The sequence below is a fragment of the Xanthomonas sp. GPE 39 genome (assembly GCF_000963005.1).
Taxonomy (GTDB): Bacteria; Pseudomonadota; Gammaproteobacteria; order Xanthomonadales; family Xanthomonadaceae; genus Xanthomonas_A.
The window spans coordinates 1669789-1726572 of sequence record NZ_JZHZ01000007.1 but is presented as its reverse complement, the minus strand read 5'-3'; the positions used below and the strand labels follow the sequence as shown (position 1 = coordinate 1726572).

52 protein-coding genes and 1 tRNA gene (2 of these 53 cut by a window edge) are annotated in these 56784 nt (G+C 62.5%); 25 read left to right on the top strand and 28 right to left on the bottom strand.

Features of this window, described 5'->3' with window-relative positions; translation table 11 throughout:
- The 3 genes from XALGPE39_RS07275 to purB form a co-directional block, all read right to left on the bottom strand.
- Positions 1-132 carry the 5' portion of a cupin domain-containing protein gene (locus XALGPE39_RS07275; protein WP_045729045.1) on the bottom strand. The gene continues 1095 nt to the left of window position 1, outside the view, so the window shows 132 of its 1227 coding nt (coding positions 1-132); it begins with the start codon at positions 130-132; its stop codon lies off the left edge, out of view.
- 310 nt (positions 133-442) lie between these two features.
- Positions 443-1009 carry a DUF3060 domain-containing protein gene (locus tag XALGPE39_RS07270; RefSeq protein WP_052690027.1) on the bottom strand — a complete coding sequence of 189 codons (567 nt, stop codon included), beginning with the start codon at positions 1007-1009 and terminating at the stop codon, positions 443-445.
- Positions 1010-1079: 70 nt separating this feature from the next.
- Complete coding sequence (purB, locus tag XALGPE39_RS07265; RefSeq protein WP_045727603.1) at positions 1080-2447, bottom strand: adenylosuccinate lyase; 1368 nt, start codon at positions 2445-2447, stop codon at positions 1080-1082.
- A gap of 264 nt (positions 2448-2711) precedes the next feature.
- Between purB and XALGPE39_RS07260 the strand changes: the two genes are divergently transcribed.
- A complete protein-coding gene (locus XALGPE39_RS07260; RefSeq protein ID WP_045727602.1) occupies positions 2712-4133 on the top strand; it encodes a class II fumarate hydratase in 1422 nt (473 codons plus the stop codon).
- A gap of 44 nt (positions 4134-4177) precedes the next feature.
- Here XALGPE39_RS07260 and XALGPE39_RS07255 read toward each other — a convergent pair whose 3' ends face one another.
- From XALGPE39_RS07255 to XALGPE39_RS16415, 7 genes are all read right to left on the bottom strand, one after another.
- The gene (locus XALGPE39_RS07255; protein ID WP_045727601.1) at positions 4178-4618 is read right to left on the bottom strand and encodes a hypothetical protein; all 441 of its coding nucleotides are present in this window, start codon (positions 4616-4618) and stop codon (positions 4178-4180) included.
- A gap of 150 nt (positions 4619-4768) precedes the next feature.
- Positions 4769-5329: a DUF2884 family protein gene (locus XALGPE39_RS07250; RefSeq protein WP_045727600.1), complete on the bottom strand. Its 561-nt coding sequence runs from the start codon at positions 5327-5329 to the stop codon at positions 4769-4771.
- A 48-nt stretch (positions 5330-5377) separates the two neighbouring features.
- Positions 5378-6199 (bottom strand): DUF4097 family beta strand repeat-containing protein, encoded by an 822-nt coding sequence (locus XALGPE39_RS07245; protein WP_045727599.1) that lies wholly within the window; start codon positions 6197-6199, stop codon positions 5378-5380.
- A gap of 49 nt (positions 6200-6248) precedes the next feature.
- Complete coding sequence (locus XALGPE39_RS07240) at positions 6249-7229, bottom strand: ABC transporter permease (RefSeq protein WP_045727598.1); 981 nt, start codon at positions 7227-7229, stop codon at positions 6249-6251.
- Positions 7226-8107 (bottom strand): ABC transporter ATP-binding protein, encoded by an 882-nt coding sequence (locus tag XALGPE39_RS07235; protein WP_045727597.1) that lies wholly within the window; start codon positions 8105-8107, stop codon positions 7226-7228. The genes XALGPE39_RS07240 and XALGPE39_RS07235 overlap by 4 nt, the downstream gene beginning before the upstream one ends.
- Complete coding sequence (locus tag XALGPE39_RS07230; protein WP_045727596.1) at positions 8104-8466, bottom strand: GntR family transcriptional regulator; 363 nt, start codon at positions 8464-8466, stop codon at positions 8104-8106. Before XALGPE39_RS07230 ends, XALGPE39_RS07235 begins: the two co-directional genes overlap by 4 nt.
- A 2-nt stretch (positions 8467-8468) precedes the next feature.
- Positions 8469-8711: a hypothetical protein gene (locus XALGPE39_RS16415; protein WP_045727595.1), complete on the bottom strand. Its 243-nt coding sequence runs from the start codon at positions 8709-8711 to the stop codon at positions 8469-8471.
- A 157-nt stretch (positions 8712-8868) separates the two neighbouring features.
- On the opposite strand from XALGPE39_RS16415, the gene XALGPE39_RS07220 reads away from it, so the two are divergent.
- The 5 genes from XALGPE39_RS07220 to XALGPE39_RS07200 all read left to right on the top strand — a co-directional run bounded on the left by XALGPE39_RS07220 (position 8869) and on the right by XALGPE39_RS07200 (position 12734).
- Entirely contained in the window at positions 8869-9408 is a 540-nt protein-coding gene (locus XALGPE39_RS07220; protein ID WP_045729043.1) for a glutathione peroxidase, read from the top strand.
- An 89-nt stretch (positions 9409-9497) separates the two neighbouring features.
- Positions 9498-10445, top strand: coding sequence for an FKBP-type peptidyl-prolyl cis-trans isomerase (locus XALGPE39_RS07215; RefSeq protein WP_045727594.1), 948 nt, complete (start codon positions 9498-9500; stop codon positions 10443-10445).
- Positions 10446-10460: 15 nt separating this feature from the next.
- Positions 10461-11807 (top strand): UDP-glucose/GDP-mannose dehydrogenase family protein, encoded by a 1347-nt coding sequence (locus XALGPE39_RS07210; RefSeq protein WP_045727593.1) that lies wholly within the window; start codon positions 10461-10463, stop codon positions 11805-11807.
- Positions 11797-12033 carry a SlyX family protein gene (locus XALGPE39_RS07205; protein WP_045727592.1) on the top strand — a complete coding sequence of 79 codons (237 nt, stop codon included), beginning with the start codon at positions 11797-11799 and terminating at the stop codon, positions 12031-12033. The genes XALGPE39_RS07210 and XALGPE39_RS07205 overlap by 11 nt, the downstream gene beginning before the upstream one ends.
- A 29-nt stretch (positions 12034-12062) precedes the next feature.
- Positions 12063-12734 carry a DUF2058 family protein gene (locus XALGPE39_RS07200; protein WP_045727591.1) on the top strand — a complete coding sequence of 224 codons (672 nt, stop codon included), beginning with the start codon at positions 12063-12065 and terminating at the stop codon, positions 12732-12734.
- Positions 12735-12924: 190 nt separating this feature from the next.
- Here XALGPE39_RS07200 and XALGPE39_RS07195 read toward each other — a convergent pair whose 3' ends face one another.
- Positions 12925-13632, bottom strand: a complete 708-nt coding sequence (locus tag XALGPE39_RS07195) for a superoxide dismutase (RefSeq protein ID WP_045727590.1) — start codon at positions 13630-13632, stop codon at positions 12925-12927.
- A 363-nt stretch (positions 13633-13995) separates the two neighbouring features.
- On the bottom strand, positions 13996-15348 hold the full coding sequence (locus XALGPE39_RS07190) for an Nramp family divalent metal transporter (protein ID WP_045727589.1): 1353 nt from the start codon (positions 15346-15348) through the stop codon (positions 13996-13998).
- Between the two features lie 148 nt (positions 15349-15496).
- Between XALGPE39_RS07190 and mntR the strand changes: the two genes are divergently transcribed.
- The 3 genes from mntR to orn all read left to right on the top strand — a co-directional run bounded on the left by mntR (position 15497) and on the right by orn (position 17123).
- On the top strand, positions 15497-15961 hold the full coding sequence (gene mntR / locus XALGPE39_RS07185; protein WP_045727588.1) for a manganese-binding transcriptional regulator MntR: 465 nt from the start codon (positions 15497-15499) through the stop codon (positions 15959-15961).
- Complete coding sequence (tadA, locus tag XALGPE39_RS07180) at positions 15958-16449, top strand: tRNA adenosine(34) deaminase TadA (RefSeq protein WP_045727587.1); 492 nt, start codon at positions 15958-15960, stop codon at positions 16447-16449. Before mntR ends, tadA begins: the two co-directional genes overlap by 4 nt.
- A gap of 101 nt (positions 16450-16550) precedes the next feature.
- Entirely contained in the window at positions 16551-17123 is a 573-nt protein-coding gene (gene orn / locus XALGPE39_RS07175) for an oligoribonuclease (protein ID WP_045727586.1), read from the top strand.
- A gap of 95 nt (positions 17124-17218) precedes the next feature.
- Here the strand turns inward: orn and XALGPE39_RS07170 are convergent, their stop codons facing one another.
- Both XALGPE39_RS07170 and ppsA read right to left on the bottom strand, forming a co-directional pair.
- Positions 17219-18157, bottom strand: coding sequence for a mechanosensitive ion channel family protein (locus XALGPE39_RS07170; protein WP_161795329.1), 939 nt, complete (start codon positions 18155-18157; stop codon positions 17219-17221).
- 19 nt (positions 18158-18176) lie between these two features.
- Positions 18177-20552, bottom strand: a complete 2376-nt coding sequence (gene ppsA, locus XALGPE39_RS07165; protein ID WP_045727584.1) for a phosphoenolpyruvate synthase — start codon at positions 20550-20552, stop codon at positions 18177-18179.
- A 146-nt stretch (positions 20553-20698) separates the two neighbouring features.
- On the opposite strand from ppsA, the gene XALGPE39_RS07160 reads away from it, so the two are divergent.
- From XALGPE39_RS07160 to XALGPE39_RS07150, 3 genes are all read left to right on the top strand, one after another.
- Entirely contained in the window at positions 20699-21520 is an 822-nt protein-coding gene (locus XALGPE39_RS07160; protein WP_045729042.1) for a pyruvate, water dikinase regulatory protein, read from the top strand.
- Positions 21521-21667: 147 nt separating this feature from the next.
- On the top strand, positions 21668-22174 hold the full coding sequence (locus tag XALGPE39_RS07155) for a DUF1249 domain-containing protein (RefSeq protein ID WP_045727583.1): 507 nt from the start codon (positions 21668-21670) through the stop codon (positions 22172-22174).
- A gap of 46 nt (positions 22175-22220) precedes the next feature.
- The gene (locus tag XALGPE39_RS07150; RefSeq protein ID WP_045727582.1) at positions 22221-22709 is read left to right on the top strand and encodes an 8-oxo-dGTP diphosphatase; all 489 of its coding nucleotides are present in this window, start codon (positions 22221-22223) and stop codon (positions 22707-22709) included.
- Positions 22710-23008: 299 nt separating this feature from the next.
- Here the strand turns inward: XALGPE39_RS07150 and XALGPE39_RS07145 are convergent, their stop codons facing one another.
- A complete protein-coding gene (locus tag XALGPE39_RS07145) occupies positions 23009-23767 on the bottom strand; it encodes a 3-hydroxybutyrate dehydrogenase (protein WP_045727581.1) in 759 nt (252 codons plus the stop codon).
- Positions 23768-23922: 155 nt separating this feature from the next.
- Here XALGPE39_RS07145 and XALGPE39_RS07140 point away from each other — a divergent pair, with 155 nt between their 5' ends.
- The 5 genes from XALGPE39_RS07140 to XALGPE39_RS07120 all read left to right on the top strand — a co-directional run bounded on the left by XALGPE39_RS07140 (position 23923) and on the right by XALGPE39_RS07120 (position 31424).
- Complete coding sequence (locus tag XALGPE39_RS07140; RefSeq protein ID WP_045727580.1) at positions 23923-24537, top strand: CDP-alcohol phosphatidyltransferase family protein; 615 nt, start codon at positions 23923-23925, stop codon at positions 24535-24537.
- Between the two features lie 46 nt (positions 24538-24583).
- On the top strand, positions 24584-25666 hold the full coding sequence (phaE, locus tag XALGPE39_RS07135) for a class III poly(R)-hydroxyalkanoic acid synthase subunit PhaE (protein ID WP_045727579.1): 1083 nt from the start codon (positions 24584-24586) through the stop codon (positions 25664-25666).
- On the top strand, positions 25663-26739 hold the full coding sequence (locus tag XALGPE39_RS07130) for a class III poly(R)-hydroxyalkanoic acid synthase subunit PhaC (protein WP_045727578.1): 1077 nt from the start codon (positions 25663-25665) through the stop codon (positions 26737-26739). The genes phaE and XALGPE39_RS07130 overlap by 4 nt, the downstream gene beginning before the upstream one ends.
- A 593-nt stretch (positions 26740-27332) precedes the next feature.
- Positions 27333-28967 (top strand): hybrid sensor histidine kinase/response regulator, encoded by a 1635-nt coding sequence (locus XALGPE39_RS07125; RefSeq protein WP_045727577.1) that lies wholly within the window; start codon positions 27333-27335, stop codon positions 28965-28967.
- Positions 28968-29063: 96 nt separating this feature from the next.
- Positions 29064-31424, top strand: coding sequence for a Tex family protein (locus XALGPE39_RS07120; protein WP_045727576.1), 2361 nt, complete (start codon positions 29064-29066; stop codon positions 31422-31424).
- Between the two features lie 40 nt (positions 31425-31464).
- On the opposite strand, the gene XALGPE39_RS07115 is transcribed toward XALGPE39_RS07120, so the two are convergent.
- A complete protein-coding gene (locus XALGPE39_RS07115; RefSeq protein WP_235429769.1) occupies positions 31465-35421 on the bottom strand; it encodes a PAS domain S-box protein in 3957 nt (1318 codons plus the stop codon).
- A gap of 10 nt (positions 35422-35431) precedes the next feature.
- Positions 35432-35812, bottom strand: coding sequence for a response regulator (locus XALGPE39_RS07110; protein WP_045727575.1), 381 nt, complete (start codon positions 35810-35812; stop codon positions 35432-35434).
- Between the two features lie 137 nt (positions 35813-35949).
- On the opposite strand from XALGPE39_RS07110, the gene XALGPE39_RS07105 reads away from it, so the two are divergent.
- A tRNA-Leu gene (locus XALGPE39_RS07105) sits at positions 35950-36036 on the top strand.
- A gap of 1016 nt (positions 36037-37052) precedes the next feature.
- Positions 37053-37700 (top strand): response regulator, encoded by a 648-nt coding sequence (locus XALGPE39_RS07100; protein ID WP_045729040.1) that lies wholly within the window; start codon positions 37053-37055, stop codon positions 37698-37700.
- A 332-nt stretch (positions 37701-38032) separates the two neighbouring features.
- Here XALGPE39_RS07100 and XALGPE39_RS07095 read toward each other — a convergent pair whose 3' ends face one another.
- On the bottom strand, positions 38033-41389 hold the full coding sequence (locus XALGPE39_RS07095) for an Rne/Rng family ribonuclease (RefSeq protein WP_082061845.1): 3357 nt from the start codon (positions 41387-41389) through the stop codon (positions 38033-38035).
- Between the two features lie 395 nt (positions 41390-41784).
- Here XALGPE39_RS07095 and XALGPE39_RS07090 point away from each other — a divergent pair, with 395 nt between their 5' ends.
- Positions 41785-42777: an RluA family pseudouridine synthase gene (locus tag XALGPE39_RS07090; RefSeq protein WP_045727574.1), complete on the top strand. Its 993-nt coding sequence runs from the start codon at positions 41785-41787 to the stop codon at positions 42775-42777.
- Positions 42778-42821: 44 nt separating this feature from the next.
- Here XALGPE39_RS07090 and XALGPE39_RS07085 read toward each other — a convergent pair whose 3' ends face one another.
- From XALGPE39_RS07085 to XALGPE39_RS07075, 3 genes are all read right to left on the bottom strand, one after another.
- A complete protein-coding gene (locus tag XALGPE39_RS07085) occupies positions 42822-44720 on the bottom strand; it encodes a DUF3300 domain-containing protein (RefSeq protein ID WP_045727573.1) in 1899 nt (632 codons plus the stop codon).
- 271 nt (positions 44721-44991) lie between these two features.
- Positions 44992-45423: an energy transducer TonB gene (locus tag XALGPE39_RS07080; protein ID WP_045727572.1), complete on the bottom strand. Its 432-nt coding sequence runs from the start codon at positions 45421-45423 to the stop codon at positions 44992-44994.
- A 5-nt stretch (positions 45424-45428) separates the two neighbouring features.
- Positions 45429-45770 carry a 4a-hydroxytetrahydrobiopterin dehydratase gene (locus tag XALGPE39_RS07075; protein WP_045727571.1) on the bottom strand — a complete coding sequence of 114 codons (342 nt, stop codon included), beginning with the start codon at positions 45768-45770 and terminating at the stop codon, positions 45429-45431.
- A 91-nt stretch (positions 45771-45861) separates the two neighbouring features.
- Here XALGPE39_RS07075 and XALGPE39_RS07070 point away from each other — a divergent pair, with 91 nt between their 5' ends.
- Both XALGPE39_RS07070 and XALGPE39_RS07065 read left to right on the top strand, forming a co-directional pair.
- A complete protein-coding gene (locus XALGPE39_RS07070; protein ID WP_045727570.1) occupies positions 45862-46458 on the top strand; it encodes an NfuA family Fe-S biogenesis protein in 597 nt (198 codons plus the stop codon).
- A 12-nt stretch (positions 46459-46470) separates the two neighbouring features.
- Positions 46471-48147: a hypothetical protein gene (locus XALGPE39_RS07065; protein WP_045727569.1), complete on the top strand. Its 1677-nt coding sequence runs from the start codon at positions 46471-46473 to the stop codon at positions 48145-48147.
- Positions 48148-48192: 45 nt separating this feature from the next.
- Here XALGPE39_RS07065 and XALGPE39_RS07060 read toward each other — a convergent pair whose 3' ends face one another.
- The 7 genes from XALGPE39_RS07060 to ykgO form a co-directional block, all read right to left on the bottom strand.
- Entirely contained in the window at positions 48193-48654 is a 462-nt protein-coding gene (locus XALGPE39_RS07060) for a cytochrome c (protein ID WP_045727568.1), read from the bottom strand.
- An 8-nt stretch (positions 48655-48662) separates the two neighbouring features.
- On the bottom strand, positions 48663-49034 hold the full coding sequence (locus XALGPE39_RS07055; RefSeq protein ID WP_045727567.1) for a cytochrome c: 372 nt from the start codon (positions 49032-49034) through the stop codon (positions 48663-48665).
- Between the two features lie 340 nt (positions 49035-49374).
- Positions 49375-50652: a TraB/GumN family protein gene (locus XALGPE39_RS07045; protein WP_045727565.1), complete on the bottom strand. Its 1278-nt coding sequence runs from the start codon at positions 50650-50652 to the stop codon at positions 49375-49377.
- Between the two features lie 140 nt (positions 50653-50792).
- A complete protein-coding gene (locus XALGPE39_RS07040; protein WP_045729038.1) occupies positions 50793-51677 on the bottom strand; it encodes a carbon-nitrogen hydrolase in 885 nt (294 codons plus the stop codon).
- 236 nt (positions 51678-51913) lie between these two features.
- Positions 51914-52951, bottom strand: a complete 1038-nt coding sequence (locus XALGPE39_RS07035) for an agmatine deiminase family protein (RefSeq protein ID WP_045727564.1) — start codon at positions 52949-52951, stop codon at positions 51914-51916.
- Positions 52952-53137: 186 nt separating this feature from the next.
- Positions 53138-53467, bottom strand: coding sequence for a hypothetical protein (locus XALGPE39_RS07030; RefSeq protein WP_045727563.1), 330 nt, complete (start codon positions 53465-53467; stop codon positions 53138-53140).
- A 128-nt stretch (positions 53468-53595) separates the two neighbouring features.
- A complete protein-coding gene (ykgO, locus tag XALGPE39_RS07025; RefSeq protein WP_003468676.1) occupies positions 53596-53721 on the bottom strand; it encodes a type B 50S ribosomal protein L36 in 126 nt (41 codons plus the stop codon).
- Positions 53722-53894: 173 nt separating this feature from the next.
- On the opposite strand from ykgO, the gene cmk reads away from it, so the two are divergent.
- The 3 genes from cmk to XALGPE39_RS07010 form a co-directional block, all read left to right on the top strand.
- Positions 53895-54569, top strand: a complete 675-nt coding sequence (cmk, locus tag XALGPE39_RS07020; RefSeq protein ID WP_045727562.1) for a (d)CMP kinase — start codon at positions 53895-53897, stop codon at positions 54567-54569.
- A gap of 233 nt (positions 54570-54802) precedes the next feature.
- Positions 54803-56482 carry a 30S ribosomal protein S1 gene (rpsA, locus tag XALGPE39_RS07015; protein ID WP_045727561.1) on the top strand — a complete coding sequence of 560 codons (1680 nt, stop codon included), beginning with the start codon at positions 54803-54805 and terminating at the stop codon, positions 56480-56482.
- Positions 56483-56560: 78 nt separating this feature from the next.
- Positions 56561-56784, top strand: the 5' portion of a protein-coding gene (locus XALGPE39_RS07010) for an integration host factor subunit beta (RefSeq protein WP_045727560.1). The gene runs 82 nt beyond the window's last position; the window shows 224 of its 306 coding nt (coding positions 1-224); the start codon lies at positions 56561-56563; the stop codon falls past the right edge of the window.

Below are 56784 nucleotides of genomic sequence, written 5' to 3'. Positions count from 1 at the left end.
GTCGGGGAAGGCATTGCGGATCAACAGCGGACGTTTTTGCCAGTAGTCGCGCAGGAAAGTCGCGGCGGACATGCCCAGCGGATGTTGCCGGGTGGCATGGCGTTCGATTGGGAGCGAGGCGGTTTTTTTCATGATGACATTCGGCAGGGGAAAGGCGGCGAGGTGGCCGACGATCACGCATTGTCGCCGAATCGACGCACGCCGCGTCGCGCATGTTCAAGCAGGTGCTGCAGCCAATCTGCTGGAGGTTGCGCGATGGGATGCGAAACATGGCCGATGCGGCGCATCGCGGGGCGCAGCGTCGCGATTTCGGCCTAGTCGATGTCGTGGTCGTATGCCGGCAATGCGCGCCCGTGCATGGAGCCGATGGTCTTATCGAGAGAGCGTCATGTCAGTGAGTCGGGGCCATCGCCACACACGATGTCTGGCTTGTCCTCGCGTCTCATTGGCCGGCGATGCGATTGTCGCTGCCGTCATTGTCGATCACCGCGGTGCCGCTGTCTTGGACGATTTGGTTGTGGTTGCCGTGCAATGCGATCTTGTCGATCGTGGTCGCATGCAGTTGATTTTCGTCCCCGAATACTTCCAGTGTGGCGATGTGCTGCATCTGCAGGTTGCCGATGCGTCCGAGCAGCATTACCCGTTTGGCATCGCCATGCATGGTGACCTGGGCGTTGTCGCCGAGTACGCGCAGTGCGTCTGCTTGTTCGATCTGTAAGCTGTCGTTGCGGCCGAACAGGGTCACTTTGTTGCAATGCCCGCGCAGCACCAGATCCGCATCCGGGCCGACGATGTTGAGATCATGGCCGTCGCAGTCGATGTCGCCGTTGAGCGCGCTGACCATGTTGATGGTGGGTTGCTCATCGCGTGCATCGTTGTCCATGTCCTTGGTTGTCTGCGCCGAGGAGGTGTTGTGCAGCGAGGCGGTGTCGCCGGCAGGCGATGGCGCCTGCTGCACGCAGCTAGCAAGCGCAAGGAGCGGGAGATGCCACAATGGAGTGCGTTTCATCACTTGGCGCCTGAGTTTGTTTCGGGATGCCGGTGTCTGATCGCCTATTGTCCAGGTGCTATCGGCTGGTTCAAATCGAGCGCGCCAGCGGTTCGGCCAAACCGATGTAGCTGGCTGGTGTCAGTGCGCGCAGGCGCTGCTTGGCGTCCTCGGGCAGATCCAAGTTCTCTACGAAGGCGCGCATCGAGTCGGCAGTGATGCCCTGGCCCCGGGTCAGCGCCTTCAATTGTTCGTAGGGATTGGGCAGGCCGTGGCGGCGCATGAGCGTTTGCACGGCTTCGGCCAGCACTTCCCAGGCGGCATCCAGATCGTCTTGCAGGCGCTGCGGATTCACCGTCAGTTTGCCCAGCCCCTTGGTCAGCGAGTCTAGTGCGACCTGGGTGTGACCGAAGGCGGTGCCGAGTGCGCGCAACACGGTGGAGTCGGTCAGGTCGCGCTGCCAACGGCTGATCGGCAGCTTGGCCGAAAAATGTTCGAAAAGCGCGTTGGCGATGCCGAAGTTGCCCTCCGCGTTCTCGAAATCGATTGGGTTGACCTTGTGCGGCATGGTCGAGGAGCCGACTTCGCCTTCCTTCAATTTCTGCTTGAAATAGCCCAGCGAAATGTAACCCCAGATGTCGCGGGCCAGGTCGATCAGCACGGTGTTGGCGCGGCGGGTGGCATCGCTCAGTTCGGCAACATTGTCATGCGGCTCGATTTGGGTGGTATAGGGGTTGAACACCAGGCCCAGGCTCTCGACGAAGCGCTGTGCGAAGCCCGGCCAGTGTACGTCCGGGTAGCTGACCGCGTGCGCGTTGTAGTTGCCGACCGCGCCGTTGATCTTGCCAGTCAGTTCCACTGCGGCGATCTGCTTGCGCTGGCGTTCCAGGCGCGCGACGACATTGGCCACTTCCTTGCCCAGGGTGGTGGGCGAGGCGGTCTGACCATGGGTGCGCGAGAGCATCGGCTGCGCGGCCTGGGCATGGGCCAGTGTGCGCAGCGAGGCGATCACGCTGTCGAGCGTCGGCAGCAGCACGTCGCGTCGGGCCTGCTCCAGCATCACCCCGTAGCTGAGGTTGTTGATGTCCTCGCTGGTGCAGGCGAAGTGGACGAATTCCAGCGCCGGGCCGAGTTCGGCATCGTCCTTGAGCTGCTCCTTGATGAAGTATTCCACCGCCTTGACGTCGTGGTTGGTGGTGCGCTCGATCTGCTTGACCCGCGCGGCGTGTTCGACGCTGAAGCGCTCGGCCAGGGCGCGCAGGCGCTGCGTGGCGGCCGGCGAGAACGCGGCCAGTTCGACCACGCCCGGTTCGGCGCCCAACGCCAGCAGCCATTCGATTTCCACCTTCACTCGTGCCTTGATCAGACCATATTCGGAGAAGATCGGTCGCAGGGCATCGACCTTGCCGGCATAGCGGCCATCGAGCGGGGACAAGGCGAGCAGGGCGGAATCGGACATGGCTGGGCGTGGGGTGGTGACGGCTGGGCCGCCATTCTACGTTGCTGCGATGCCATCGGCGTTGCGGGTCGGCATGGCATTGGTGGCGCCTGGCGGCGATGTCGCTGCCCGCCATGTCCTCGGCCAGATGGGTGGGGGTGAAGTGGCCATCAGGCGGGAGGGCGGGGCGCTCTGACCGCTGCCGCGACGTGCCTCAGAGCGTATTGTGTGGGGGTGTCAGCGGCGTATTGCGTTACCCCTCATCACCGAATCCGGAGATTGCGCATGAGCGAAAAGTATCGCGTCGAACACGACAGCATGGGCGAACTACAGGTCCCCATCGATGCCCTGTGGGGCGCGCAGACCCAGCGTGCGGTGCAGAATTTTCCGATTTCCGGGCGGCCGATGCCGCGCGGTTTCATTCGCGCGCTGGGATTGATCAAGGCCGCCGCCGCTGGCGTCAATGCCGAACTGGAGCTGCTGCCCAAGGCGCTCGCCAAGGCGATCCAGGCCGCCGCACTGGAGGTGGCCGAGGGCCGCCACGACGCGCATTTCCCGATCGATATCTACCAGACCGGCTCGGGGACCTCGTCGAACATGAATGCCAACGAGGTCATTGCCACGCTGGCTTCGCGCGCGCGCAAGTCCGCTGCCAAGGCCACATCGGCGGTGCATCCCAATGACCACGTCAACCTTGGTCAGAGTTCTAACGACGTGGTGCCCACCGCGATTCGCGTGTCGGCGTTGCTGGCCGCGCAGGAGCACTTGTTGCCGGCGCTCAAACACCTGCGCAAGGTCATCGACAAGCGCGCCAGGCAGTTGCAGCACGTGGTCAAGACCGGGCGCACGCATCTGATGGATGCGATGCCGCTGACCTTTGCTCAGGAATTCGGCGCTTGGTCGGCGCAATTGGCATCGGCGCAGGAGCGGGTGAGCGATAGCCTCAAGCGGCTGCGCCGGTTGCCGCTGGGCGGCACCGCGATTGGCACTGGCATCAATGCCGATCCGCGCTTCGGCGGTAAGGTTGCCAAAGCGCTGTCGAGGCTGACCGGGTGCAAGTTCGAAAGCGCCGACAACAAGTTCGAAGGATTGGCTGCGCAGGACGATGCGGTGGAGTTGTCCGGCCAACTCAATGCGCTGGCGGTGGCGCTCATCAAGATCGCCAATGACCTGCGCTGGATGAATGCCGGGCCGCTGGCCGGTCTCGGCGAGATTGAGCTGCCGGCGCTACAGCCGGGTAGTTCGATCATGCCGGGCAAGGTCAACCCGGTGATTCCCGAGGCCACGGTGATGGTGTGCGCGCAGGTCATCGGCCACCATACCGCGATCACCGTCGCCGGGCAGACTGGCAACTTCCAGTTGAACGTGACCTTGCCGCTGATCGCGGCCAATCTGTTGGAATCGATCCATCTACTGAGTAATGTGGCGCGGTTACTGGCGGACAGCGCCATCGCTGGCCTGCGCGTGCGCGAGGAGCGGGTGCGCGAGGCGCTGGAGCGCAATCCGATCCTGGTCACTGCACTGAATCCGATCATCGGTTACGAGAAGGCGGCGGCAATCGCCAAGCGCGCCTACAAGGAAAACCGTCCGGTGCTGGACGTGGCTGCACAGGACAGTGGCCTGGGCAAGGATGCACTGCGCCGTTTGCTGGATCCTGCAGCACTGACCGAAGGTGGTATTCATGCCGGTGCGAGCGGCAGTGGTTGAGTCGCGTGTGCGTTGACGAATGCGGTTAGCCGGTGCCGCCGGATTCAGTGCCGCTCGGCCTGCAGGTTGTCGAAGCTCTCGCGATACGCTTGCAGCGGCGGAATGTCGCGCAAGAGTGTCTCCTGCAACGCGTGGATTTCCGGTGTGGACGGGAAGCCCACCGAGCGCATGTTCGGATCCGCCGGTGCGGTTTCCAGGGTGCGCTGGCGTTGCATCTGCAATTGCATGAACAACTGTTGCAACTGAGCGCGTTGTGCCTCGGGTAATGGCAGTTGGATATCGTCCACGCGCAAGCTGCCATCGGGGCCGATGCTGGCGTTGGCGGCCGGTGCACGGCGTAGCATCACGGTCATGCTGTCCACCGCCACGCGCGGCTTGCTGCGCTCGGCGCGCGCGGATGCGGCGTCGCCACCGTGTCCGCCACAGGCGGCCAGCAGCACAGAGAGCGAAAACAGACAAAGCCAGGCGAGCAGTGTGTTCTTCATTGGTCGGCGATGGTGCAGGAAAGTGCCGCCTATCTTAGAGCGTGCTAAGCCAGATGCGTTGTTCTTCAGCGTCGTGTAGAGGGTTTTGCGTTGGCGCCAAGGCAAACCGGTGGGCTGGCATCGTGATGCTGATGGCCAGCCCGGTGCCGATTACTTGTTCGCATCCTTGCAGCGTTGGATGTCGCTTTGCTGCAAATGGGCATACGGACGGAACTGCGGCAGTTTCTCTGCAAGTAGATTTTGCACCGTTTTGAGTGCCCCGATCTGACCGCAGATTTGCATGGCTGCCTGTTTCACCTGCTCGGCCTGGGCATTGATGCTATCGCCGGTGTGGCTGGCATTGCCGCTGAAAACGTTGGATACGGCCTCACCAGCTGCCTTGACTCCCAGTGCCGCGCCTTGCTTGCCGACCTCCATGCCCTGTTTGCCGAGCGCTTGGATTTGCCCTCGATACGCCATCAGCAGCGAGCTCTGCTCGGGGTTAAGCGCGACGTGTTTGCCGTCGATCGACAAGCTGCCGTCGTGGCCGATGATAGCCGGTGGTTGGCCTGGGGCATTGAGCATGATGTCGCCGTCTGAGGTCATCGTGCTTTGCACGTCATTGCGATCTGCGTCTGTGTTGTCGGCCGGGGTCGAGGGGTGGCAGGCGGACAGCGTCAGTAAGCAGGCCAGCGCGATGGCGGACATAGGTAGTGAGGAGGAGTGCTGCATTAGTCGTGTTCTCGTATGGTGTGGAGCGTGGTGTATAGGGTCGCTAGATTAACGTGGTTTAGGCAAGTGGACGCTGCCGCTTACTCCGCGCTGGTGGATGTCGCCGCTGCCGGTCCGTTGCACGCTCAGATTGCCGCCGATGTTGTCGACGCTCACATTTCCAGAGCCGATGCTATGGAGCGCGACATTGCCAGTGACATCATTCAACCTTACGTCGCCTGGGCCGACGCTGTCGATCTGCACATTGCCATGTACCCCGTGTACGCTCAGTTCGCCGGAGCCGACGTTGCCGACCTTGATGTCGCCGACGACCTGATTGACCGTGCTGTTGCCCGAATTGAGCGTCGGCATGGTCAGGCTGCCGATGCCGTGCAACTCCACGTCTCCCGATCCCACAGTGACGGTGACAGGGCCATTGATGGCATGCGCATGTAAGTCGCCGGAGCCGACCCTGGCTTCGAGCGATGCAACGCTGCCGATGTCGGCATTGCCGGAACCCAGGCGCAATTGCACTTGCAGGTTCGCCGGAACGCTGCCGGCCATGTTCAGATAGGCATAGCGATTGCCCAGGTTGATGCCGTGAATCGTGCCTTCATGCTGCAGGGTCACCACCAGCGTGTCGCCATCGCGCCGTTGATGCACGGTCAGTTCCTTGAGCATGTCCGCATCGGAAGCACAGGCGCTGCCGCGCAATTCGGAGCTGCCGTTGCCATTACCGGTGAGCTTGATGGCGTTTTGTTGTATGTCCAACAGGACCGACTTGATGCCGTCCAGTTTTAGCTTCAGTTCGCGCGGTTCGGAATACTTGCACTCCTCGGCCATGGCCACGGCGGGTAACAGTAGCGCGCACAGGACGAAGGTCTTGCGCATGGCGGAACTCCTTGTTGATCAAAAAGCACAGACGGGGGCGGCGCAGTGCTCAGGCTTCGTCGCGCCAGCGACGCAGGTAGATCGCCGCACCGATGAAGGCGACGCCGATCACGGCACCGATCCAGATATCGGGTTGCTGGAAGATGCGCCAAGCGCCGCTGAGCTGGATCGTGTCGGCCAAGTCTTGGGCACTGTCGATTTGCGTCGGCGGCGCGCTTTCGCGCAGCACCGACAGCCAGGTTCCGGGCATCACGCTCAGCAAGCCGCGGTAGATCACCGTGTACCAGATCAGATTGTTGTTCAAATGCAGCATCGGCAGGATGTTCATCATGCTGGCGGTGACGCAACTGAGGATCGGAATCAGCACCGCCCACAGGAACGGCTTGGAACGTGCCCAGGCCGAACAGAACATCAGCCAGCCGATTGTCGGCAGTGACCACATCGCGTAGATCGGCAGGTTGGACAGCACGCCGCCGATGATCTGCAGTGGGTGCGAATGGGTGAAGACCGCGCCGCTTTGTTGGACGCCGTTGAACGACATGGTCAAGGCGGTGACCAGCCACAGCACCAGACCAAACAGCAGGCCGATTCCCAGCGCCAGGATCGGCGCTAGCACTAGCGCCCACACGACCTTGGACAGCACCGTGCTCAGGTCCGACACCGGCAGCGATTTCCAGAACAGCACGCTACGGTCGCGGCGGTCGTCGTACAGCGTGCCCAATGCGTAGAAGAACACCACGAAAGCCATCACGATACAGGCTAGTAGCACGCCTGCCAGCATGGTGCCGTCGCCGATCTTGCCGATGATTTCGTTGGCATTTTCCGCAGCATCTCTCCAACGCATGTCGTTGATGCCGCGATCATGGCCTGCCACGCTGCCGACCATTGCCAGCAGCGCGTACAGCGCGGCGATGATGCCGCCGGTGATGATCGGTGCCCATAGAAAGCCGCCGCGATGTTCCCAAAATTCGCGCTTGAGTAGCCACTTGAACGTGGACATGGACGTGATGGTCTTGGCTGGAGCATTCATGCGTAGGTCCCTTTCATGATGGCGACGAACAGATCGGCCAGGCCGGGGTTACGGGTTTCACCAAGTGCGACGAGGTCTGTTTGCGCCACGCCGTCGTACAGGAAGACCGATTTGCCGAACGGCAGGCTGCGCTCGTCGATGGGGTGCAGTGCACGTGCCTGCTCGCTGCGTTCGGCCGGAACCAGCAGTTCGGTGTAGCGCGTGGCGATGTGTTCCATCTCGGCGCTGAGTACGATGCGACCGTCGCGGATGAACAGCACGTCGGTGAGGATGTGTTCGACTTCCTCCACCTGATGGGTGGTGATGATGATGGTCTTTTCCGCGTCGAAGTAGTCTTCCAGCAGGCGCTGGTAGAACTCTTTGCGGTACAAGATGTCCAGCCCCAGGGTCGGTTCGTCCAGCACCAGCAAGCGCGCGTCGATGGACATCACCAGCGCCAGGTGCAATTGCACGATCATGCCCTTGGACATTTCGCGCACGCGCAGTTTGGGCGAGAGTTTGGTGTTGGCGAGGAAGCGCTCGCATTTGGCACGGTCGAAGCGTGGATGCACGCCGGCGACGAAGTCGATCGCTTCGCGCACCCGCATCCAGCGTGGCAGCACCGCGACGTCGGCGATGAAGCACACCTGGTTCATCAGCGCGTCGCGCTGCTTACGTGGATCCAGGCCGAGCACGCGCAGTTCGCCTTCCACTGAGCACAGGCCGAGCATTGCCTTCAGTGCGGTGGTCTTGCCGGCGCCGTTGGGGCCGATCAGGCCAATGATGCGCCCGGGTTGGATGACGAAGGAGGTCTGTGCCAGTGCTGGCGCGTTGTTGTAGGTCTTGCGTAATCCTTGCGCGAAAACGACGGGTTCGGATGCGGCGACAGCGGCGTTCATGGTGTTCTTCCCTCTGACAAAAGGTCTTCTAACGTCAGGCCAAGACGCTGGATGCGTTCCAGTATCAAGGGCCAATCTTCGGTGAGAAAGCGTTCGCGTTCGTTGCCGAGCAGCTTCTGTGCTGCTTCCTCGGTCATGAACATGCCTAGCCCGCGGCGCTTTTCGACCAGGGCATCGTCGGCCAATTCCTGGTAGGCGCGCGAGACGGTGATCGGGTTGAGCTTGTACTCGGCGGCGACCTGGCGCACCGAGGGCAGCGCGTCACCGGGTTTGATAAGGCCATCGAGCATCATCGCGATGACCTTGTCTTTTAGCTGCCGGTAGATTGGAGCGCCGTCGCTCCAGTGGATATCGCTCATGCTTAGCTCCGTGAGTGCAGTGCGCGTGCGAAGGAGAAATAAGGCATCGACAGCGAGCTGCGTAGCTGTCTGCTCGTCGGTGTAGTGACGGCCGGTGCCTCGTCGGCGTTGTCGGTACGAAGGGGGCTGCCGCCATCAGCTGGCAGCCGTCCCAGGCTGTAAAGGCTGCCGATCCCGCCAGCCAGGAGCACAGCGCCGACGATCAGTGTGGTCTGGAAGTGCTGCCGGAGACGTTCGTTGCGCATCGCGTCTGTACTGTATGCGTGGTGTTGTATTTAACTATAACACTATAGCGCGACATGTCAACCCACCTCATCTCAACCTTCGGTATGGTCGCAGCTGTCTTCCATGTCTTCATACCCTGGTGGTGTTCTGATGAAAGCTCCCAAGCGATTGTTTTTCATGATGATTATGGCTGCTGCCGGTGTCGTCGGTAGCGCCTGGGCGGCCTCTGTGCTGGATGTGGATTACCGTCCGTTGGCCGGCAAGGACGCGATTAATCTGAACAAAACCTATGGCGGCAAGGTGTTGTTGGTGGTCAATACTGCGAGCAAATGCGGCTATACCCCGCAGTACGAAGGCCTGGAGAAGTTGCAGCAGCGCTACGCGGCACAGGGCTTCAGCGTGCTGGGTTTCCCGTCCAACGACTTCATGGGGCAGGAGCCGGGATCGGAAAAGCAGATTCAGGAGTTCTGCACGCTAACGTATGGCGTCAAGTTTCCGATGTTCGAGAAAGTGCATGTGGTCGGTGCCGAGGCGACGCCGTTGTACCGGCAGTTGACCCAAGCCACCGGCGTTGCGCCAGGCTGGAACTTCCACAAATATTTGATCGCCCGCGATGGGCACGTGGTGGCGCAGTTCCCGAGTAAGGTCAAGCCGGACGATCCGGCATTGCTCAGTGCCATCGAGCGCGAACTGAAAGCGCAATCGGGTTCACATTGAATGCGAAGCAACATCTCTGCCGCGCGTGCGACAATGCGGCTCTTGCGCCATCCTGGCGCGTGCAATTCACTGTCTAGGAAAGTAAGCGAATGAAGATGGCAATACGCGGCGCCGCGGCGTCACTGATGATGGGGATGGTGGTGCTGATGGGAAATGCGTTCGCGGAAGGGCCGGCGGTCAACAAGGCAGCGGCACTGACCAGTGAGAAACAAAAAGTCAGTTATGCGATCGGCATGGATGTAGCGCGTTCGTTCGAGCCGATTGCCCAGGATATCGATCTCAATGCGTTGCAGCGTGCGATCGAGAATGCGTTCAAGGGCGGCAAGCCGTTGCTGTCCGACGAGCAGACCAAGGCGACCGACACGGCGCTGCGCACCCAGTTGGCCGCGCGTAGCGGTCAGCCATTGCCGGGCGTGGCGCCGGGTAGTAAGCCGCCGCAGGTGTCCAAGGAAAATGTCGGGCTGATGCTGGGCGACCGTGCGGTCGGCCCGTCGTTGGCGCGCATCCAGAGCGATATCGACCTGCCGACGCTGATGGGGGCGGTACGCACCGTGTTTGCCAAGGGCGAGACGGTCATGACCCAGGAGCAGTCGGCAGCCATTTTGCAGGCCTTCGGCACCTCCAAGCAGGCCGCGATGGCCACGGAGAATCGCGAGAAGGGCAATGCTTTCCTGGCGCATAACAAGACCCAGAAAGGCGTGATCACCACGCCGTCGGGGTTGCAGTACATGGTGCTGCGTCAGGGCAGCGGCGAGCGGCCGATGCCGACCAGCAAAGTGCGGGTGAACTACGAAGGCAAGCTGCTGGATGGCACCGTCTTCGATAGTTCTTACAAGAACGGCCAGCCGGCCGAGTTCATGCTGAACCAGGTGGTTCCGGGCTGGAGCGAGGGCGTTGCGCTGATGCCGGTTGGCTCCAAGTACCGCTTCTGGATTCCTTCCAACCTTGGCTATGGCCCCAAGGGGACGCCAGGTGGTCCGATCGGTCCGGATGCGACGTTGACTTTCGACGTGGAACTGCTGAGCATCCTTAAGTAAGCGAAAGGACATTGCGTGCGTGTCGCGATATTCGGAACCGGCTATGTCGGCCTCGTCACCGGAACTTGTCTGGCCGAGGTCGGCCACCATGTAGTCTGTGTCGACATCGACCAAGCCAAGGTAGATGGGCTCAACGCGGGGGTGGTTCCGATCTACGAGCCGGGTCTCTCGCCGATGGTCAAGGCCAATCACGCCGCACGCAGACTGTCGTTCACCACCGATGCGGCAAGCGCCATCGCGCATGGGGATATCGTGTTCATCGCCGTCGGCACGCCGCCGGACGAGGATGGAAGTGCCGATCTGCAGTACGTGCTGGCGGTGGCGCACACCATCGGCCAGCACATTCAAGTGCCGACCATCGTGGTCAATAAATCCACGGTTCCGGTTGGCACCGCCGACAAGGTGAGCGCTGTCATCGCTGCGCAATTGCAAGCGCGTGGCGAGACAGTCGAGTTCGATGTGGTGTCCAACCCGGAGTTCCTCAAGGAAGGCGACGCGCTCGCCGACTGCATGCGCCCGGACCGCATCGTGATCGGTAGCAGCAAGTCGACCTCGGCGAGCCGCTTGCGCCGTCTCTATGCGCCGTTCAACCGCAACCATGACCGTATCGTGGAGATGGACGTGCGCTCGGCCGAACTGACGAAGTACGCGGCCAATGCGATGCTGGCGACCAAGATCAGTTTCATGAACGAGATCGCCAACATTGCCGAGCGGGTCGGTGCCGACGTGGAGCGAGTGCGCCAGGGCATCGGTTCGGATCCGCGCATCGGCTGGCACTTCATCTATCCGGGTGCCGGCTATGGTGGTTCGTGTTTTCCCAAGGACGTGCAGGCGCTGGCGCGCACCGCGCAGCAGCATGGCCACACGGCAAAATTGCTGGAGGCGGTGGAGGCGGTCAACGAGGCCCAGAAGGGCCACTTGTACGCATTGATCCAGCGCCATTACGGTACCGCGCAGGGCGTGGCCGGCAAGACCTTTGCGGTGTGGGGACTGGCGTTCAAGCCCAATACCGACGATATGCGCGCAGCCTCCAGTCGTCGATTGCTGGCGCAGTTGTGGCAGGCTGGTGCCAGTGTGCGTGCCTACGATCCTGAGGCGGCCGAGGAGGCCAAGCGTATCTTCGGCGAACGTGCCGATCTGACCTTCTGCCGCGATGCTTTCCAGGCCCTGGAAGGTGCCGATGCGTTGGTGGTGGTCACCGAATGGAAGCAGTTCCGCAGTCCCGATTTCATGCGGATGAAGGAAATGATCGCCGACGCAGTGGTGTTCGACGGCCGTAATCTCTACGATCCGCAGGAAATGGAGGGTTTCGGCTTGGCTTATTACGGTATCGGCCGTGGACGTTCGATCCATGCAGCATGATGTCTCTACCCAGGAGAGGCTGTTGGAAAACCGTCTGATCGAATTGGAGACGCGCCTTTCCTTCCAGGAACAGGCGTTATCCGAATTGAGCGATGCGTTGGCCGAGGCGCGTGCCGAAAGCCAGCGTAACGCGGCGTTGCTGCGTCATTTGCTTGAAGATTTGGGCAAAGTGCGCAGCACGCTATATGCCGATTCCTCCGACGAACCGCCGCCGCCGCATTACTGATCCCCCCGAATCGATCCGATCCCGTCCCGATGAGCGATACCCTCCGCGACCAATTGCTTGGCCTGGGTTTTAAGCCCGCGCCCAAACCCGAACGCCAGGCTCCGTCTGCCGCGCCACCGTCGTCACGTGGGCGGTCGGGGCAGCGACCGGTGCCTGCCGGAGGGCGCGGCGAACGTGCGTCCGGTGCGGCACCGGCCACCGGCAAGCCTGGCAATAAGCCGGGGCGGCCGCATGCTGGCAAGGTACAGTCGGTCAGCCAGCCATCGCGTCGTCGCGAGGACATCGATCTGGCCAAGGCCTATGCGATTCGCGCCCAGCGTGAGAAGGACGAACGCATCGAGGCGGAGCGGCGTAAGCAGGAAGAAGCACGACTGCGTCGCGAGGCCCGGGCCAAGCTCGACGAGCTGCTCAAGGGGCAGGCGCTGAATCAGGCCGAGGCCGATATCGCCCGGCATTTCCCTTATGGCGGCAAGATCAAGCGCATCTACGTCACCGCCGACCAGCTCAAGTCGCTCAACGCCGGTGAATTGGGCGTGCTGCAGCAGAATGGCCGCTATCTGTTGGTGACTGCGGCACTGCTGGATCAGGCGGAGGCGATCTTCCCGGCGGCGGTGGCGCTGCGAGTGGATCCGAACGCAGCGGCCGAGGAAGACCCGTATGCCGATCCAAAGTATCAGATCCCCGACGATCTGGTCTGGTGACCTCGCGGCGTTTGCTGAGCTGCCGCACGCGGTCGGCAGTATGTGACATGTACGAAGCCCTGCATGAGCACATCGCTCAGTTCGGTGTTCGTGCCGCACTTGCAAGTTGCGCCTGCTCAGGTCCCGGATATGGCGTATGCCGCGATAGCCGCATTACCTGAGCAGAACGCTGCTGTCATGACATCGCTAATCAATGCTTGCCGACGGCTTTCTCGAAGCGTGCGTTGACCTGATTCCAGTTCACCACCGACCACCATGATTTGATGTAGTCGGTGCGTTTGTTCTGGTATTGCAGGTAGTAAGCGTGTTCCCACACATCCAGTGCCAGCAGCGGCGTGCCGTGCTCGGCGACGACGTCCATCAGTGGGTTGTCCTGATTGGCCGTGGTGGTGATGGCGAGTGAACCATCTGGTTTGAGGATCAGCCATGCCCAGCCAGAGCCGAATAATTTCCCGGCCGCTTCGGCGAATTTGGTCTGGAAGGCGGCTTCCGAGCCGAATGTCTGCACCAACTTGGCTTTGAGTGCGGGCGAGGGACTGCCGCCTTTGCCGACCGGTGCCATCAGCGTCCAGAAGAGGCTGTGGTTGTAGTGACCACCGGCATTGTTGCGGACTGTCGTGTCGTAACGCGAGATGTGAGCCTGGATGTCCTCCAGCGAGGTCGTCGCCAGGTCCGGATAGTCTTTCACCTTTTCATTGAGATGGTCCACGTAAGCCTTGTGATGGCGGTCGTGGTGGATTTCCATCGTTCGCGCATCGATGGCTGGCTCCAAGGCTGCGTTCGCATACGGTAGTGGTGGAAGCGAGAACGGTGCCTTGCCGGTATCTGCGGCGAATGCAAGGTTGGTGGTGGCCAACAGCGCGGTCATGCATAGGGTTTTTAGGGTGAAGTGTTTCATCGTCTGTCTCTTCTCCATTGGCTGGGCGCGTACTGCCGTGGTGCCCACGGTCTGTCGCTGTCATGCGTATCGTTGCGATATTCTGCGTGAGCCAGTTCTGTGTCGGTAGACGATTTGACATGCCGACTAGCAATAGCAAAAGCATGGTGGGCGACCATCAACATGACGATCACGCGAAAACGCCGATCAGACGCGATGCGTTGTGGTCGGGCTGGTCGCGGCGCAGGTTCCGGCATCGATGCGGTTGTGGCGATCAGGCGTGCATCGTGGATGCCGGATTACGGCTGTAGAGCGGTGTTATCTGTCCGCGGATTCGTGAAGACGATGCCTGTGTGCGGCACTGCGGCTGCGGTGTCGCAGTGCTCAATGCAGCCAGATGTCCGCCAGCAGCTTCACGTTCAACACCACAATCAGTCCGGCGATGGCCCAGGACAACCAGCCCAGCCAGCGCCGTACCACCAATGGGCCCATCTTGTGTTTGTCGGTGACGAAGCGCACCAGCGGAATGACCGCGAACGGCAGTTGCATCGACAGTAATACCTGACTGAGCACCAGCAACTTGGCGGTGCCCTGTTCGCCATACAACCAGGTGACCACGATCACCGGGATGATCGCCAGGCCACGGGTCAGCAGGCGCCGTGTCCAGGCCGGCAGGCGCAGATGTAGGAAGCCTTCCATGACGATCTGTCCGGCCAGCGTGGCCGTCACGGTGGAGTTGATGCCCGACGCCAGCAGTGCCACTGCAAACAGCGTGGAGGCCAGGCCGACGCCGAGCATCGGTGCCAGCAGTTGATGGGCTTGTTCGATTTGTTCGACGTCGGTGCGGCCATGCGCATGGAACACGGCGGCGGCCAGGATCAGGATCGCGGCGTTGACGAACAGGGCCAGGCTCAGCGCGATGGTGCTGTCGGTCAGCGCCCAGCGCAGCGCGGAACGGCGGCCCTGATCGCTGCGCTCGTAAGCGCGGGTCTGCACGATCGACGAGTGCAGGTACAGGTTATGTGGCATCACCGTCGCGCCGATGATGCCGATGGCCAGATACAGGGCGGCGGGGTCGGTGACGACTTGTGCGTGCGGGACGAAGCCGGCCAGCACTTCGCGCAACGGCGGCGCGGCCAGCGCGATCTGCGCCAGAAAGCAAACGAAGATCACCCCCAGCAAGGCGATCACGAATGCCTCCAGGGCGCGGAAGCCACGACGCATCAAATGCAGCACCAGCAGTGCGTCGATGGCGGTGATGATCGCGCCAAGAGTGAGCGGGATGCCGAACAGCAGCTTCAGCGCGATCGCGGTGCCGATCACTTCAGCCAGGTCGCAGGCGACGATGGCCGCCTCGCAAGCCAGCCACAGCAGGATGTTCACCGGCTTGGAGTAGTGCGCGCGACAAGCCTGTGCCAGGTCGTGGCCGGTGGCGATGCCAAGCCGCGCGGCCAATCCTTGCAGCACGATCGCCATCAGGTTGGAGAGCAGGATCACCGAGAGCAGCAGGTAACCGAAGTGCGAGCCGCCCGCGATGTCGGTCGCCCAGTTGCCGGGGTCCATGTAGCCGACGGAGACCATGTAGCCCGGTCCCAGGAAGGCCAGGAAACGCCGCCATCCGCGTCCGTTCCCAGGTACGGCGACGCTGGCATGCAGGTGGCCCAGCGTGGGACGCGCATCGCCGCTTGTCGTGGGCAATGGGCTGGCGGAGGTGGGCAGGGAGAGGGGGTCGGCCATGGCAACGGGCGCAGCGACGAAGTATGCGTCATTATATAGCAGATGCTATATGCTTTAGCATTGGTAAATTAAATCGCTGCGATAGCCGCGATTTCGGCCAGAATAGACAGGTGGCCGGCATGCGCCGGCACCGGACAAGGGCGTTGCGATGCAGAAAAGCGGGAAGTCGATGGTGCCGGTGGCGGCACTGCTCGATGCCGAAGTGCAGGTCGAAAGCTTCCGTCAGGTGCGGCAGGCGCACCGCCTGGAGCTGATCGAAGACTATGTGGAACTGATTTCCGATCTGCTCGCCGATGGCGGCGAAGCGCGGCAGGTGGATATCGCCGCGCGCCTGGGCGTGGCCCAGCCGACGGTGGCCAAGATGCTCAAGCGCCTGGTCAAAGGTGGTTGGGTGGTGCAACGGCCCTACCGGGGGGTGTTCCTGACCGCCGAGGGCGAGGCACTGGCCGCAGCCAGCCGGCAGCGGCATCAAACGGTGGAACAGTTTCTGCTCGCGCTGGGCATCGATGCGGATACGGCGCGCCGCGATGCAGAAGGCATCGAACATCACGTCAGCGAGGCGACGCTGGCGGTATTCGCCGAGTTCGTGCGCAGCCACGGCGCGTTGCGATGAGCGACGGCGAGCAGGCGCGCGACGAACGCTGGATGCGCCATGCACTGGCGCTGGCCGAGCGCGCCGAGCGCGAATTCGGTGAGATCCCGGTTGGTGCGGTGTTGGTGTCGGCCGAGGATACGGTGCTGGGCGAGGGGTGGAATCTCAACATTGCCGAGCACGATCCCAGCGCGCATGCGGAGATCGTGGCGTTGCGACAGGCGGGCCGCCGGCTGGGCAACCATCGTTTGCCTGGCAGCACGCTCTACGTGACCCTGGAGCCGTGTGCCATGTGTGCGATGGCGCTCGTGCACGCACGTGTGGCGGAACTGGTTTACGCCGCCGCCGACCCGAAGACTGGCGCCTGCGGCAGCGTGTTCGATCTGCTGGGCGATCCACGCCACAACCACCGTGTACAGGTCCGCAGTGGCGTGCTGGCGGCGGTGGCCAGCACGCGGCTGACCAACTACTTCCGCGCTAAACGCGGCAAGCCGCTGGTCGGCGGCTGAGCCTGCGCGCCCCTGCCGGTGTCGCAGGCCACGCGGTATCATGAAAGCACGATACGTACACTCTCGCGCGGCAGTGCCGTTGCGAACGATAGGATGGTGATATGGCGCAAACCCACGCGGCGAACGATCGACTGATCTGGATCGATCTGGAAATGACCGGTTTGGATACCGAAGGCGATTCGATCATCGAAATCGCCACGGTGGTCACCGATGCGCAACTCAACGTGTTGGCGGAGGGGCCGGAGTTCGCCATCGCGCATCCATTGCAGACGCTGGAAGCGATGGACGAGTGGAACCGCAATCAGCACCGTCAGTCCGGGCTGTGGCAGCGCGTGCTCGATAGCCAGGTTGGTCTGGCACAGGCCGAGGCGCAGACGATGGCGTTCCTGACACAGTGGTGCAAGCCTGGCGTCTCGCCGATGTGCGGTAACTCGATTTGCCAGGATCGGCGCTTCCTGCACCGGCAGATGCCACGACTGGAGCGTTTCTTCCACTATCGCAATCTGGACGTGTCCACACTGAAGGAGCTGGCGCGGCGCTGGGCGCCGACGGTGTCCGCCGGGCTCGTCAAGACCTCCTCGCATACCGCGCTCAGCGACGTGCACGACTCCATCGCCGAACTGCGTTACTACCGGCCGTTCATGGGCACGTTGGGCGGGCAGGACATCGCCTAAGAGTCGCTTCGCGACGTTTTGTTAGCCACGCTAAGGCCTGCTTCGTATCGGCAGGCCCGCGCGATCTAGGCGCAGTTGTCGTTTTTGCGTCCAGATCAGGGTGTCTGTGGCGGCTCGGCCGTGCTGCCGCCTTGATCGATGACGCTCTTGCGCAACAGCTCGGCGATCAGAGTCCCATCGGCGGCGTGGTGATACACGTGCAGGTCACGCTGTGGGTAGGGAATGCTGAGACCGTTCTCCAGCAGTTGGTTGCGGATCTGTTCCAGGGTGGTGCTCTTGGCGGTGCCGAAGTCGCTGTTTTTGGTATAAGCGAATAGCGTCAGATCGACCGTGCTTTCGCCGAGCTTGGCGACCTGTACGAACGGTGCTGGCGTTTTCAGGATGGTGGGATTGTTCTCGGCGATCTGCACAAGCAGGTCTTGCGCTTTCTTGAGGTCGTCGCCATAGCCGACGCCGACGGTGATCTCCAGACGCCGATTGGGCAGGGTGCTGTAGTTGACGATCGGTGCGGTCGTGATCGTGCTGTTGGGCAGGGTGACCATACGCTCGTCGAACGTGCGCAGGCGGGTCTGGAAGATACGGATCTCTTCCACCACGCCTTCCTGGCTGGCCACCACGACATGATCGCCGTCGCGTATCGGCCGCAGGACGATCAGCATCACGCCCGAAGCGATGTTGGACAGTGAGTCCTTCAGCGCCAGGCCGACGCCCAATCCAGCGGCACCGAGTACGGTGAACAACGAGGTCGGCGGTACCCCGATTTTCTGTAGTGCGCTCACCAGCACCAGCACCAGCATCAAGGCATAGCTGAGGTTGCGCAGAAATTTACTGAGCGTGCTTTCCACTCCAGCGCGTAGCAGCGCATGTTGTAACCACAGACTCAGCCGCTTGGCGATCCACATCCCGGCGATCAGGATGAGCAACGCCACTGCTAAGTTGAGCGCATATCGAGCCCAATCCAGTTGTGTCCAATCGAACGTGGGCGTTGTTGGCGCAACCGAAGAAGTGCCCGTGGCCGCTGCCCATGCCGTCATCCATCTGCCTGCCATTGCCTTAACCTTCGTGCTTGCGCTTGGCCAGCCGCAGCCAGGTATCGACCACCGTGTCCGGATTCAGCGATACCGACTCGATGCCTTCCTGCATCAGCCACTCGGCCAGATCGGGATGGTCCGACGGCCCCTGGCCGCAAATGCCCACGTACTTGCCCTTGGCCCGTGCGGCCTGGATCGCCATCGACAGCAGTTTCTTGACCGCTGGATTGCGCTCGTCGAACAGGTGCGCCACGATCGAGGAATCGCGGTCCAGCCCCAGGGTGAGCTGGGTCAAATCGTTGGAGCCGATTGAGAAGCCGTCGAAGATGTCGAGAAATTCCTCGGCCAGCAAGGCGTTCGATGGCACCTCGCACATCATGATGATCTTCAGGCCGTTCTCGCCCCGGCGCAGTCCGTTACCAGCCAGTGCCTCGATGACTTTGCGGCCTTCTTCCAGGGTGCGCACGAACGGAATCATCACCCACAGATTGTCCAGACCCATGGTGTTGCGAACCTTGAGCACCGCTTCGCATTCCAGTGCGAACGCGGCGGCGAAACTCGGATCGACGTAGCGGCTGGCACCACGGAAGCCGATCATCGGGTTTTCTTCATGCGGTTCGTAGTGATTGCCACCGATCAGGTTGGCGTACTCGTTGGATTTGAAGTCCGACAGGCGCACGATCACCGGGTGCGGTGCGACCGATGCGGTCAAGGTGGCGATGCCCTCGGCCAGGCGGTTGACGTAAAAGCTGACCGGATCGGCGTAGCCGGCGATCTTTGCATCGATCTTTTGCCTGGTCGCCGCGTCTTGCTTGGCGTAGTTCAGCAGTGCGTTGGGGTGGATGCCGATGTGCGCGGCAATGATCATCTCCAGTCGCGCCAGGCCGATGCCGGCATTGGGGAGTTGGCCGAAATCGAACGCGCGCTCCGGGTTGGCCACGTTCATCATGATCTTCAAGGGGGCCGGTGGCATGTTGTCCAGATCGGTGCTGATGCGCTCGAACGGCAGGCGTCCGCTGTAGATGTAACCGGTGTCGCCCTCGGCGCAACTGACGGTGATGTCGCTGCCGTCGGCGATCAAACTCATCGCGTTGCCGGTGCCGACTACCGCCGGCACCCCCAGTTCGCGCGCGATGATCGCCGCGTGGCAGGTACGCCCGCCGCGGTTGGTGACGATGGCCGAGGCGCGTTTCATCACCGGCTCCCAGTCAGGGTCGGTCATGTCGGCGACCAGCACGTCGCCGGGCTGCACTCGATGCATGTCGTCCAGGCTGCGCACCACACGCGCGACACCAGCGCCGATTTTCTGGCCGATGGCGCGGCCTTCGGCAATCACATCGCCGCGCTGTTGCAACACGAAGCGTTCGATCCGGGTGGCATGTCCGCGCGATTTCACCGTCTCTGGGCGCGCCTGCACGATGAACAACTTGCCGCTGACACCGTCTTTGGCCCACTCGATGTCCATCGGACGTTGGTAGTGTTGCTCGATCACCAGCGCCTGTCTGGCCAGCTCCTGCACGTCCTCGTCGCTGATCGAGAAGGTGTTGCGCAGTGCCGCCGGAGTGTCTTCGATGCGTACGCGTTCGCCGGGCACCTCGGAATACACCATGCGGATCGCCTTGCTGCCGAGTGAGCGACGCAGGATCGCCGGCTTGCCGGCCTTCAGTGTGGGCTTGTAGACGTAGAACTCGTCGGGGTTGACCGCGCCTTGCACGACCATTTCGCCGAGGCCGAAGCTCGCGGTCACGAACACCACTTCGCAGAAGCCCGATTCGGTGTCGAGCGTGAACAGCACGCCGGATGCGCCGACGCCCGAGCGCACCATCAGTTGCACGCCAGCGGACAGGAACACGTCCTCGTGCTTGAAACCATGGTGTACGCGGTAGGCGATGGCACGGTCGTTGTACAAGCTGGCGAACACCTCCTTGACCTTTTGCACGACAGCGTCGGCGCCGCTCACGTTGAGGAAGGTTTCCTGCTGACCGGCGAAGCTGGCATCGGGCAAATCTTCGGCGGTGGCCGAGGAGCGCACGGCCACTGCGACCTCGCCACCACCGTTGTCGTTGCATAGCTTGAGATAGGCGTGACGAATGGCCTGATCCAATGCGGGTTGCAGCGGCGCGTCAATGACCCAGTCGCGGATTTCCTTGCCGGCGGCGGTCAGCGCAGTGAGGTCTTCTACATCCAAGGTGGCGAGCTTGTCGAAGATACGTCGATCAAGCGCGTTGTGTGCGACGAACGCCTTGAATGCGTCTGATGTGGTGGCGAAACCGCCCGGTACCGACACGCCCAATCCGGCCAGATTGCCGATCATTTCGCCGAGAGAGGCGTTCTTACCGCCGACGCGGGCCAGATCGGTCAGGCGCAACTCATGCAGCCAAAGAATGTTCTCGTTCAAGTGCGAGGCTCCGTCTTGGCCATCACCCGAGGCGGGCTGAACAGCCGCATCCGTGAGAAAATACGCCGTATCATGCAGCGCATCCGCACATCCGCACAAGCGCAATGGAGCGTGTCCTTTGCGTGACAGCCAGGAACATGCAGACCATGTCGACGATCCGGCCGGTATTCTACGTCTCCGATGGAACCGGTATCACCGCTGAAACCATTGGGCATAGCTTGCTGACCCAGTTCACCGGTTTCAATTTCGTCACTGACCGCATTGCATTCGTCGACGATGCGGAAAAAGCCCGCGAGGCGGCGCAGCGGATCCATGCCACGGGCGAGCGCTATCAGGTGCGGCCGATCGTGGTGAATTCCTGCGTCGACCCGCGCTTGAGCATGCTGCTGGCCGAAAGCGGAGCGCTGATGCTGGACGTGTTCGCACCGTTTATCGAGCCACTGGAGCGCGAATTGAACGCGCCGCGGCACGCAAGGGTGGGGCAGGCGCACGGCATGGTGGATTTCGAGACTTATCATCGCCGCATCAATGCGATGAATTTCGCCTTGACCCATGACGACGGCATCGCGCTGACTTACGACGAAGCCGATCTCATCCTGGTGGCCGTCTCGCGCGCTGGCAAGACACCGACGTGCATCTATCTGGCGCTGCACTATGGCGTGCGTGCGGCCAATTATCCGTTGACCGATGAAGATCTGGATCACGACCGTCTACCGCCGCGTCTGCGCGCCTATCGCAACAAACTGTTCGGGCTGACCATCGACCCAGAGCGCTTACAGCAGATCCGCCAGGAACGGCGGCCGAATTCGCGCTATGCCAACCTGGAGACGTGCCGGCGCGAAGTCGCCGCAGCCGAGAGCATGTTCCGCATGGAGCGGATCCCAACCTTGAGTACGACGCATACCTCGATCGAGGAGATTTCCAGCAAGGTACTGACCACCTTGGGGCTGCAGCGGGAGATGTTCTGAGGGCAGGTTCAGCGATACGGGCCTGAGCGGCGCAGAATCTGGCTGAACCGGCGCACTCGCGTTCGCGAAGTGGGTTTCCACGGTAGGCCGGCTGGTCCGATCCGTCAATGCTGCCGCTTACACCCTCCAGCGTGTACGATCGGGACCATGCCGCACGCCCTGACCCGTAGCGAACGTATCCCCCGGCTGAGCCGATTTGCCTGGCTGATGGGGTTGTATGCCGAGAATTATCAGCATCTCAATCGCCTGTTCGCGCCGGCCGATCTGGTCGTGGGCAGTTATCTCTCCAGCATCGGCGACGGTCTGGACCTGCGTCTGGACGTGATCGAACACCATCGCTACACCGTCGAACTGCGCATCACCTACGACCTGTGCGATCCGGTGACTGGCGAACCGGATCCGTCGGCCTATGTGCGCCTGTATCGCGACGCACGCCAGGCCGAAACCACCCATTGCTATGTCGGTCGCCGCTGGCAGGACGTCATGGGCTTGTATCCGCCGCCAGCGGAGCTTATAAGCCACCGCATGCGCATGAATACGTTTCTCAGCAAGTGGCTGGACTACCTGGCCGAGCGCGGCCATGGCGTGGCCACATTGAAGCCGGCGCCGCCGCTGCCACGCCTGCGACACGATACGGCCGCTCCCGCAGTCTAAACGCCGATACGGCATACTGTGCCACAGCCCATCGCTCCGCCAGCGCATGCCTTATACCCCGATTGTCGCCACCCTCGGCTACGTGCTTTCTCCCGACCGCTCCCAGGTGTTGCTGGTGCATCGCAATGCGCGGCCCGGTGACCAGCACTTGGGCAAGTACAACGGCCTCGGCGGCAAGGTCGAGGCGGACGAGGATGTCTTGGCCGGAATGCGCCGCGAAATCCGTGAGGAAGCCGGCATCGAGTGCGAAACCTTGCAGTTGCGCGGCACTATCAGTTGGCCGGGCTTCGGCAAGCAGGGCGAGGACTGGCTGGGCTTCGTGTTCTTGATCGATGCCTACAGCGGCGAACCCTATTCCGAAAATGCCGAGGGCAGTCTGGCCTGGGTGCCGGTGGCGCAGATGGCGACGCTGCCGTTGTGGGAAGGCGACCGCCATTTCTTGCCGTTGGTGTTCGACGACGATCCGCGTCCTTTCCATGGTGTCATGCCTTACCGCGATGGACGCATGCTGTCCTGGCGCTATTCGCGGGTGTGAGCTGCACATCGGTGTCGGCGCGCGCTGGTTGTCCACAACGGCTGTGGATCGATGCCGGACAAGCTTGTGGGCAACGTCGACAAGTGACTGAAATTGCTAGTCGTATACGGTGAGTGGTGAAAAAATCGGCAGACATTGGCGTGGTTCTCCACAGCGGCTGTGGATGGAATCGCCGCAAGTCTGTGGATAAGCACGGCCCTGTGTTGCTGCGTAAGGCGAGTATCGGCGTTGGCGAAAATAGCGCCAGGGCGGCCACAAGAGCGCGGCCGCCTTCCCCACAGCGACGGGGATGACTGCAACTACTGCGCCGTCCAGCCACCATCGATGGCGATGGTCTGTGCGGTGATATTGCGCGCGGCAGGCGAGGCGAGGAATGCCACACAGCCGGCCAGTTCGTCGTAGTCGATGAACACCCCCTTGGGCATCGGCTTGAGCATCACCTGCGCGACCACGTCGGCTTCGGAAATGCCGCGCGTGCGGGCCTGGTCGGCGATCTGCTTGTCCACCAGCGGCGTTTTGACGTAGCTGGGGCAGAGCGTGTTGATGGTGATGTCGGTATCGGCGGTTTCCAGTGCGATCACCTTAGAAAACCCGACCAGCCCGTGCTTGGCCGCGACATAGGCGCTCTTGTACGGGCTGGCGACCAACGAGTGGATGCTGCCGATATTGACGATGCGACCGAAACCGCGCGCGCGCATGCCCGGCAACACCGCCTGGGTCAGGCACGCCACGCCGGTGAGCATCACTTCCACCAGCAGGCTCCACTTGTCCATCGGGAAGTCCTGCAAGGGTGCCACGTGCTGCAACCCGGCATTGTTGACCAGCACGTCCACTGGTCGCGACAACGCGGCCAGGGCCGCCTCGATGCTGGCCGCGCTGCCAACGTCCAACGCCACCGCCTCGGCCGAACCGCCAGCCTCACGCAATTGCGTGGCCACGCTGGCAGCGGCGGCGGCGTCGAGGTCACTGACCACGATATGGTGGCCACTGCTGGCGAGTTCGCGGGCGATGCCAGCGCCAATGCCGCTGGCGGCGCCGGTGATCAGGACAGTCTGCATGGGGCGTACCTGTGCGGGAGTAGGGCGTCCAGCGTAACAGCGCAACGCGACAAGCCGCAGCGGCGGCGCTCGCCAGTGCGGCGGCGGCACGCTACTCTGTATTCGTCCATTAGGACGTCTACGTCGAATCCGCCACACATGCCAATGACATGTCGATGAAACGTCATTTTTCGATGTTGCGCGAGTTCCGGCTGGCCGATTGGTTCACCCTCGGCAATGCCTTCTGCGGGACTGGCGCGGTGTTCGCGGCGATGCGTTTTCTGCAGGATGGCCGATGCAGCGACCTGCTCTTCGGCATGGCGCTGATTCCATTGGCGTTCGTGTTCGATGCCCTGGATGGCCGGGTGGCGCGTTGGCGCAAGTCGGCCTCCACTCTGGGGCGCGAGTTGGATTCGCTGGCCGACGTGATTTCCTTCGGCGTCGCTCCGGCGGCGTTGGCCTACGCCTGCGGCATGCAAGGTGGCTGGGACTGGCTGGTGCTGAGCTTCTTCGTGTGTTGCGGGGTCAGCCGTCTGGCACGCTACAACGTCACCGCCGAGCAACTGGCCGGCGATGACGACAAGGTCCCGTATTTCGAAGGTACCCCGATTCCCAGCAGCCTGGGCTTGGTGATCGTGCTGGCGATCGCCGCGCATCTTGGCCGCATCGGCGATGCACTGTGGTGGGGCCAATGTCGCCTGGGCCCTTGGTTACTGCACCCATTGGTGTTGCTGTTCGCGTTGTCTGGGTCGCTGATGATCAGTAAGACCCTGCGCATTCCCAAGCCCTGAGCGGCGACGTATTGCTATCATCGCGAACCTGCTTGGGAGAGTGGCGATGAAAGCTAGCGGCGGCACGAGCCCCGGCGATTTCGAAGCAATGGCACGGCAATACTGGGGCGCCTGGAGCGCCATGCTGCAGCATGGGAGCACCGCAGCGGCGGCCGCGCCCATGCGCGAGAGCGGGTCCTGGCGCGAGGCCATCGATGCCTGGGCGCAATGGCTGCCGAGTGGCACGTCAACGCAGGCAGAGGACGCGGTTGCAAAGTTCCAGCAGCACGCCTGCGCTTGGCTTGGCGCGATGCAGCAAGTGGCCGCCAGCTTCGCCGGGCGTGATGCCAGCAGTGCCGAGGTGGCCGATGCCTGGAAGCTTCAGGTGCAGAGCCAACGCGAGCAATGCCTGCAGTGGTTGCTTGGTTCGCTGCGTGGCGCCACGCTCGACCCGTGGCTGCAGCAAACGGCGCAGTGGATGCAGAGCCTGCAACGCGATAGCAGCCCATGGCTGCAGATGCCTGGATTCGGCCCCGCCCGCAACCATCATGCGCGTTGGCGGGCGCTGACCAAGGCGCAGCAGGAGTATCTGGCACAGTCGCAGGCTTATCTGGCGCTGCTGCATGCGGCCATCGACCGCGCGTTCGCTGTGTTCGAGGAGAAATTGCGCGCACACGAGGACCCAGGCCGGCAATTGACCAACGCGCGGGCGATGTTCGACCTGTGGATCGACGCCGCCGAAGAGGCCTATGCGGCGGCGGCGTTGTCGCCGCAGTTCCAACAGGTCTACGCCGATTTCGCCAATGCGCAGATGCGGTTACGGGCGTTGCTGCAACGCGAGCTCGAGCAGGTCTGCGAGCAAATGGGCTTGCCGACGCGTACCGAGCTGGATGCCGCGCATGGCCGCATCGCCGATCTGGAGCGACGCCTGCGTCGGCTGGAGCGCGGCGCGGGGCAGGGTGCTGGCACGGCGCATCCGCCAGCAGCGGAGCGTGCCTCAGCCGCCGCCCTCTCGACGCCTCCGGCCGCGCCGGCTAAACGCGCCGCATCCAAGAAGGCACCGGCGAAGACGGCTCAGGCCATGCCGTCGGCACCTGCCAAAGCGCACCGTGGCCTCGGTGCGTCGCCGCCACGACGGAGCCGTGCATGAAGGGGCCGTTGAGTTTCAGTAGCGAGGATCTGCTGCAAGAAACCCTGGAGCTGCAGCGCAAGCTGCTCGAAGGTATGCGCGTACTGCCCGGCCTGGACGAGGTGCAGTACGGGGCCACTGCACGCCAGCAGGTATGGCGCGATGGCAAGGTCGTGTTGTATCGCTTCCTCGGCAGTCAAGCACCGACGGCCAAGGTGCCATTGCTGATCGTGTATGCCCTGGTCAACCGCCCGTACATGGTGGATTTGCAGGCTGATCGTTCGCTGGTCCAGGGTCTACTGGCTCTGGGCGAGGATGTGTATGTGCTGGACTGGGGCTACCCTGATCGATCCGAGCGCTACCTGACCCTGGAAGATTACTTGCTGCGTTACATCGACGGTGCGGTGGATCATCTGCGCGGCAGCAACGCCTGTGCGCCGGTGAATGTCCTGGGTATTTGTCAGGGCGGCACGTTTTCGCTGTGCTATGCCGCATTGCGACCGGAGAAAGTGCGCAATCTGGTCACGATGGTGACTCCGGTGGATTTCCACACGCCGGACAACATGCTCTCGAACTGGGTACGTCAGCTCGACGTGGACCTGCTTGTGGATACCTTGGGCAATGTACCGGCCGATATGATGAACGTCAGTTACCTGATGCTCAAACCATTCCGGCTGAATCTGCAGAAATATGTCGGCCTGCTCGACATCCTCGACGATCCGCAGGCGCTGGAGGATTTCCTGCGCATGGAGAAGTGGATCTTCGACTCGCCGGATCTGGCGGGCGAGACGTTTCGCGAATTCGTCAAACAGTTCTATCAGGACAATGCGCTGGTGCATGGCCGCGCCCGGATCGGCGAGCACACGGTGGATCTCGCACAGGTGACGATGCCGGTGCTCAACGTCTACGCCGAGCAAGACCATCTGGTGCCGCCGGACGCCTCGCGTGCGCTGCGTGGGGTGGTCGGTAGCCACGACTACGCTGAACTGAGTTTCCGTGGTGGACATATCGGCATCTACGTCTCTGGCCGCGCCCAGCGTGAAGTACCGTCAGCGCTGCATCGCTGGCTGGCCGAGCGCGACGGCGGACATTGAGGTTGCCGTCTGCCGTGGTTCGCCCATTCGGCAGCGCCCCGACCAGCGTTTCATGCCGAAATGCCCGACTTGCGCCGTTCACCACGTTGGCTGCACTTGCCCCGGCGGTGAACACGCCAGGTGGACGGTGGCGATCTGCTCCAGGCGCTTCCAGAGAAGTTGTTGGCTTGGTTAATTTTATGTGATTTTTGGAATTTACCCGTAGAGCAATATCCCTGGATGGGCTTTGGTGCAGAACTTCCTCACATGGCGCTGTGTAGTGTGCACGTCGGCTCCACTGAGTTCCCGTTAGAGGAAACCTGATTTCTGGTTGCTGTTGATATCGGCCGTAGCAATGGTGGTGAGAAGCAACTGCTACCTCAGCACTGGCGCATGTCCATGAAAGACACCAAGCGTGGATCTGAGATTGACGTCGAGTGTCTGCTCTAGCTGAGCAAGCGGCAGTCAAGGATCATGGTGCTGGAGTCATTGCAAGACAATATTCTTGTGAGGCGTTTGCATAGGTATGATTCGCGTTGACCCCGGCGTGCGAACCCTGGGGTGGTCGCCCGCCTAGTCGGGCCAGCGATGGTTCGCATCGACCTGTCCCGACCATGTCCGCATCCGACTCCAGCCCCCCCCATTCTTTGCTTGCAAGCGTCGACCCGGACGCACCTGATGCCGGGTCCAGCCGGCGCAGCGATATCTTCTTCGCGGCGGTGCAGACCACGCGCATGCCGATGATCGTCACCGATCCGCACCAGGCGGATAACCCGATCATCTTCGTCAATCGCGCGTTCCTGGAGATGACCGGCTACAGTCAGGAGGAGCTGATCGGCAATAATTGCCGCTTCCTGCAAGGGCCCGACACAGATCGTGAAACCGTGCGCAGCGTGCGCGATGCCATCGCCGCGCGCACAGAAGTGGCCGTGGAGATCCTCAACTACCGCAAGGATGGTTCCAGTTTCTGGAACGCGTTGTACATCTCTCCGGTCTACGACGAGCGTGGCGAGCTGGTTTACTTCTTCGGTTCGCAATTGGATGTCAGCCGTCGCCGCGATGCCGAGGATGCCTTGCGTCAGGCGCAGAAGATGGAGGCTTTGGGTCAGCTCACCGGTGGTATCGCGCACGATTTCAACAACCTGCTGCAGATCATGTCCGGTTATCTGGAGCTGATCGAAAATGCGGTGCAGAGCGAACCGGCCACTTCGCCATTGTTGTCCAAGAGCGTGGAGCGTGCCCGCGATGCCGCCAGCCAGGCAGCGCGGTTGACCCAACAATTGTTGGCGTTCGCGCGCAAGCAGAAGTTGGAAGGACGCGTACTCAATCTCAATACGCTGGTAGCGGGGATGAGCGATGTGGCAAAGCGCACTCTCGGCGAGGGCATCGCATTTTCGCTGGAACTGGCCTCGGATTTGCGCAACTGCCGGATCGATCCGACCCAGGCCGAGGTCGCGTTACTAAACATCTTGATCAACGCACGCGATGCGATGGCCGAGCAGCCCGTGCCGCGCTTGGTGATCCATACCCGCAATGTGTCGGTACGCGTCAACGAGCCGACGACCTACGATAATTTGCTGCCCGGTCACTACGTGTGCGTATCGGTCACCGATAACGGCAGCGGTATGCCGCCGGAGGTGCTGGCCCGTGTGCTGGATCCGTTCTTCACCACAAAGGACGAAGGCAAGGGGACTGGACTGGGCCTGTCGATGGTCTATGGCTTTGCCAAGCAATCCGGTGGGGCGGTGCGCCTGTATTCCGAAGATGGCCATGGCACCACCGTGCGCTTGTATTTCCCGATCGACGACAACGTCGAGAACATGGCGCCACGCGACTCGCGCACACGCCGCCCATTCGATCGTCAGGGCGACGAAACCATCCTGATCGTGGAGGACCGGCCGGACATCGCCGACTTGGCGCGCCTGTTCCTCGAAGACCAGGGCTACATCACGCATGTGGTGTACAACGCGCGCGAAGCACTGGCGCTGATCGATACCGGCATCCACGTGGACTTGTTGTATTCGGATCTGATTATGCCCGGTGGCCTCAATGGGGTGATGCTGGCGCGCGAGGTGCGGCGTCGACGCCCGCGTATCAAGGTCTTGCTGACGACCGGCTATGCGGAGTCTTCGATCGAGCGCACCGATGCCGGTGGCAACGAATTCGAAGTGCTGGCCAAGCCCTACAACCGCCAGGAACTGACCCGTAAGGTCCGCATGGTGTTGGACGGCCCGAACGGAGTGAGTTGAGCGCGACAGGTCTGCGTGCGCCTGTCAACGGGTTCCCCGGTGGCGTGCGCACTGCGAAAATAGCGGTTTTCCGCAAGGCGGCTTCGGCCGGACGCAATGCAAGACACTCAGCTCGCCCAGCAGATCGCCAACACCATCGCCGTGGAGATCGGTGCGCAGCCAGCGCAAGCGCGCGCTGCCATCGCGCTGCTGGATGAAGGTGCCAGCGTCCCGTTCATCGCGCGCTATCGTAAGGAAGTCACCGGCGGCCTGGACGACACCCAGCTACGCAATCTGGAAGTGCGTCTGGTCTACCTGCGCGAACTGGAGGAGCGCCGCGCCGCGGTCCTGAGCAGCATCGCCGAGCAGGGCAAGCTCAGCGATGAGCTGCGCGCGGAAATCGTCGCCGCCGACACCAAGTCGCGTTTGGAAGACCTCTACCTTCCATACAAGCCCAAGCGCCGCACGCGTGCGCAGATCGCCCGCGAGGCTGGGCTGGAACCGCTGGCCGATGGACTGCTGGCCGATCCGTCACAGGTGCCGGAAACCGTTGCCGCCGGTTTCGTCGATGCAGACAAAGGCGTGGCCGACGTCAAGGCGGCGTTGGAAGGCGCGCGTGCGATCCTGATGGAACGCTGGGGCGAAGATGCGTCGTTGGTCGGCGAATTGCGTACCTGGTTGAGCGAGGTCGGGGTGATCCGCGCTCGCGTCGCCGAAGGCAAGGAGCAGGAAGGGGCCAAGTATCGCGATTATTTCGATCACGCCGAAGCTCTGGCGAAAATTCCCTCGCACCGCTTGTTGGCCCTGTTTCGTGCGCGTCGCGAAGATATCGTCTCCCTGGAACTGGATCCGGGCAGCGACGCCGACGCTGGCCATCAGTACGCCGAGGGGCGGGTCGCATTGCGTGCGGGGATCGCCAACCAGGGCCGGCCCGGCGATCGCTGGCTGCTCGATGCCTGCCGCATGACCTGGCGTGCCAAGCTGCACATGCATCTGCTGCTGGATCTGTTCAATCAGGCGCGCGAAAAAGCCGAGGCCGAGGCCATCGCCGTGTTCGGCGACAACCTGCAGGATTTAATGCTGGCCGCGCCGGCCGGTCCGCGCGTGACCTTGGGGCTGGACCCGGGTATCCGGACCGGCTGCAAGATCGCGGTGGTCGATGCCACCGGCAAGCTGCTCGCCACCGAGACGATTTATCCGCACGAGCCGCGCCGGCAATGGGATCAGGCGTTGCACACCCTCAAGCAGTTGTGCACCCAGCATGGCGTGGAACTGATCGCCATCGGCAACGGCACCGCCAGCCGCGAGACCGATAAGCTGGCGGCGGATTTGATCAAGCACAATCCGCAACTGTCGCTGGAAAAGATCGTGGTCAGCGAGGCAGGGGCATCGGTGTATTCGGCCTCGGAATTTGCGGCAAAGGAGTTCCCGCAATTGGACGTATCGCTGCGTGGAGCGGTGTCAATCGCGCGGCGTTTGCAGGACCCGTTGGCGGAACTGGTCAAGATCGAGCCGAAAGCGATCGGCGTGGGCCAGTACCAACACGACGTGGACCAGTACCGCCTTGCGCGGGCATTGGATGCCAGGGTGGAGGACTGCGTCAACGCGGTGGGTGTGTACGTCAATACCGCCTCGGCGGCACTGCTGTCGCGGGTGTCGGGGCTTTCCTCCAGCGTGGCCGAGAACATCGTGCGTCATCGCGACGACAATGGTCCGTTCAAGCGCCGCAAGGAACTGCTGAAAGTGTCGCGGCTGGGCGAGAAGACCTTCGAACAGTGCGCCGGCTTCCTGCGCATTGCCGATGGCGAGGAACCGCTGGATGCCTCGGCAGTGCATCCGGAAGCCTATCCGGTGGTGGAGCGCATCGTCGGTGCCACCGGCAAGCCGATCAAGGCGCTGATCGGCGATGGCAGTTTCCTGCGTAGCCTCAAGCCGGATCAGTTCACCGACGCGACGTTTGGTTTGCCGACCGTGCGCGACATCCTCAAGGAACTTGAAAAGCCGGGGCGCGACCCGCGTCCGGAGTTCAAGGCCGCACGTTTCGCCGACGGCGTGGAGGACATCAAGGACCTCAAGCCGGGCATGGTGCTGGAGGGGGTGGTCAGCAACGTCGCCGCTTTCGGTGCATTCGTCGATATCGGCGTGCACCAGGATGGCCTGGTGCATATCTCCGCCTTGTCGGACAGCTACGTCAAGGATCCGCGTGAGGTGGTCAAGGCCGGCGACATCGTCAAGGTCAAGGTGCTGGAAGTGGATGTGGCGCGTAAGCGCATCGCACTGACCCGGCGCCTGGACGACACGCCGGCGCCGACGCGGACAGGCGAACGCGACGGTGGCGCACGCGTGCCGGTCGATGCGGCGCGTCGCGAGCAACGCGATGGCAACAGGGGCGGCGGTAATGCCAAACCACGGCAACCTGCCATCGCACCGGCCAACAACGCCCTGGCCGACGCGTTCGCGCGGGCAAAGCGCGGCTGAAGTGCAGACGCTGGCTGCCGCGCGATCTTGGCAGCCAGACTCAGGCTGGTTCGGTCTTGGAGTTGGAGTTGGAGCCTTGTTCGGTCACTGGCGGTGGCGTCACCAGCGAAGCCGCCAGTTCGATCAACTTCACCGGATCCACGGGTTTACCCAGGTGTGCATCGAAGCCGGCTTCCAAGGCCAGCGCACGATCTTCGCTGCGCACGTAGGCGGTCAGTGCGATTGCGGGAATGCGGCTGGTCGGTCCGGCCCCGCGTGCGCGGATGCTGCGAATCAGGCTATGTCCATCGCGGCGCGGCATGCCCACGTCGCTGATCAACAGCGCATAAGGGCGCTCGCGCAACAGTGCCTCGGCGTCGTCGGCGGAGACTGCGGTTTCCACGGTCGCACCGGCTTCCTGCAAAAAGCGCTGGGTGACGCCGCGAGAATCCATATCGTCGTCGACCACCAACACGCGGACTCCATCCACACGAATGCCGCCAGGACGCAATCCACCACTGGTGATCGCGCTGCCGTCTTGGCTGCTGATGTGATCCAGCCCATGCAGATCGTTACGCGGCAATAGCAGGGTAAAGGTCGAGCCCAGGCCCAGGCCATCGCTGCTGACCGACAATTGCCCATGATGCAGTTCCGCCAATTGCTTGGCGATGGCCAAGCCCAGGCCGAGTCCACCGGCACTGCGGGTACTGCTGGCATCGGCCTGACGGAAGCGATCGAACACGTGCGGCAGAAACAGCGGTTCGATACCCAAGCCGGTATCGCTGACTTCGATGCTCATATGGGTGCTGCTGTTGCTCAGCGTCACCGTGATCTTGCCTGTGCTGGGAGTGAACTTGATCGCATTGCCGATCAAATTGGTCAACACCTGCTGCAGGCGTACCGTATCGCCCAGATACGGGGGGAGCGGCGCGCTATGCGGGATCAGCGCGATATCCACGCCCTTGTCTTCGGCGCTGGGCCGGGCTGCGTCGATCGTTTCGCAGATCAGAGCGTGCAGATCCAATTCTGTCGGTTCCAGGCGGACCTTGCCGGAAAGAATCGCGCTCATGTCCAGCAAGTCGTCGATGATCTGCGCCTGGGTATGGGCGCTGCGCTCGATCACTTGCAAGCCCTTGCTGAGATCTTTTTCGCGCACCGCCGTCTCCTGCATGAGTCGCGCCCAGCCCAGGATCGCATTGAGTGGGGTACGCAGTTCGTGACTCAATGTGGCTAGGAATTCGTCTTTCATGCGGCTGGCGCGTTCGGCTTCGCTGCGCGCATTCTGCTCGGCGTCGAGCAGTTGCTGCAGGCGCAGGTCGGTTTTACGACGTTCGATGATAATGCCGGCTAGGCGCGAGGCCGAGCGGGCCAGTTCTTGTTCGTTTGCATTGGGGTAGTGCACGAATGGGAAATACAGCGCGACCACGCCCAACACATCGCCATCGCTGGCGATGATCGGGGTGGAGCAGCAAGCGATGATGTCGGCTTCGACGGCCACGGTCAGATACTTTTGCCAGTGCGAATCCAGGCGGACATCGCTGCACAGGACCTGCCGGCGCAAGTGCGCCGCGCGTCCGCAGGAGCCTGTGTTGGCATCGATCGGTAGGCGATGAATGGCCTTGCGGAATCCGTCCGGCATGCTCGGTGCCGCGCCCACCAACAAGCATTGCTGGTGTTCGTCGACGAGCATGATGGTGCAGCGCAAGCCGACATCGCTCTGCGCTTCGATACCCCGCGTGATTGCTTCCAACACCGTGTTCAAGGGTTTTCCGGTGGTGATCATCTCCAGCGCCGAGCGCTCGGCGGCGGTGGCGTGTTCGATGCGCTTGCGTTCGGCGATGTCCATCAACGAGCCGATGAAGCCAAGGAACTGGCCCGATGAACTGAAACGAGGGCTCGCGGTATCCACACACCAGCGGTACTCGCCGTCGTGGCGGCGCAAGCGGTATTCGACCGTGTAGGCACGGCGGTCGTTTGACGCGCGTGCCAGCATGCGTCCGGTCGCGGCGACGTCGTCGACATGGACCTTTTCCAGCCAGCCGGTCCCCATTGCTTCCTGTTCGCTCTGGCCGGTGTAGAGGTACCACTGGCGGCTGATGTACTCGTAATCGCCATCGGCATTGGACATCCAGATCATGACCGGGGCGTTGTCGCATAGGTTGCGGAAGCGCAACTCGCTTTCCTGCAGGCGCTGTTCGACCATGCGGCGGTCGTGAATGTCGGTGTTGGTGCCGATCCAGCGCACGATCTGGCCAGCCTCGTCGCGGATCGCCAGGGCGCGCCCAAGGTGCCAGCGATAGTTACCGTCATGACGGCGCAGCGGATACTCGATTTCGTAGGGTTCGCCGCTACGCAAGGCTTCCGGCCACACCTGCATTACCCGCGCCAAACCTTCTGCGGTATGGATCTTGCGCCAACTCTCGTAACCGGCTTCGCCGACCGGCAGGCCGGTGTACTCGTACCAGCGTTTGTTGAAGTAGTCGACATGGCCGTCGGGCATGGCGGTGAATACGATCTGCGGCATTGCATCGGCCAACTCGCGCAGGCGTGCTTCGCTGCTGGCCAGTTCCGCTTGTGCGCTCGCCCGTTCGATCGATTCCCAGCAGCGTGCCGCCACCAGCCGCACCAGTTCGATTTCCGCCGACGTCCACACGCGTGGATGCGTTTGGTGCACGCTGATGACCGCAACCAGACGTCCTGCCTTGTGTAGCGGCGCGGTCAACACCGCGCGCAGCTCCAGCCGCTGCTGGTCGAGATCGTCCAAGCGCAGCGCAGGAGTGTGGGTTTGGGTATCGGCCACGACCCAGGGGCGGTTCTCGCGCAGGCAGTCGAGCAGATCGCTACCGAACTCACTCAGGCACGCGCGTCCGGTGCGGTGAGCGGCACCGTCGACGTAGTCAGCGCGGATATCGAAGGTGTCTTCGTCGGGGTCGACGATCGCGTAGGCGCAGCGGTTCGCGCGCAGATGCTTGCCGAGCATCGCCGCGCCGGTTTCGCAGATGGCCTCGGCGTTATCCAAATTCTGCAGCGTGTCTTCGAGCATCAGCAGGAAACTGTCGTGCGCCTGAGCACGAATCTGCTCGGTACGATCAATGCCGTGCACCAACACTCTGGTGACGTTGCCATCGGCATCGCGGATGGGCTGATAGACACAGTCCACATTGGTTTCCGACATCGCCCCGTGTGCGGTGCGGCACAGGTTGAAGGTCATCGACTTGCCGGTGAACGGTATGCCGCTGGCACGCACGCCGTCCAGCAATTCCAGCAAGCCTTGCTGGTGAACCTCCGGGATCGCCTCGGCCAGCGGCCGGCCGACCAGTTCGCGTGGCCCGATCAGTTCCTGATAGCGTGGGTTGACGCTTTCGATCACGTAGTCGGGGCCGCGTAAAATCGCCAGCGCGGCGGGGGATTGCTCGAAGGCATCGGCCATCTGGGTGCGTTGCACGTCCAGAGCCCTCAGCAGGCTATCGCGCTCGCGCTCCAGGGTGAGGTGCGTGGTGTCTTCCATGCAAACGCACAGCACACCGCCGATATCGCCGTGGTCGTCGTAGAGCGGGCTATGAGAAAAGGTGAAATACACCTGTTCGCTGTGGCCATTGCGCAGCAATGTCAAGGGTATGTGTGCGTTCCAAGTGGATTGGCCGGTAGCGAAGGCCTGTTCGGCCTGCGCCTTCATTGCTGGCCACACGTCCGGCCATGCCTCTTCAGCGGGGCATCCGAATGCAGCGGGATGACGTTGTCCCAGAAGCGGGATGTAGGCATCGTTGTATAGGCTGCTCATCCGCTCGCCCCAGCGGATCACCATCGGGAAACGCGACGTCAGGCAAATGGACAGGGCGGTCCGCAGGCTTTGCGGCCACCCTTCCATGTGGCCCAGTGCGTGGTTGGACCAGTCGATTCCGCGCAACAGTTCCCCCGTGACGCTGTCGGCAGGGAGCCTGACAGTAGGCGGTGAACGTTCGTGTGCGTTGATGGCGATGTTCCTCGAATCGAGCTTGCCGCGATGACAAGCTAGCAATCAAGGATTCTCAAGGTCTAGTGGTCATCTTGGTGTGAGCGTCTCCCAATGCCTTGATGAGCTGCTCGGACAGATAGGGTTTGGTCAGCACCACCCCAGTGGCGAAACTGGTCGGAAGGTACGCCGCGGCCACCCCGGTGGCCAGCACGTAGGGGATGGCGCGTTCGCTCAACACCCGGGCGACTGGCTCACTGGTTTCCCCGGCTGCCAAGCGGAAATCGAGGACCGCTCGATCTGGGCGTTCGCTGTCGATCAAGGCCAGGGCCTGCTTCACCGACGCGGCGATACCCACGACATCAGCGCCGGCCTGGGCAAGCTGTAGCTCCAGCAGCGTCGCGTTCATTTCGTCGTTCTCGACCACCAAGATACGCAGGCCCCCCAATGCCGACATCGCTTGCTCGTTAAAGTTTCAGAAATGAGAGTATAGCGGCAGCGTCAATCCTAGCGGGTAGACTTGCACCCTGCTGCGAGATTGAAGTTGGTGCCTATGGTGTTCTGGAAGCCAAGTCAGCTATACTCGCCGGCCGCGCCGAAGTGGCGGAATCGGTAGACGCAGCGGATTCAAAATCCGCCGCCCTTAAAAGCGTGTGGGTTCGAGTCCCACCTTCGGCACCAGCGAACATTGCAGCACAAAGCATAGCGGCCCGCTTGGCGTAATCCTGGCGGGCCGCTATCGTTTCCGGCCCCTTGGCAGGCCAACGCGGTTTTGATCGCGCCACCCCAGAACCTCGCCGGCAACCCGGGTCGCCGGGCGCATGGTCAGGCGTGCCGGGAAGTCTGGACGAGGCAAGCGTTTCCAGCACTGTGTGGAGCGCTAGGCACAACAATTGGCCCGGAGGTCCTGGGGCTGAAGGCCGTAGACCCTCGCGGCAGTGCATGCCTTGGCTCAGCGCCTGGACATTGCGTTGACGCCCATTGCGCTGCCCCGTTCGTTGATGACTTGCTGGGTGTTGTCGATCTTGTATCTGCGCTTGTGTGCACGGATGCGCTACGGCAAAGCGGAAGCTCGACAATGACTTTGACCCACAGCTTCGCGCGGATCTTGTCCTGCTGAATCAGTAGTAGGGAGCAGCTACATCGCCGTTACTGCAAATCGATGTTCCAACCAGATGCTGTCCCGGCTGGACTTTCATAGATATTCAGTAGCCGCTCTGCAGGTCACGTCTTTCGAACTCTACCTGATCGTAGTGGGGCATTACGTCACGCTCCAGCCTGTGTCGCCAGACACTTATCCAATGTGCATGTGCGCGTGTCTGAAAAGTGCGTTTGGCGACACCGCTTGTCGTAGCGGAATGGTGTCAGGAATCACGGTCGGATAGCATCCGAAAATTCTGACTTGAGATCAGGGTTCTCCTGATAATGTTTCTTCTTTACGACAGCCATACTAGGTTCACCTAACGCAGGGACCGTCGCGTTTTCCCCGGAAAACAAGCCGGCAGGTCACTCGACCCTGCGGGCCTAGCCTTGAGTAAGCTCGGCAAGGTACTTTGTTGTGACAATAAGATGTCTTTTCGCAGTGCATGAAAAATTGTGCTACGCGTTTTATTTTTTGTCTACAAATGTGTATTGATCTGAATAATTCACCCGGATAGTCTGCCAGCGCGGCATTTGCTGCGATGGAGCTACATGGTATGACCATCAGGATTTTTCTGGTCGATGATCACACTCTTGTTCGGACGGGAATGCGCCTGATTCTTTCGAATCAGACAGATATGAAAATAGTCGGTGAGGCAGAAAGCGGAGAGGCGGCAATCCCGCAAATCCGTCAGTTGAAGCCCGACATCGTACTGTGTGATATGCATATGCCGGGCGTCAGCGGACTCGAAGTCACCGAGCGCATTGTTAAGGGTGACTATGGCACCAAGGTCATTATTGTCTCGGTGTTGGAGGATGGCCCATTGCCCAGGCGCCTGTTGGAAGCCGGTGCATACGGTTACCTTGGTAAGGCCAGCGATGCACAAGAACTGCTGCGTGCAGTGCGCGATGTCGCGATGGGAAAGCGTTACCTCGGTGCGAACATCGCGCAGAATCTGGCGCTGGCGAACCTGGAAGGTGGTGGTTCGCCGTTCGATGCCCTGTCTCCACGTGAGCTTGAAGTTGCTCTGCTTTTGACGCGTGGCTTACGTCAGGAAGACATCGCCAAGCGCCTGAGTCTCAGTGCCAAAACAGTCAATACGCACAAGGCGCGCTTGTTCGAAAAGGTCGGTATCCAAGATAATATCGCATTGGCACGTTTGGCCGCGCAGTACGGATTATTGGATCCCACGCAGCCGCTATAGTGGGGTGCGTTCCAACACGGATTCGAGGCGGTCTGGATCCGTTTTATTTTTCGTCATCTTCCGTGAATGACAGTGTTGTAAGCGTGGTGCAGTCATCCCCGTTCTGCATCAGCGTCCGACCGCGTCTGCGTTTGCGGCATGTGTACGATGCTCGGTGCATTGACGGCAGTTCGGTGTGCTGTTGGCTTGGCGAGATGATGAACCAAAGCCAGTTCCGTGTCGGCGTCAGCAAGGCTGACATGTGCCTGTGTCGCACTGGGAGCCGAGAACAAAAAAGCGGCCAGAAGGCCGCTTTTTTGTGGTGGGATATCCGTATGGGATCAGTTGCGATCCTATTGTTCCTTGTCTTCGTTGTCTTGGCCCTCTGTCTTGCGGGTAGGCTGGACGACGACAGGCGTGGTGCCAGTATCCGGCGTCGACGTCGTGCCGCCGCTGTGGCCAGTGGCGGTTTCATGCGTGTTTGGCTTGAGGACGTCTAACAGCGTCGTTTGCACTGGGGCGTAGGTTGGCTTGGCAGGCGCGGGCTCATCGTGAGGCCGCGAGGGAGTAGCTGCGGTTTCACGCGTTGGTGCGCTGGCCGGCGCGGCCATGCCGATCTGATCCTCGCTTCTCACTGGCGTAGCCACGACGGCCGGTGCCGGAGTCGGTGCCGGCGTGGCGGCCGCTTGTGGCTGCTCGATCGTGGTGACTGGAGCAGTCGGCGCAGCGTCTGATGCGATAGGGCGCTCCATTGCAGACGTCTGTTCTGTTGCGCTTTCCATCCGCATGGCGGACGCAGCCTTGTCGACGTTGAGCGTTGCCGTTGCCGCGTCGGTGTGCGCGCGAGACGCCTCTGCGTGGGCAGCAGTGTCTGCTGAGGTTGTTGGCTGTGTTCTTACTTCGTTGGCTTCGTGAGCTTCAGGGGGAGCGATCACTGTGGCCTGAGTGAGGGTAACCGCCTGCGGTGCCGCGCTGTCCACGAAAGCCGGTGACACCGCGATGCTCGGGCGTGTGGCCGCCTGCGCGTCGATGGCTGGCGTCCGCTCGCGCCGCGGCTGCGGCTGCGGCTCGCGCTTTTCCTGCGCTGCAGAGGTTGCTTTCAATGGTGATTGCGGCTTGACGTTGCTGCTGTTGGCGGTTGCGTCGTCGTCGAAGTCGAATTCCGGCTGACTCCGGTTTGGTGCCGGGGTGGTCTCACCATCGTTGTCTGCAGCATTCAAATCGATATCGTCTAGACCAGCAACCTCGCCCTCGCCGATAGCACCTGTCTCACCGTTACCGCGTCGACGGCGGCGTCCACCGCGGCGTCCGCGCCGGCGGCGTCCACCAGCTTCGCCGTTCACCTCGTCGCCATCGTTGTGCTCGCCCGCTGGCACGGCCTGCTCGGTTTCCAGGGCAATTTCGTGCTCGTCGCTATTGGCGTTCGTGTGGTTAGCAGCGACGAGTGGAGCCTGGCTGGTTGCGGCTTGAGCCTCTTGGCGCTGCGGTGCAGCACCGACCGCGACAGCAGGGGCGCTGGTGGCGGCAGTCTGTGCCAGTGCGACAGGCGCGACGGGGGCGGGGGCAACTTGCTTGGCGGTTTCCTCGGTACGCGGCTGACGCGTTGGCTTTTCGTTCTGCTGCGCAGCCTGGGGCGCTTCCTGTTGTGGTTTGGGCTGGCGTTGTGGGTTCTGCGTTTGCTGTTTCTGCGGCTTCGGAGCTTGCTGCTGCTTGGCTTGTTGCGACGTCTGCTCGCTGCGTGCTGGCTTGGGCGACGGAGTCTGCTGGCCGCCGCTGTGTCCCGCGCCGTTGTTGCCGGTCCGGCGCTCGTCGCGGCGCGCGTTGCCGCCGCCGTTACCACGTGCTGCGTTGCCGCCCTGGCCGCCGTTGCGGCGTGCATTGCGATCATGCCGCTCGCCACGCTCGTTGCGGTTACGGTTTCCATCCTGTGGACGTTGACGTTGCGCTGGTTCCGATGTCGTCGCTGTCTGCGCCAGGCTCTCGCTGGCGCCGAAAATACGCTTCAGCCAGCCGACGATGCCGATCGCTGGCGTGGCAGTGACCGCAGCGGATGAGGGCATCGGCGCAGGTGCGGCGGCCGTTTCCTCTGCCGCTTCGCGCAATGGGGCCGGCTGCGAGTGCTGCACATGGGTTACAGCGGGCGCGGGCGGAATGTTGAGCTGTGCCTTGGTCAAGGCATGCACCGGCAGCTTGCGTGGGGTGCCGCGCTGGTAGCTGGGCTTGGTGCTTTCCTCGCTCAGCTCGTTCTCGCGCAGGCGAGTCACTTCGTAGTGCGGGGTTTGTAATTGCTCGTCGGCGACGATGACGATCGGTGCGTCGTGGCGCTTTTCGATCTCGCTCAGCGCGCGACGCTTTTCGTTGAGTAGATAGTTGGCGATCTCTACCGGGGCCTGCACCAGGACTTGCCCGGTGTTTTCCTTCATCGCGTGCTCTTCGGCGACGCGAATGATCGACAGCGACAACGACTCGACGCTGCGCATGCGGCCATGGCCGTCGCAGCGCGGGCAAATGATCTGGCTGGATTCGCCTAGCGATGGACGCAGCCGCTGGCGGCTCATCTCCAACAGGCCAAAACGCGAGATCCGGCCGATCTGTACGCGTGCGCGGTCGTACTTGAGCGCGTTTTGCAGGCGATTCTCGACCTCGCGTTGGTGCTTGTTGGAGGCCATGTCGATGAAGTCGATCACCACCAAGCCACCCAGATCCCGCAGGCGCAGTTGCCGCGCCACCTCCTCGGCCGCCTCCAGGTTGGTCTGGAACGCGGTGTCTTCGATGTCGCTGCCCTTGGTTGCGCGCGAGGAGTTGACGTCCACCGCAGTCAGTGCCTCGGTCTGGTCGACGACAATGGAGCCGCCGGAAGGCAGGCGCACACTGCGCTCGTAGGCGGCCTCGATCTGCGATTCGATCTGGAAGCGGTTGAACAGCGGGATGTCATCGGTGTAGTGCTTGAGCTTACGCAGGCTTTGCGGCATCACCTGCTGCATGAACTCCTGGGCATCGCCATACATTTCCACGGTATCGACAAGGATCTCGCCGATATCGGCACGCAGGTAATCGCGCAGGGCACGAATGATTAGCCGTGATTCCTGGTAGATCAGGAAGGGAGCTGGCTTGGCCAGTGCGGCCTCGGCGATCGATTTCCACACCTGGAGCAGGTATTCCAGATCCCACTGCAACTCCTCGGCATCGCGGCCAACACCGGCTGTGCGGATAATCACCCCCATGTCATCGGGGATGGTCAGCTTGTCCAATGCTTCCTTCAGTGCAGCGCGATCTTCGCCCTCGATACGTCGGGAGACGCCGCCGGCACTGGGCGAGTTCGGCATCAGCACCATGTAGCGGCCGGCCAGCGAGATGAACGTGGTCAGGGCTGCGCCCTTATTGCCTCGCTCTTCCTTGTCCACCTGTACCACGACTTCCTGGCCTTCGCGCAGAAGCTCGCGGATTGTCGCCTTGTGATGGTCGACGCCGGCCTGGAAGTAATCGCGGGAGATTTCCTTCAGTGGCAGAAAGCCGTGACGCTCGCCGCCGTACTCGACGAAGGCGGCTTCCAGTGAAGGTTCGAGCCTGGTGATACGGCCCTTGTAGATGTTGGATTTCTTTTGTTCCTTGGACGGCTGCTCGATGTCGATGTCGTACAGGGTCTGGCCGTCCACGATAGCCACACGCAGTTCTTCCGCCTGCGTGGCGTTGATCAGCATACGTTTCATTTGTTGCGTTCCTCGCGCTGCTACCGCGCGGAACGCCATGGGGTTTCGCTTCTGGTCACGCTTCGCCGCCCATCGCGCAGGCGCGGGGAGGGCGGCTTGAGCTTCCAGCGCTACGACACCACGGCGAGCCGCGGGAGCGCTTCTTTTCTTGGTGGTTCAGGGCCGGCGGCGAACTCCAGCCAGGCTGGGGACGCCGCACGGGGCATGTTCAGCGCGGATGTTGAGGCATCCGGCGATGGCGGGGTAGGCCGGTGAGCCGCTAACATGGCCGCCCCGAGGGCGGTGGTCGCGCACTGTGCCGGAATCGTCGCAAGCCGGGCTTCTGGCCCTTAGCTAACTTCCAACGAAATCAAACCCTTATCTCGCCGCCCGAGTGTAACAGAATAAACCGCTCAATGACTTCCCCTCCGGTTCCTCCAAAGTCGCGTGACGGCGCGACCAGCGTGGTGCGCATTCTCAAGGTTCCCGAGGATCGGGCTGGGCAGCGTGTGGACAATTTTTTGCTCGGCCAGCTCAAGGGCGCGCCGCGTAGCCTGATCTACAAGCTGATGCGCAGTGGTCAGGTGCGTGTCAACGGTGGCCGTACCAAGGCCGAGCGTAAGCTGGAGGTCGGCGATGAGGTGCGCATTCCACCAGTGCGGTTGCACGAGGAGGGCGAAAAAACGACGCCGCCGGAGGCATTCATGGCACGGCTGGAGGCCGCGATTGTCTATGAAGACCCACGTCTGCTGGCACTGAACAAGCCATCTGGGGTAGCCAGTCATGGCGGCAGTGGGATCAGCTTCGGTGCCATCGAGACTCTGCGCGCCCTGCGTCCGAATCAGACGCTGGAGCTGGTTCACCGGCTTGATCGCGACACCTCGGGTTTGCTGATCGTGGCCAAGAAGCGCTCGGCGTTGACTGAATTACAGGCGTTGATGCGCGAAGATGACCGGGTGCAGGGGCGCGGCATCAGCAAGCGTTACCTGACCTTGTTGGTCGGACGCCTGCCAGACGGGACGATGAGTGTGGAAGTGCCGCTGCATATCGGTCTGCGCCAGGGCGGCGAACGTCATGTGCAGGTGCATGCGGCTGGGAAGCCTTCGTTGAGTCATTTCCGCACGTTGGAACGGCGCGGAGGGCATTCTTATTGCGAAGTACGGATCGAAACCGGCCGAACCCATCAGATCCGCGTGCATGCACAGCATCTCGGCCACCCGGTTGCCGGTGACGACAAGTATGGTGACTCTGAGGTCAACAAGCGCTTGCGCGAGCAGATTGGACTCAAACGGTTGTTCCTGCACGCGGCGTCGTTGGAGTTCACTCTGGACGGCGGCAAGGTACCGTACTTGTTGAATGCCCCCTTGGCTGACGAATTGACCGATGCACTGAGCCGACTGGGGAGCTGATCTTGCCGGGCCGGGCGGCGTTGTCGCCGCCCGGCGCCGAGTACTTAGCCGTTGTGGTGGTCGTGGTGCTCGTGGTGCTGCTCGTTATGCGACGGTGCTGGTCGCATTGCCTGTTGTGGCTGTTCAGCGGAGCGTGGCATGTACATATGCGGCGGTGGCGCGAAGCGAACCACGCGTTGTTCCTGCATCCGCTGTTCCTGCATGCGTTGTTCTTGCATCCGCTGTTCTTGCATTTGCTGCTCCATCATGCGTTGTTGCGGCATGATCTGCCGCATGGACTCTCGCGGCATTTCTGCTGCGCGCGCTTGATAGGCAGGCGCTGCGGGTTCGTGCCAGGTTTGTATGTGCTGAGGCTGCGCCACTGTTGCTTGTCGCGGTGGTTGTGCGTGGGTCATGTCGCGCGCGAAGGTTTCGCGAGCGAAATCGGGCTGCATGCCCGCATTGCTATGACGGGCAGGCTCGACCATCCGCGTGGTAGGCATGCTGGGATGTTCGGCGAATGTTCCTGCCTGCCTCGTTTGAGGCATGGGTTGGCCGCGGAAATTCGGCAGCGACATCGGTTGGGGAGCTCTTGACCCGTTCGGTTGTGCCATCGCCAGAGTATGCAAGGGCATGCGTGGATCGCGCGGCACCTGTTCGGCGAGTGATGCGCCTGACGGTTGCAGCCGTTGCGAGGATGGCATCGCTGCGACCGGGCGTCCGGCTTGCAGCATCTGTGCGGTGAAGTGCGGCATGGTTTGCGGCATCGATCCGGGCATGGCGCGGGCGTGTTGCGGGGCAAATGCGCTCGTCGGCATATTTGCGTTGGTCGGCATATTCATGCGCGTTCCCATTGCCGTTGCGGCAGCCACCGCCGCAGCCGTTGGCCGCGCCCCGGGGAATGATTGCGAAGGGGCGGCGATGCCCGCGCCCATCGGCGTCGGACCCGTGTTGTTACGCACGAAAGTGCGGTTATCGATATGGTTGTTGACGATGCGGTTGTTGATGATGGTCGTGCGCGGGGCGTAGACGTTGTTGTTGTACACCACGTAGTTCGGTACCGACGGTGGCGCGTTCCAGTTCACGCCCCAGTTGTTCCAGCCCCAATTGTGCCAAGCGGGCTCTGGTGCGAACCAGCCGAACATATGGTGGTGATGGTGTTCGAGGGCTTCGCCGATCAGTACGCCGACGCCGAAGGACACGATGCCTGTGGTCACCAGGTCGCCGGTATCGTAGTAAGGACGCGGCGGACGGTAGCTGTACTCGCGGTACACGCCGATCGGTTCGCCGTAGACCACCTCCGGATCGTAGCGCGGCACGTAGACCACGTCAGGTTGCGCCGGTTCGATCACGATGGTGCGGCGCGGTGGCGGCACTGCGTCGGCATAGGGAGCAGGTTCCACGACGGTACGCTGCACCACCTGCACGCGCTGTTGCGGGGTATCGCGCAGGTGTCCTTGCGCTTGCGCACGTTCACGCATGACCTGGACGGCGTCTAGAACTTCGTTGGGATCGTGCGCATAAGCATCGCCGAGTGAACGGGTCCAGTCGCCGTTGCTTGCCAATTGGTCGACAACATCGGGGAAGGCGGTCAGCGCCTTGACGCTGGGGTCCCACGGTTGCGAGGCGGAGGCTTGCAGGCGGTCGCCTGCTGTCAGGTTACGGTTGTTGCGTAGCCAGTCCTGTGCCGCCATGACTTGGTCCGGGTAGACCGAAGCGGCCAGCGTCTGCGCCAGTAACTTGTCGGGGAACAGGGCAATTGGTGCCACCAACTGGTACAACTGATCTGCTGTTGGTGGGACATAGGCTGCAGATGCAGGAGCGGGGGCGCTCTGTGCCGGTACTGGAGCGATGGCACTCTGTTCTGGTGTCGCAGCGGGTTGCCGCTGGCATGCGCCGAGCGCAAACACGCTCAGGGCAGTGACCAGTGCGACTTTGGTGGGAGGCAGTGAGCGGATCTCCATGCGGTACCTCATCTAGCAGGATTGGGGTGGCTTGTGGGCGCAGCATGCCCTGCGTCAGGTGTCTGCCAGCTTGCTGAAAACGCACTGCGTGGCAGCATGCTGGCCTGCGTTCAGCTGGCATCAGCGCACTTGTTCAGGCCAGCGTGTACAGCACGCGCTAATGGCGCGCAGGCCTTGGGTGTTGCTCGAATTGGACGCAATCGATTGCGGATGCGGCATGCGGGCACGCGTCGCCGCAGTCCCCAGCGGCGACCCCATTGACTCGATTGAATCAGCCGCTGTGTTTGGGCTGTGCGTCCAGCGCGAAGCAGCGGTCTGGGCGCGGTTGCGGTGGGGTGAAGTTGACCGGTACCTGGATCGTCCACGGTACCGCCTGCCCGTTGCGGGTAGCGGGGTTGAACATCCATTCGTGCACGGCTTGTTGTGCCGCTGTATCCAATGCGGCCTGTCCGCTGCTGCTGACGACGTTGACTTCGGTGGGCTTGCCTTGCACGCCGACCACCACTTTCAGCACGACTTTGCCGCCGAGTCCCGCGCAGGCCAGTTCGATCGGGTAATCCGGCGGTGGCGTTCGCACCGCCGCGACCTCGGTCGGGGCCTGTGCGGTGGCCTCACTCTGGGATTGCGACGATGGACCACAGCCGCTCAGTAGCACGGCGCTCATGCAGGCCAGATGAGCAAGAAGGCGGGAAAGGGCAGGCATACGGTTCACTCCGAAAGGGCCGACGCCTTGGCGGCGCAGATGAAGTCGTTCTCGCTCAGGCCGCCGACGTCGTGGGTGGAATAGCGCACCACCACGCGGTCGTAGTGCACGCCGAGGTCGGGATGGTGGTCTTCGCGGTGTGCGATCCAGGCCAGCGCATTCACGAACGCGAGCGTGCGGTGGTAATCCGGGAAGCGGAACGTGCGACTGATCGCCATGTCGCTTTCGACCAATTCCCAGCCGGGCACTTGCGGTAGCAGTTCCGCCAAGCGTGCCTGGGTGAGTTTGTATTCACTGCCCTTGCAAGGCGAACAATGGGCCTGCGCGAGCGGGATCAGATCGTTCATGATGAAGTTTGTACGGCGAAGTGGCTGAAGATGCCGGAAAAGAACAGCACTGATGATGAGCCAATGACATGCGAAAGGCTAGAATAGCCAAATGATCCAGATATCAGACAGCGCGCAGGCCCACTTTCACAAACTGCTCGAACGCGAGGCGGTGCCCGGCATGGGGGTGCGCCTGAGCGCGGTCGATCCGGGAACCGCGCGCGCCGACGCGCGGCTGGAGTTCGCAGAGCCGGCCGACCTGGCCGGCGACGAATGGGCGATTGATTGCGCCGGTTTCACCTTGTATGTCGCCGCCGACAGTGTCGCCTGGCTGGACGGAGCCGAGATCGACTATGTCACGCAGGGAACCGGTCAGCAGTTGACGATCAAGGCACCCAAGATCAAAGGCCAGGCACCGGGCGAGGCGGCCTCGCTGGTTGAGCGGGTGCGCTGGGTCGTGGAAAACGAGGTCAATCCGCAATTGGCCCAGCATGGCGGCCGCGTCGCGGTGCAGGAAGTGTCTGCCGATGGCGTGGTGCTGTTGCGTTTTGGTGGCGGCTGCCACGGTTGCGGTATGGCCGATGTGACGCTGAAACAGGGCATCGAGAAGACACTGATGGGGCGCGTACCCGGCGTGACCGCCGTGCGCGACGCGACCGACCACGATAGTGGCAGCGCACCGTACATTCCGCGCGATACGGTCGCCTAGTCCGCGCGCTCGGTGACACGCGCCGCCGACATTCTCGACGCGCTATTGGCGCGTATGTCCGGCGGGCTGCCGTGCGACCCTCTTACCGGATTACCTGACCGTTGGGCGGATTGGCTCGCATCGCAACCGGTCGCGCCACGCACGTTCGTGGCGTCCGAGTTGATCGCGGCATTGCCGCCGCCACGGCCTGCGGTATCGATGCGCCTGCCGGCGCTGAGTCCATGGCAGGCATTGCGCCGGCTGTGGTGGCAGCATTGGGATCCGGCACCGCACGACCAGCGCTGGTGGCGACGCATTGCGGTGTTGATTAGCCTGTTGTTGCACCTACTGTTCGCGGTGTTTTTGTTGTGGGTTGCGTTCGTGCGCTGGTTGCCGTTGCATACCGACGATGGTCAGGCAAGCCGGGTGCAGGTGGAGTTCGTCGGTCGCGGCACGCCTGCCGACACCGGTGGTGGTGCGTCGGCAGCGCTGACGACACCCCCAAACAGTGCTGCACCCGTTAGCGCCACTCGTGTTCCACATGCCGTGGTCAAGCGCGCGCGCAGCACAGCCAAGACCTCGACATCACCTGCATCCGTGGCGGCTGCGAGCGCCAACGTGCCGGTTGCGGCCCAAAGCCCGCCGCCGCCAGAGCAGTCGCTGCAGGTCACCGAAACGCCCACGCCCACCAGCGATTTCGTGTTGCCGCCACCGCCACGCTTGCACACAGCGGTGCCGACGCCGCGATCGATCGTGCCGCCCGAGATTCAGGTGACGGAACGCGATGTTCAGGTGGTCACCGAAGCGCCCGCCTTAGCGCAGATCCGCCCGCGCGAGGTGGTCGTGCCGCGACCGGCTGCGCCGACGCTGCAGGTGCGCGAACGCGAAGTGCCGGCGCCACTGTCGCAGGTGCAGGTCCAATCACTGCCGATGCCTAACCCCATGCCGATGCCGGAACTGGCTCAAGCGCAGGCACCGCAGGTGCGGCAGATCGAGGTCCCGACGCCGGCGACAGCCAGCGTACCGGTGCCCACCGCCGCCGCAGCGGTCAAGGAGTCAAGTGTGCCTGCTGTGGTGCCGGCGCCGGTGACACAAACCAGTACTCCAACCACGCAGCAGGCCACACCGGCTGCACCGGCATCAGCGACGGCGCCACCCGGTCAGCATGCTGCCACGCCAGGCAGTGGGCCGGCGACCGCCGCCCGCGAAGGAAGCTGGGCCACGCCACAGCGTAGCGACGACTGGGGTGCGGCGGCGCGCAACCGGGCCGGTGATGTCGGGGGCGGCGCGCGTAACGGCCTGTTCAATGGTGATGGTAGTGTCCGCCTGGCTGATGATGGCGCTGGCGCGAACAAGACCGCCGAGCACGGCGCGCCGGGGGCCGACACCGATACCTGGACGCGCGAGCGCATCGCGAACGCCGGCCAATGGCTCAAGCGCCCGCCATACGACTACACGCCGACGTCCTTCGACAAGTATTGGCTGCCGAATGCCACCCTACTGGAAGAGTGGGTGCGACGCGGGATCCAGTCTGTCAGCATTCCCATCCCGGGTACCAGCAGCAGCATCACCTGTGTGATCTCGATTCTGCAGGTCGGCGGCGGATGCGGCATCACCGATCCCAATCTCAACGATCAGCCGGCGGGTGCGCGGCCGCCACCGAAAGTGCCGTTCAAGCCAGCATTGCAAGAAGACAACGGCAGCCGCTGAGCCCCAATCCAGGCCATGGCTGCCGGCACGCCTAGCGGCTCGTGCTCAGTTCACTCCATGCAGATCGCGCAACCTGCTCGGGCGCGAACCGAAGTAGGCCGCCAGATCGGCGATATCCTGGTCGCTCAGTTGCGCCGCTTGCTGACTCATCAAGGGGTGCTGGCGGTCGCCGCTGCGGTAGGCCTGCAGCGCATGGGCCAGATAATCGCCGTATTGGCCGCCGAGCCTGGGGTAGGTCGCGTCGATTGGCGCGTTGCCCTCGGCGCCGTGGCAGTTGATGCAGCTTTGCCCTGTGGCCTTGCCCTTGGCCTGGGCGAGTTTTTCGCCGATGGCGATGCGTCCGCTGGGGAGTCCGGCGGAGGAGCCGGCCCCATGCTCGCCGCTGGCGTGGCCGGGATCGCCGGCCGAGGTGCTGGAGGATTCCACCTGCGATTGCGAACACGCCCCCAAGCACAGGGCTGCAAGCAGGACGATGGCTGGACGCAGAGCGTGCGCGGCGTTCGACATGGGAAAGCCTACTTGAGTGTGGACAGGAAAGCGGCGATGTCGGCGATATCCTGCTCAGAGAAGCTTTCCGCCTGGGCTTGCATGGTCGGGTGCTTGCGCTTGCCGAGCCGATATTCGGTCAGCGCCTGTGTCAGGTATTGGGCCGATTGCCCGCCGATCTTGGGGATGCGGTAGCTGGGATAGGCATTTTTGTAACCGGTAACGCCGTGGCAGCCCTGGCAGGTGTAGGTCAGCAATCGGCCGTTTGCGGCATTGCCTTGTACAGGGGCGGAGGCGGCGGGAGCGGCGGGCATTGGTGCGTTTTGCGCCATTGCCGGGATGCTCCCGAAAGAGACAAGTAAGGCCAGAGCAAGACAAGCGGCGAGCGGCTGCGTGCGCATGGTTTCGTGGTCCGGAAGGACGGGACGGGTGTTCCGGCGTGGGGGAATACGGAACGAACCGAGTATAGCCTTACCTTTCGTGGCTCCGAAACTGGCCACGCGCGACATGGCGGACAGCGCAATTTGCCGCATGTGATGCTAATCAATGTCCCATGCGTGATTCGCTCGCCCGACAATTGCGCAAATCACAGCGAGGGCCATCCATCCAATGGCTGGATGGTTTTGGAACACGGCTTCAGCGCCGAAGCGCTGCACTGTCCTGCCTTGGCTTACGTGCAGCCATGGCACAAAGGATTGCCCGCGTGCCATGAGGCCAAAGCCTGGTCGCCATGCGGCGGACTCAACTGGTGAGTTTGCTCAGGATGCGAAATCCGGCCAGCCATACGCCTAGCATGCTGCCCAGGTTGGTGAGCAGGAAGGTCAGCACCACTCGCGAGACCCGGTTGCGGTACCAGCCGCGCAGGTTCTGCGCATCGTCGCGCAGTGCGAGGAAGTCGCCGTAGGCGGGCTTGCGCATGTGTACTTCCACCAGTGCGCTGAATGCACCGGCAGGAACCCCAGGCCGAAATGGTTTCAGCGGTGCGGCAATCGCACCGGCGATCACGCTCAGTGGATGGCCGCCGGCCAGCAGGCAGCCGAGTCCGGCCAGTCCGCCAGTGAACAGCACCCACTGCTGCAGCAAATCGGTGCCCAGCGCGAAGCCGCCATGCCAGTACCCCCAGGCCACGCCACCGAGCACCAGCGTGGTCAGGGTCATGGTGATCCAGGGGACTTTCTTTTTGGTCGGTACCTCTTCCAGTGTCTTGCGTCGCGTTGCCGGGTCGTCTTGATCGTCCTGCAGGTGTCTGGCCAGGCCGGCCAGATGGCCGGCGCCGACTACCGCCAGTACTTCGCGTACCCCGGTGCGATGCGCGTCGTTGTGCGCGTGCGCTTCGTCGCTGGGGGGCGTGGTCAATGCGCGTTGCGCGTGTTCTTCGCGCAGGCGTGTTGCCATGTAACAGTCGCGCTCGGCGATGATGGTTGCGTAAAGCTCTGGGCTTTCGCTGGCGAAATCGCCGAAGCTGGCCTCAAGCATGTCGCCCTGTTTGAGCTTCTCGATCTCTGCTTCACCGACTTCCTCTGAGGCGAACAATCCACCGAGCAGGCCGCTGGCAAGTTTGAGCTTGCCGAACAAACCGAGTCGGCTGGAAGCACGCTTGAAGGTCAGCCCGACCTCGCGATCCACCAGATAGACCGGCAACTGCCGTTCGCGTGCCAGCAGCACGGCGCGTTTGAGTTCGGCGCCAGGTTCGATGCCGAGCTGTTCGGCCAAGCGACGTTGATAGGCGGCCAGGGCCAGGTTGGCTGCGAACAGGGCGACGCGTCCTTTGCGAATCACCTGCACCAGATCCAGCTTGGTCAGCGCGTCCGGATCGGTGAGTGCCTGCAAGCGTTGCGGATCCAGTTCCACCGCGACTGCGTCGAAGCGACCGCTTTCGATGGCACGCTCGACCACGGCGACGCTGGCCATGGAGACGTGCGCAGTACCGAGCAAGGTGTAGCGGATGCCGTCGCGTTCGACGATGCGGTACGGCTGGTCGGCGAAGAGTGCCTCGTCGGCCTGGGGGAGTGCGTTCATGCCATGACTCGTCGGAAGGGCCTCGTCGGCGCAGTGGCGCAACAGGCGTGGTGGTGTGTTGAGGTCGGTAGGTATTGAGATCTGGTGACCAGCTCGGTGTGCTGTGCGCAGGAACAGCTCATGCAATGCGCTCGGCGGGTTCAGTCGATATAGCGCTTGAGCAGGTCGCCATACGCGTCGATCCGGCGGTCGCGCAGGAACGGCCAGATCCGCCGGACGTGTTCGCTGCGCTGCAGGTCCACGTCGCAGACCAGCACTGTCGGGTCGGTTCCGGCCTCGGCGATGAATTCGCCCTGTGGACCCAGCACGTGGCTGTTGCCCCAGAACTGGATGCCCGACGCACCGAGCGGCGATGGTTCGTGGCCGACCCGATTGCAGCTCAGTACCGGGATGCCATTGGCGACGGCATGGCCGCGGTGACTGAGTACCCAGGCATCGCGTTGGCGTTCCTGTTCGGCTTGCGCGTCGTCGGGATCCCAGCCAATCGCGGTCGGGTAGAGCAGCAGCTCGGCACCGGCCAGCGCCATCAAGCGCGCGGCCTCCGGATACCACTGATCCCAGCACACCAGCACGCCGAGACGACCGACCGACGTCTGGATCGGGGTGAAGCCCAGATCACCCGGAGTGAAGTAGAACTTCTCGTAGAAGCCCGGGTCGTCGGGAATGTGCATCTTGCGGTACTTGCCGAGCAGGCTGCCGTCCTTCTCGAACACCACGGCAGTGTTGTGGTACAGGCCCGCAGCGCGGCGCTCGAACAGCGAGCCGACCAGGACCACGCCGTGGCGCTTGGCCAGCGCGCCCAATCGCTCGCTGCTGGGGCCTGGAATCGTCTCGGCCAGATCGAATTCCTCGACCGACTCGTGCTGGCAAAAATAGGCACCGTTGTGCAATTCCTGCAGTAGCACCAGGCGCGCGCCCTGCGCGGCCGCCTCGGCGACACGCGATTCGATTGCGCTCAGGTTCGCTGCGGCATCGCCATGGTTGCGCTCCTGGATCAGCGCAACGGAGAGAGAATGTCGGGTCATGACGAAAGGGAGATCGGCGAAAGCACGCATGGTAACGCGGATGCCCGCGCGGCAGCGCCTGGGCTGATGAACTGTGGGTACAGGCACAGAGGTCGGAGCGCGGTGTCTCGGTCGGGTATTTGCGTTAGCGCACCAGACTCATCGGGTGCATTGCCATTGGCGGCTGCTTGGTGCTCGATGCAGGGTGCGAGCGATGCTCCTGCACATGCGGCCAAGCAGGCCATGCGAGCGCACCTTCAGTCCGCAAGTGCCCCCGCGGGCAACTGCATGGTGATGCAGTGCAGGCTGCCGTTCTGCCAGATCAATGCCCGGCATGGGATCGGTACGATCTCATGCTGTGGGAACGCCTGTGCCATCACCGCCTGCGCCTGTGCATCGGCGGCATCGCCGTAGGCGGGCATCAGCACTGCGCCATTGACGATCAGGAAATTGGCATAGGACGCGGCCAGGCGCCTGCCTTGGTCGATCACCGGCTGCGCCCAAGGCAGTGGGAACAGTCTGTAAGGACGTCCGTCGACAGTGCGCAATGCGGCCAGTTCGGCTCCCATTGCCTGCAGTTCGGCGTAATGCGAATCGTCGGCGTCGTCGCAGGCCTGATAGACGATCGCATCCTCACTGGCGAAGCGGGCGAGGGTGTCGATATGTGCATCGGTGTCGTCGCCTTCCAGGTAGCCGTGCTCCAGCCACAGCACCCGCTGCTGTGCCAGCCAGTCGGCCAGATCGTGGCTGAGCGAGGCGCGCGTGCGCTGCGGATGCCGCTCGTGCAGGCATTTCCAAGTGGTCAGCAAGGTGCCGGCGCCATCGCAATCGATGGCTCCACCTTCCAGCGCGAAATCGATACGGCGCACGGTACTTTCGGCGAACAGTCCGTGCTCGGCGAGCAGGCTCACCAGTTGGTCGTCCAGGCTCGCCTGGAATTTTCCGCCCCATCCAGTGAAGCGGAAATCCAGCAACTGAAAGCCGCCGTCCGTGCGCGTCAGGGTGATTGGGCCGGAATCGCGCAGCCAGGTGTCATCGTATTGGGCCTCCACGAATCGCACCCGCTGCATGTCCACCCGTGCCGAGCGCAGTCGTGCCTCGGCATAGATCTGCAGATCGGTGTCGGCGACGCAGATCGCGACATGCTGAAAACGCACGATCCCCGCGACTAGCGCGATGTAGGTCTCCTCGACCTCGGCCAGGCGCGCGGCCCAGTCGGTGCCGGCATGCGGCCAGGCGATCAAAATAGCGGATTGGGGTTCCCATTCTGCTGGAAGACGGAGGTTGTCGCTCATGCTGGATCGTCGCTCAAGTACTGCCCGACCGAAGTCGGGCGATGAATCAATTTCTCGCATCGCGCCATGCGAGCGCTTGCGCTCAGCCGTTCGTCGCTAGAGGCATCGGCTTGGCCGCTGCCGCCAGCGGTATGCCCTGGCTTGGTGGGGTTGGCCGTTGTCGAGAACGTTGGCTGCGGGTACGCGTCAACGGATCGCCGGTTTGGGGCCGATCTCGTTCGGGTCCACCTTGTTGGCGACCACGTCGACGACCTTTTGCTTCTCGAAGTACACGGTGAAAGCAGGGTAGACCCAGCGGTTGATGGTCGGCCACTGCCGCTTTTGGCCGCCACGTGGTTCCAGCGTCTGCTGCGGGGTGCCGTAGCGTGCCTGCACCTGGGCCATGCTCAGCCCGCGCGTCGGCATCGATGCGACAGGTTCCTGCTTGACCCGCTCCACAAGCAGCGTCTCGGCGTGGACACCGCCCGCTAGGCCTAGGGCGATCAGCAGCGGCAAAATGGACAAACTTTGCTTCATCACGGTTACTCCCCAGAGGACGAAGAACGATTACAGCAAACTTCGGCAACAAAAAACCGCCCGAAGGCGGCTTTCGTCCAAGATCGGCCATCGCTACGCCAGGCGCGGCGATGCGAGCGGTCTTGCAATCAGCGCTGGCGCGCCTTGAAGCGGGGGTTGGTCTTGTTGATCACGAAGACCTTGCCGCGGCGGCGGACCACCTTGCAGTCGCGGTGACGGGCCTTCGCCGACTTCAGGGAGGAAAGGACTTTCATGGCACACCTCGGCGTAAACGTGTGGATTCGAAGGGAGGCGGTACGGACAAAGTCCATGCCGCTAGATGGGTAAGCCAACAATCATAGCCTGTTTTTCTTCATTGTTTCAACTGGTTGCGCCAGCCGGGTGGAGGTCGGCGTTACAATGCACGGCCAATGCTCCGAGGAACCGCATGAACGAACCCGCTCCCGTCCTGACTCTCGATGGTCCATCCGGGGCCGGCAAAGGTACCGTCAGCCGCATCGTCGCCGCGCGACTTGGGTGGCATTACCTGGATTCGGGTGCGCTGTATCGGGCAGTCGGAGTCGCGGCCAGTTGGGCCCATCTGGACATCTCCGATGCTGCCGCGCTGGTGCGCTGTACCTTCGATACCCGTGTGGACTTCGAAGAGGTTGCCGACCGTGGTTTGCGGGTTCTGGTCAATGGCGTTGACGCCACCGATGAGTTGCGTCTGGAAACCGCTGGCGCGGTGGCCTCGGCGATTGCCGCCATCCCGGAGGTGCGCTCGGCGCTGAAGCAGCGGCAGCGCGCATTTCGCCGCCCGCCTGGACTGGTGGCCGATGGGCGCGACATGGGGACGGTGATTTTCCCCGATGCGCCCTGCAAGGTCTTCCTGACCGCCAGTGCCGAGGAACGCGCCCAGCGACGGCATAAGCAGTTGAAGGAAAAAGGGGTTTCCGTTATATTCGGTGACCTGCTGCGCGAGATCATGGCCCGCGACGCACGCGATGCCCAGCGCGCAGTGGCGCCGCTGAGGCCGGCAGACGATGCCGTCCTCCTCGATACCACCGGTATGGACATCGACCAGGTTGTGGGCCACGTCATGCAGTTGTTGTTGCACGTCTGAGCGGTGCGTAGGGTGGTGCGGTGGCAAGCGAGCCATCGGTGCCGTGCCCGTCGTTCGCAAGACCCGCAAGCGTCACGCGTTCCAAATCGTAGTTCCAAGGCTCCGCCGCGCAATCGTGCGTTGCGGTTTTTCCACTCCACACCCGGCCGCCGTTTGGGCCGACTAACCAGGGTGGGCAGTCGCCGTTTCCATCGAGAAACGCCCTGTCCGTGTGTCCACTAGAGTAATTTCAAATGACCGAATCTTTTGCCGAACTGTTCGAAGCCAGTCAAGCCAATCTGGCCAAGCTGAAGCCAGGCGCCATCGTCACCGGCACCGTCGTGGAAGTTCGCGGCGATGTGGTGGTGATCAACGCCGGCCTGAAGTCCGAAGGCATTGTGCCGATCGAGCAGTTCCGTAACGACGCTGGCGAGATCGACGTCGCCGAAGGCGACTTGGTCAAGGTCGCGCTCGACTCGCTCGAGAACGGCTTCGGCGAGACCGTGCTGTCGCGCGAGAAGGCCAAGCGCGCCATGGTGTGGGACGAGCTGGAAGAAGCGTTGGAGAAGAACGAAACCATCCTCGGCCGCATCAGCGGCAAGGTCAAGGGTGGTTTTACCGTGGATATCAAGGATGTCCGCGCGTTCCTGCCCGGTTCGCTGGTGGATGTGCGCCCGGTGCGCGACCCGGCCTACCTGGAAGGCAAGGAACTGGAATTCAAGCTGATCAAGCTGGACCGCAAGCGCAACAACGTCGTGGTTTCGCGTCGTGCCGTGGTCGAGAGCGAGCACTCGGAAGAGCGCGAGCAGCTGATGGATAAGTTGCAGGAGGGAACGATCCTGAAGGGTGTGGTCAAGAACCTGACCGACTACGGCGCGTTCGTGGATCTGGGCGGCATCGATGGCCTGCTGCACATCACCGACATGGCCTGGAAGCGTGTGCGTCATCCGTCCGAAGTGGTCAACGTCGGCGACGAGCTGGACGTGCGCGTACTCAAGTTCGACCGCGAGCGTAACCGCGTCAGCCTGGGTCTGAAGCAACTGGGCGAGGATCCGTGGGACAACATTGCCCGCCGTTATCCGGCCAATAGCCGCGTGTTCGGCAAGGTTTCCAACGTCACCGATTACGGCGCGTTCGTGGAGATCGAGCCGGGCGTGGAAGGCTTGGTGCACGTGTCGGAAATGGATTGGACCAACAAGAACGTCAACCCGTCCAAGGTCGTGCAGGTCGGTGACGAGGTCGAAGTGATGGTGCTGGACGTGGACGAAGAGCGTCGCCGCATCTCGCTGGGCATGAAGCAGGTCGCCGCCAATCCGTGGGAAACCTTCGCTGCTACCCACAAGAAGAACGACAAGGTGTCCGGCCAGATCAAGTCGATTACCGATTTCGGTATCTTTATCGGCCTGGATGGCGGCATCGACGGCCTCGTGCACCTGTCCGACATCAGCTGGAACACCACCGGCGAAGACATCGTGCGCAACTTCAAGAAGGGCGACATGCTGGAAGCCGTGGTGCTGGCAGTGGACCCGGAGCGCGAGCGCATCAGCCTGGGCGTCAAGCAGTTGGAGCAGGATCCGTTCGGTCAGTACATGGCGGCCAACCCGAAGGGCTCGAAGGTCGAGGGCGTTGTTCGCGAAGTGGATGCCAAGGGCGCCATGATCGATCTGGCCGATGGCATCGAAGGCTACGTCGCTGCACGCGATATCGCCAACGAGCGTGTCGACGACGCTAGCCAGCACCTGAAGGTCGGCGACAAGATCGAAGCCAAGTTCGTGGGCATGGATCGCAAGGGCCGCACCCTGCAGCTGTCGATCAAGGCCAAGGACGATGCCGAAATGCGTGAAGTGCTGGAGGAATATCAGTCAGCATCTGGCGGCACCACACAATTGGGCGCGCTGTTGCGTGCGCAGTTGAACGGCAACAAGTCCGAGTAATCCGTCACACGCAGCGTTACTGGTACGGCCCGGTTATTCCGGGCCGTACTAGGTTTCGCCTCCACTGCACGAATCCGTATGACCAAATCCGAGCTGATCGAAATCCTGGCGCGCAAGCAAGTGCATTTGAAGTCGGATGACGTCGATCTGGCCGTGAAGTCGTTGTTGGAAATGATGGGCGGTGCCTTGTCAGGCGGCGACCGTATCGAAATCCGCGGTTTCGGTAGTTTTTCCTTGCATTACCGGCCGCCGCGCCTAGGTCGCAATCCCAAAACCGGCGAATCCGTTGCGCTTCCCGGCAA

Coding starts and splice junctions, on each gene's coding strand:
- XALGPE39_RS07270 (WP_052690027.1), bottom strand. CDS start 1,009: ATGAAACGCACTCCATTGTGGCATCTCCCGCTCCTTGCGCTTGCTAGC.
- purB (WP_045727603.1), bottom strand. CDS start 2,447: ATGTCCGATTCCGCCCTGCTCGCCTTGTCCCCGCTCGATGGCCGCTAT.
- XALGPE39_RS07260 (WP_045727602.1), top strand. CDS start 2,712: ATGAGCGAAAAGTATCGCGTCGAACACGACAGCATGGGCGAACTACAG.
- XALGPE39_RS07255 (WP_045727601.1), bottom strand. CDS start 4,618: ATGAAGAACACACTGCTCGCCTGGCTTTGTCTGTTTTCGCTCTCTGTG.
- XALGPE39_RS07250 (WP_045727600.1), bottom strand. CDS start 5,329: ATGCAGCACTCCTCCTCACTACCTATGTCCGCCATCGCGCTGGCCTGC.
- XALGPE39_RS07245 (WP_045727599.1), bottom strand. CDS start 6,199: ATGCGCAAGACCTTCGTCCTGTGCGCGCTACTGTTACCCGCCGTGGCC.
- XALGPE39_RS07240 (WP_045727598.1), bottom strand. CDS start 7,229: ATGAATGCTCCAGCCAAGACCATCACGTCCATGTCCACGTTCAAGTGG.
- XALGPE39_RS07235 (WP_045727597.1), bottom strand. CDS start 8,107: ATGAACGCCGCTGTCGCCGCATCCGAACCCGTCGTTTTCGCGCAAGGA.
- XALGPE39_RS07230 (WP_045727596.1), bottom strand. CDS start 8,466: ATGAGCGATATCCACTGGAGCGACGGCGCTCCAATCTACCGGCAGCTA.
- XALGPE39_RS16415 (WP_045727595.1), bottom strand. CDS start 8,711: ATGCGCAACGAACGTCTCCGGCAGCACTTCCAGACCACACTGATCGTC.
- XALGPE39_RS07220 (WP_045729043.1), top strand. CDS start 8,869: ATGATGATTATGGCTGCTGCCGGTGTCGTCGGTAGCGCCTGGGCGGCC.
- XALGPE39_RS07215 (WP_045727594.1), top strand. CDS start 9,498: ATGAAGATGGCAATACGCGGCGCCGCGGCGTCACTGATGATGGGGATG.
- XALGPE39_RS07205 (WP_045727592.1), top strand. CDS start 11,797: ATGCAGCATGATGTCTCTACCCAGGAGAGGCTGTTGGAAAACCGTCTG.
- XALGPE39_RS07200 (WP_045727591.1), top strand. CDS start 12,063: ATGAGCGATACCCTCCGCGACCAATTGCTTGGCCTGGGTTTTAAGCCC.
- XALGPE39_RS07195 (WP_045727590.1), bottom strand. CDS start 13,632: ATGAAACACTTCACCCTAAAAACCCTATGCATGACCGCGCTGTTGGCC.
- XALGPE39_RS07190 (WP_045727589.1), bottom strand. CDS start 15,348: ATGGCCGACCCCCTCTCCCTGCCCACCTCCGCCAGCCCATTGCCCACG.
- mntR (WP_045727588.1), top strand. CDS start 15,497: ATGCAGAAAAGCGGGAAGTCGATGGTGCCGGTGGCGGCACTGCTCGAT.
- tadA (WP_045727587.1), top strand. CDS start 15,958: ATGAGCGACGGCGAGCAGGCGCGCGACGAACGCTGGATGCGCCATGCA.
- orn (WP_045727586.1), top strand. CDS start 16,551: ATGGCGCAAACCCACGCGGCGAACGATCGACTGATCTGGATCGATCTG.
- XALGPE39_RS07170 (WP_161795329.1), bottom strand. CDS start 18,157: ATGACGGCATGGGCAGCGGCCACGGGCACTTCTTCGGTTGCGCCAACA.
- XALGPE39_RS07160 (WP_045729042.1), top strand. CDS start 20,699: ATGTCGACGATCCGGCCGGTATTCTACGTCTCCGATGGAACCGGTATC.
- XALGPE39_RS07155 (WP_045727583.1), top strand. CDS start 21,668: ATGCCGCACGCCCTGACCCGTAGCGAACGTATCCCCCGGCTGAGCCGA.
- XALGPE39_RS07150 (WP_045727582.1), top strand. CDS start 22,221: ATGCCTTATACCCCGATTGTCGCCACCCTCGGCTACGTGCTTTCTCCC.
- XALGPE39_RS07145 (WP_045727581.1), bottom strand. CDS start 23,767: ATGCAGACTGTCCTGATCACCGGCGCCGCCAGCGGCATTGGCGCTGGC.
- XALGPE39_RS07140 (WP_045727580.1), top strand. CDS start 23,923: ATGAAACGTCATTTTTCGATGTTGCGCGAGTTCCGGCTGGCCGATTGG.
- phaE (WP_045727579.1), top strand. CDS start 24,584: ATGAAAGCTAGCGGCGGCACGAGCCCCGGCGATTTCGAAGCAATGGCA.
- XALGPE39_RS07130 (WP_045727578.1), top strand. CDS start 25,663: ATGAAGGGGCCGTTGAGTTTCAGTAGCGAGGATCTGCTGCAAGAAACC.
- XALGPE39_RS07125 (WP_045727577.1), top strand. CDS start 27,333: ATGTCCGCATCCGACTCCAGCCCCCCCCATTCTTTGCTTGCAAGCGTC.
- XALGPE39_RS07120 (WP_045727576.1), top strand. CDS start 29,064: ATGCAAGACACTCAGCTCGCCCAGCAGATCGCCAACACCATCGCCGTG.
- XALGPE39_RS07110 (WP_045727575.1), bottom strand. CDS start 35,812: ATGTCGGCATTGGGGGGCCTGCGTATCTTGGTGGTCGAGAACGACGAA.
- XALGPE39_RS07100 (WP_045729040.1), top strand. CDS start 37,053: ATGACCATCAGGATTTTTCTGGTCGATGATCACACTCTTGTTCGGACG.
- XALGPE39_RS07095 (WP_082061845.1), bottom strand. CDS start 41,389: ATGAAACGTATGCTGATCAACGCCACGCAGGCGGAAGAACTGCGTGTG.
- XALGPE39_RS07090 (WP_045727574.1), top strand. CDS start 41,785: ATGACTTCCCCTCCGGTTCCTCCAAAGTCGCGTGACGGCGCGACCAGC.
- XALGPE39_RS07085 (WP_045727573.1), bottom strand. CDS start 44,720: ATGGAGATCCGCTCACTGCCTCCCACCAAAGTCGCACTGGTCACTGCC.
- XALGPE39_RS07080 (WP_045727572.1), bottom strand. CDS start 45,423: ATGCCTGCCCTTTCCCGCCTTCTTGCTCATCTGGCCTGCATGAGCGCC.
- XALGPE39_RS07075 (WP_045727571.1), bottom strand. CDS start 45,770: ATGAACGATCTGATCCCGCTCGCGCAGGCCCATTGTTCGCCTTGCAAG.
- XALGPE39_RS07070 (WP_045727570.1), top strand. CDS start 45,862: ATGATCCAGATATCAGACAGCGCGCAGGCCCACTTTCACAAACTGCTC.
- XALGPE39_RS07060 (WP_045727568.1), bottom strand. CDS start 48,654: ATGTCGAACGCCGCGCACGCTCTGCGTCCAGCCATCGTCCTGCTTGCA.
- XALGPE39_RS07055 (WP_045727567.1), bottom strand. CDS start 49,034: ATGCGCACGCAGCCGCTCGCCGCTTGTCTTGCTCTGGCCTTACTTGTC.
- XALGPE39_RS07045 (WP_045727565.1), bottom strand. CDS start 50,652: ATGAACGCACTCCCCCAGGCCGACGAGGCACTCTTCGCCGACCAGCCG.
- XALGPE39_RS07040 (WP_045729038.1), bottom strand. CDS start 51,677: ATGACCCGACATTCTCTCTCCGTTGCGCTGATCCAGGAGCGCAACCAT.
- XALGPE39_RS07035 (WP_045727564.1), bottom strand. CDS start 52,951: ATGAGCGACAACCTCCGTCTTCCAGCAGAATGGGAACCCCAATCCGCT.
- XALGPE39_RS07030 (WP_045727563.1), bottom strand. CDS start 53,467: ATGAAGCAAAGTTTGTCCATTTTGCCGCTGCTGATCGCCCTAGGCCTA.
- ykgO (WP_003468676.1), bottom strand. CDS start 53,721: ATGAAAGTCCTTTCCTCCCTGAAGTCGGCGAAGGCCCGTCACCGCGAC.
- cmk (WP_045727562.1), top strand. CDS start 53,895: ATGAACGAACCCGCTCCCGTCCTGACTCTCGATGGTCCATCCGGGGCC.
- rpsA (WP_045727561.1), top strand. CDS start 54,803: ATGACCGAATCTTTTGCCGAACTGTTCGAAGCCAGTCAAGCCAATCTG.